The organism is Paenalcaligenes hominis (assembly GCF_011927625.1).
Classification (GTDB): domain Bacteria; phylum Pseudomonadota; class Gammaproteobacteria; order Burkholderiales; family Burkholderiaceae_B; genus Paenalcaligenes; species Paenalcaligenes hominis.
In genome coordinates this window covers 572,296-629,966 of sequence record NZ_JAATIZ010000002.1, presented here as the reverse complement: position 1 = coordinate 629,966, position 57,671 = coordinate 572,296, and the positions used below count along the sequence as shown (strand labels likewise).

Genomic DNA, 57,671 nt, shown 5'->3' with positions numbered 1-57,671 from the left:
TGAGGCCGCCCCTGCATAGGGCTGATTTTCATGTGTGTATTGCACCAGACCGAGGGTGAGATGGACTTCTGGGCCCACTTCGGCTTGGGATGAGGCAATGGAATACATACGCGGAGTAAGAGGGCGTAAAAAGTCCACCCATGCTTGAGCGCTAAGCGCTGCAGCAGGATAACGCTGTATGAGTGCAAGCAATGGCGTATGCCGAGCCAATGTGTCCAATGCCGTTGGTTCAGTAATGCATTGTAATAACTCAGAGTTTTGGCTGAGCTCAGCCCATTTTTTTACCATTACCGCAGAGTTTTGCGTGAGCTCAAGATGCTGACTTAGGGCGTCTTGAAGTGTTAACTCTAGTCCAGTGCCCAACTGTACCGTTTCCTCACCTGTGAAAGGAAGCGCGTCAAGAAACGCCTGCACGATATCGGGTGTATTCTGCACATAAACGCCCAAGGCATCGCCAGGTTGATAGCTTATCCCGGAGTCACCTAAGTCAATTTCCAGGTGCTGGACATTTTTATTCGCGGTGCGGGCGGTAATTTTCTGTTTAGTGACCAAGGTGGCCGTAAAGGGTTTGCCCTTAGTGTAAGAGGGAGCGCTTGCTGCGACAGGAGACGAACTGGCCCCAACAGAAGGGGCATGACGCAACGTCAACTGCTCGTGCAACACGCCGCGAATATTTTGACGCCATTGGGCGGCTTCGGCTTCGTAGCTTAGGTCGCAATCAATGCGTTCAAATAAGCGCGTGGCGCCCAATTCAGCGAAGCGTTGGTCCAGTTGCCTGCCTGCCTCACAGTACAGCGGATAAGAGCTGTCGCCCAAGGCTAATACCGCAAAACTGAGCTGACTTAAGTCAGGCGCGCGTTTACCAAATAAAAACTTAGCAAATGAAATGGCTTCCTCGGGGTAGTCCCCTTCACCTTGTGTAGAACATACCACCAACACGATATCTTCTTCGGCAAGTTGACGCGCTTTGTAGTCGCCCAAGTTTTCTAGGCGCAGGTTAGCGTGCAAGTCCTGTAGCTGTTCGTGTAGCTGTTCAGCGATACGACGCGCATTACCGGTTTGTGAACCGGACAAAATTAAGACTTGACGCGTCACCACAGCGGTTGCGCTTTCAGGGTGAACGATAGGTAAAGGCTGAGCGGAATCAGAACCACTTAACAGCGCGGTGTTTTGCAGGCGTGCCCAACAATAACCAGAAAGCCACGCCAGCTCATGATCTGTTAGTGTATGAACCCGGTTTAATAGATCATCAGAAACCATCATGCGGGCGCTCCTTCACTGTGTTCAATCATGCCAGCCGCAACCGTTTGGTGTGTGGCGTCGTCAATTAAGATAAAAGCGCCCGACGCGTGGTGGTCAACATAACGATGCGCAGCAATAGGGCGTTGTAAGCGTAAGCTGACACGAGCAATATCATTCATTTGCAATGGGGCTTGCACCGGTTTTTCTTCTAAATCAGTCAGGTCCAAACGCCCGTGCAGTTGAGTCACTTTGGCATACACGGTTTGAGTGCTGTGCTTAAGCCAGTATTTACGATCGGGATTAAGAGCCGCCGTATCAAACCAACACACAGTCGCCTCAAGATGTTGGCTAGTTTGAATGGGATGCTCAAAGGCGACTAGGGTGGAGCCGCGTGAAATATCTAGTTCATCGTCTAAGGTCAGAGTAAGCACGTCTCCGACTTCAGCCTGAGACTGCTCGCCTTGGAGCCCATATATGGCGCGGATGGTGCTACTTTGCTGGCTTGGTAAGACACGAATACGTTGTCCAACCTTGAGGCGACCTTGTTCTAAACGGCCTTGGTAGCCTCTGAAATCGTTTTGTTGGCTGCCGCCCTGACGTGCGACCCGTTGGACAGGAAATAAGCCATATGTATGCGTGGCAGAGGTGTATTGATGGCGTTGGCTAGGTAGCTCGGCCAGTAACGCTAATAGACTGGGACCGGTGTACCACGGCATATGCTGACTTGGGTGCACAATGTTGTCACCATGCAGCGCAGAAATCGGCACAAAATGCACCGATGCGATTTGCAAGCGTTGCGCTAGATGAGTATAGGCCGAGACGATGGCGTCATAAGCGGTTTGATCATAATGAAGTAAATCCAATTTATTGATAGCCACCACAATATGCGCGCAGTTCAGTTGCTTAAGCAGTACGGTATGGCGCAGCGTTTGTGGCAAGAGGCGCACGGGTTGTTGCTGCGTGTCGATACGACTTGCATCAATAAGCACAATCGCCGCGTCTGCGGTAGAGGCGGCTGTCACCATATTACGGGTGTATTGTTCATGCCCCGGCGCATCGGCCAAGATAAATTTTCTTTTAGAGGTAGTGAAATAGCGGTAAGCCACGTCAATGGTGATGCCTTGCTCACGTTCTGCCGAGAGCCCATCGGTAAGCGCTGCAAAGTTGGGCAGCGCTGTGGGGCTTTGCTGATGATGAAGCTGGTCGATTTGATCGCTTAGTAGGGCTTGGCTGTCATAAAGTAAGCGTCCAATTAATGTGGACTTGCCGTCATCGACATTGCCCGCAGTGATTAAACGCAATACGGGGTTTGGGTTTAGCGTCATGGAGGATCCTGAGTCGAAGGAATTAAAAGTAACCGGCACGTTTGCGTTCTTCCATGGCAGATTCCGAGAGGCGATCGTCCATACGAGTGGCACGACGCTCGGATAACGTGCTTTGAGCGGTTTCCAAAATAATGGCTTGGGTAGAGCGAGCGGTGCTGGCGACAGGGCAAGTGCAGCTAATATCGCCTACTGTTCTAAAGCGCACGGATCGCACTTGGCTTTGCTCGCCTTCCTGTAAGGGGGTCAGTGGGGTGACGGGAACCAATAACCCATTGCGCTCAACCACCTCACGCTCGTGAGCAAAATAAATACTTGGAAGAGCCAGGTGTTCACGCTCGATGTATTGCCACACATCGAGTTCAGTCCAATTTGAAATGGGAAACACACGCATACTTTGATTAGGATGTAAGCGCGTGTTATAGAGAGACCACAGTTCTGGCCGCTGATTTTTTGGATCCCACTGCCCAAATTCATCGCGAAACGAAAAGATGCGCTCTTTGGCACGCGATTTTTCCTCATCGCGTCGCGCTCCGCCCATTAAGGCGTCAAATTGATGGGCCTCAATGGCCTCAAGTAGCGTGACCGCTTGCGCTGCATTACGTGAGTCATTGGCATGGCGCAACACCACAGAGCCGCGTTGGATGGAGTCCTCGACATGCGCTACGATTAGTTCAGCGCCTGTTTGCGCAACGATGTGGTCTCTAAAATGAATCACCTCTGGATAATTATGTCCTGTATCTACATGCAGCAAACTAAATGGCAGCTGCAAGGGGTGACCGGGGACTTCAAAAGCCTTACAAGCCAGTGCTAACAGTACAACGGAGTCTTTGCCCCCAGAGAAAAGCAAAGCAGGACGCCGTGCTTCGGCAATGGTTTCACGAATAATATAAATGGACTCGGCTTCTAGCCAGTTCAAATGGTGGTTATGAAGTAACGACATGGATTAGCTCTTAGGAATACAAAATGAGGGCGTAAATAAGGATTACGTTGTGTGCAGACCGCATTCTTTACTGTCTTGGCTTTCCCACCACCAGCGTCCCGCACGTAAGTCTTCGTCCTGACGAATGGGTTTGGTACACGGCTCACAGCCTATGCTGGGTATGCCTTGGGCATACAAGGGGTGACGAGGAAGATCATAGTGCGCGGCATAGGCCCAAATATCGTGTTGAGTCCAGGCGGCCAACGGGTTGAGTTTGGCTAGGCCATGCGTCGCATCCCATTCGTGTTTAAGCAGCTGAGCACGCGTAGTGGCTTGTTCGCGCCGTTGACCCGTAAGCCACGCATCGTAAGACACTAAGGCGCGTTGTAAGGGCGCGATCTTACGGGCATAGCAGCAGGCCTTGCGGGCGTCGAGGTGACGATAAATATCAGAGAAATCGTACTCGTCAGCAAAGCGATCTAATTGACTGAGATCAGGTGTGTATTCCAACCATGAAATCGTTGCATACTGAGCGCGTAAAAGAGTGAAGTAATGCAGAGATTCGGGGTGTAGCTTGCCGGTATTTAACACAAACGCATCCACCGTTAATCCCAAGCGCACTAAGGCATCGGTAATAATGACGTCCTCGATTGCCAGGCTATGGGCAAGGCTTAGCCGATGAAACTGATGCGCCCACTGCGTCAGATCGTGCTCTAAGTCAGCCACCAACGAAGGTAACCGTGCCATGTCGGCAGCAGTGCTGGGCGGGATCTTCCAGAAATGAACGGGGGCCAAAGGAGTCATGGTCATAGCTCAACAAATGAATCAGTAGAAATTCATTGTAGGTAGACACAAGCGCTGAACCATCGACTTTCTGGTTCTATGAATATGGCAATTTAAAAATAACTTAATAAATTTTTTTATCTATTTAGATATAACTAAGATAATAAAATAGATAAAAATTTTTAATATAAAGCCTAACCAGATCGCATCCTACACTAAATGAATCGTTTCCCATTTCACGTAGGTTTTGCATGAATTATTTTCCTATTTTCGCCTCATTAAGAAATCGCCCCGTATTAGTTGTTGGAGCCGGCGAAGTGGCTTGCAGAAAAATAGAATTGCTACGTCAAGCAGGGGCGCAGGTCAAAATCATCGCCCAGCACCTCAGCACAGAGGTGCAGCACTTAGTGGATGAAGGGGCGGTAAGTTGGTGGAAAAAAGATTTTCAAGCTGATGATGTAAACCACGCTGTGTTAACCATTGCGGCAACGAATGATGCAGAGCTAAATCAGCAAGTCGCCTTGGCCGGAGAGGCCTATTTACGTTTAGTGAATGTGGTGGATGATCCGGCTTTATGTCAATTTATTGTGCCCGCTATTGTGGATCGCTCGCCGGTGCAAATAGCGATTTCCACTGGGGGGGCGGCTCCTGTGTTAGCCCGGCAAATTCGTCAAAAACTTGAACAAGAGCTACCACAGCATTTAGGTGCGATGGCACAGCTTGCCCAGCGCTTTCGTGCCGAGGTCAAAACACGGCTGGCTACCTTATTGGCCCGGCGTTTGTTTTGGGAGCGGCTTTTTACTCAGCCTACCTTTTCCCATTTGGTGGCTCAAGCGCAGTGGGATGCCGCATCGGCTTACCTTGTAAACGAATTAGACCAAGCGTCTCAGCACACACCTCGAGGGCTAGTCAGCTTGGTAGGGGCGGGCCCCGGTGATGCTGGCTTGCTGAGTCTTAACGGCTACCAAGCGTTGCAGGCTGCCGACGTAGTGCTTTACGATGCCTTGGTGGGTGAGGGCGTACTGGATTTAATACGGCGTGATGCACAACGTATTGCAGTAGGCAAACGGGCGCACCTTGACAGTGTGTCGCAAGCAGAGACTAATCGCTTGTTGTTGCACTACGCCCAACAAGGGCTTAGGGTGGTGCGCTTAAAGGGTGGTGATCCGTATGTCTTTGGCCGAGGTGCTGAAGAGGTAGAAGTGCTTAAAGCAGCAGGGGTGGATTATCAGGTGATTCCGGGCGTAACGGCGGCGTTAGGCGCCACGGCAGCAGCAGGCATTCCATTAACCCATCGGTCTTATGCCCAGTCAGTCGTGATGGTTACCGGACACTGCCGCCCCGAAGGCCATGAGGTGAATTGGGCTGGCTTAGCACAAGAGCGCCAAACTCTAGTGATTTATATGGGAACCATCAAGGCCACTGAAATCACCTCTGAACTGATGGCTCACGGCAAAGCAGGCAGCACCCCAGTGGCTATTATTAGTCAAGGTTCTTTGCCTACCCAGACCGTAGCTCGAGGCCAATTAGCTGAATTACCTCAATTAGCCCAGACGGCTCAGCGTCCGGCGCTCATTGTTATTGGCGAGGTGGCGCGCTTAGATTTGAGTACAAAGGTGTAGGTGAAAAAGTAATGGTTTAGTTAGGTTTTGGTGTTTTTTGTTACAGACAGGCTTTGCTTCTTTCCCTTAAGATGAAATCACAGTTGTAGTCGTGTGTAGTTTTACGCGTAGTTAGCCATTTCTTTCTCTATTAAAAAGGACACAGCTATGAACGTAACTAAAAAAATCGCGATAGCTTTATTGTTGGGCTCATCCGTTGCTTTAACAGCAGGGTGTTCCGTGGTGCGGAATCAAGAAACAGTAGGCGAATACGTTGATGGTGCTGCTGTAACAGCGGAAGTAAAAGCACGTTTAGCGAATGATCCTGATACCTCTGCGGCAAACATCAATGTAAAAACCATTGATGGTGGCGTCGTTCAACTTTCTGGTTTTGCAAAATCTGAGCGTGAAAAAACACGGGCAGGCGAAGTAGCTCGCTCTACTAAAGGCGTAAGCCGCGTTATTAACGATTTGGTCGTTAGACGTTAAATATTTTATTACGCCCTAAAGGTCATTGATTTTCAATGGCCTTTTTTATTGGAAGTGGGCTTTTTATTTCATTAGTGCTACCCTGTTAAGGGACTCCGTGTTGATAATTATTTAACCTAATCCGGTATTCTTTTATGACAGATAACGCTACGTTACGATGCGCCAAACTGTTTTTATTACGAGCATTTATGCTCGTTTTTTTATTAGTTGGTAGCACTTTATTCACACACACCACGGCTTGGTCCCAAACGGTAGAGCCTACCCCTGCTGACCCAAGGCTCAGTTATGAGGGCTTAGCTGAGGTGCTAGATAACGATGAGCTGCGCAGCCAACTTATCCAGGAATTGCGCGACCTAGCGCAAACAGAACCCGCTGCTGCTGCCACGCCTGCTGCCAATGACCTTGGGGTACTCAACGAAACAAATACCCCAACCACCGTAAAATCAAATCAATGGATGACGGCATTGCAGTATTTTGCTTATCAGCTCCATGTGGATTTGAAAGCCTCATGGGCGGTTCTCAAACAGGTGGTAACACAAGACCCACAAAAAATAGAGCAAATTAAACGTTGGCGTGCGCCTGTGTTGGGTCTATTGATTGTCGTGGTACTAAGTCTACTGATCTATGGCATAGGACGACGCGTGGCAACGCCACTTTTTGCTCGGCTTAATCAGTGGGCACACCGTCCGCCCACCACCGGTCACTGGGTGTTAACGCGCTCGTTACGCTTTAGAAAGCTGATGGCGGTTGCTGCCGCTTTATTGGTGGATTGGGCGACCATTGTGGTGGCGGCTTTGGTTGGCTATGCCGGCGTGGTAAGCCTAAACGGGGCCGACCCTAGCTCTTCCAGTGCGTTTTTAAGCATGCAGTTTTTAATGGCGTTTGTGGTGGTTGAAGGGGTGAAATCCCTGAGCCGTGCCGTATTTTCTACCCGTTATGAGCAGTTACGCCTGTTGCCAATTGGCTCTGCCAGTGCCCAATTTTGGAACCGTTGGTTCAGCATGGTAGTAAGCGTAGGCGGTTATGGGTTACGTGTGGTGGTGCCTTTACTGACCGTTATCTTGTCATCTGCCGTGGCGAATGTAGTGGGTACCCTCTTAGCCTTAGCGGTATATGCCTATGCCGTCAGTGTGTTATGGACCAAGCGCCATTCTGTGACGCAGACGTTTTTGGATGAGGCAAATCGGACAGAAAACGCAGTAATGGGAACCGTGTTACGAATCATGGCGCGGCTTTGGGTGTGGGTAGCCATACTGTATTTCACCGCATTGCTCGTGGTCACTCAGGTAACGCATGACAATGCTTTAGTCTTTATGGCTCAAGCCAGCGCACAAACCTTATTGGTATTTTTAATTGGCGGTATTTTGTCATTGGTGGTCAGTATTTTAGCCAATCACCGTCTGCATCTTTCTGAGTACTGGCACAACAACTTTCCATTATTAGAGGAACGGCTGAACTCCTACGTGCCAGCCTTACTGCGGGTAATACGTTTAGCCATTGTAATTGGCATGCTGCTGTGCGTATTTGATGCGTGGAAGCTATTTAACTTAAAGCAATGGTTACTTTCTGCCCACGGTCAAACTGTTTTAAATACGTTCATTCGTGTAGTGGTAGTACTGACGATTGCCGCGCTTAGCTGGACCTTACTGGCCAGTATGATTGAGCATCGGCTAACGCGTGCCACCGGCGTTAAACTGCCTACCGAGCGCGAAAAAACCTTATTGATTTTATTTAGAAATGCCCTTGCCATTGTGATTGTGACCTTAACGGTGTTGGTTGTGCTATCGCAAGTCGGCATAGATATTGGCCCGCTGATTGCTGGGGCTGGGGTGGTGGGTTTAGCCATTGGGTTCGGTGCGCAGAAATTGGTTCAAGACGTCATCACGGGCGTATTTATTCAGCTTGAAAATGGCATGAACCAAAATGACGTGGTGGAAGTGGCTGGGTTATTTGGTGTGGTAGAAAAACTGACCATTCGATCGGTAGTCATTCGTACCCTGGATGGCGGCTACCATCTGGTGCCGTTTTCTAGCATTGACTGTGTCGCAAACCACACCCGTGATTACGGCTACCATCATGGTGAGTATCTGATTAGCTTGCGTGAGTCGGTCGATGATGTGATAGAGCATATGCATGCTGCCTTTGCGGATCTAAAGCGCGATCCCGAGGTGGCAGAGTACATCTTAGAAGACATCAGCATTCCAGGGGTAACCAACTTAGGCAGCGCTGGTGCTACGATTCGCGTTTTAATTAAAACGGCACCAGGCATGCAGTGGGCCGTACAGCGCAGCTTTAATCGTTTGCTTAAACAGCATTTTGATGCGGCTGGAATTGAAATCCCTTATCCCCAAACGGTGGTGCATTTTGGACGGGATAAAGACGGTAATTCGGCCCCAGCGAATATTCATATGGTGGATGCGCTGGCTCAACGTCAGCGCAACCCTGAAATCATTCCGCCTACGCCCGAGATTTAACCCGTTAACCGGGTGGCAATAAACCGTTTAAACGGCGTCAAGCTATTGGCTGCTTTCAGGATAGCTTGGCGCACGGCACGAACGGGAGGCAAGTCATTGGTATACAGCGACACCACCAAATTGGTCGCGGCAAATAGCGGCAAGCAGCGTTGGTGGTGTTGGCGAGTATAGGCGGCTAATCGCTTTGGGTCTGCAAGGTCTTGGCCTGCGCGATAAGCAGCAATCACATGTTGAGCCAAACCGGCAACACTCCCTACACCTAGGTTAAAGCCGTGGGCTGTGACGGGGTGCATGCCTACGGCGGCATCCCCAATTAACGCAAAACGGTGGGCATGAAATTGCGTGGCATACACCCCCACTAAAGGGTAGACAAACCGTTCGCTAATGCGCTGCATAGCACCGAGTCTGAACTCATAACGTTCGCTGATATTCGTATCAAACTCCTCTGCAGGTAGGGCAAGAAGCTGCTGCATTGAGCTAGGGTTAAGCGTAAGCACCACCGAGGCACTTTGATCATTTAACGGTAATAAAGCCCGTGTCTGCCCATAACCAAACCATTCCCATGCAATATGATGGTGAGGTTGGCTGTGCTTGACGCGAAACACCATCATGCTTTTTCCAAAATCACGCACATGAGCCTGGATGCCCATTGCACGGCGTGTCTCTGAAAAACGACTGTCTGCGGCCACCAACAGTGGGGCACGAAGCGTTTGCCCGTTGCTTAAACCTACCTCTGCATAATTGGCATGCACCTGGGTGCGTTCAATTAGGGCGTCAGTAATAAGTTGGACTCGATCTTGCTGTGCCATACTGTCGTAGGCGGCTTGCCGTAATACATGGTTAGGCACCAGCCAACCCAATTGCTTTTTTTGGCCTAATTCAGCGTGAATGGTCATTCCACTGGAGGCGGGGCCATCTAAGACCTGAGCGTGGCGAAGATCGGATACATCGTTAGGATGAATCCGATCCCAGATGCCCCATTGGTGGAGTAAATGACGCGATTCATGGGTGAGGGCAATTTCCCTGCCATCAAACGCCGGCTGGGCAATAGCTGTCAGCGCTAGGCGTTCCAACACAATACTTTTTAAGCCAGCTTGAGCTAAGGCTATTGCTAAACACAAGCCAGTCGGACCTGCACCAATGATAATGACATCTGCATGCATGAGGCGTAACCTTAATGGGGATGAGTGAAAGCATTCAGTCTAGCGCTTGGTACGAGCCTAAGTATTGATTTGTCACAAATCGCAGGCCTTAAGGTTAAGAAAGGTGAGGATTATTAATAATTAAAAAGCCTAATAAGGACCCCACTGATTAGGTAGAACTGTGTGATAATGTATCTAAAAATACTAAAAAATAAATAGTCAGTGGAGTGGCATACAATAAGTTACAGATTTATTGGTAGTTATAGCTAAGCCATATAAAAATATAGGTAATTCAAGCAGCAAAAGTAAAGGCTACATATATGAAAACCAAAGTACAAAAAAATATAGATCTATTACGTTTGGTTTTAATGGTAACCGTAGCCACCGGGGTAGTGACTTTTCTGAACGTGTTTTACGCTAGCTATCAGGTGCAGCGTACTCAGCTTGTCGATGCCACCTTAGAAAGCAATTACAACTACGCCCAAAAACTGGCGTCAAGCACCGAAGATTATTTACAGGCGGCTCAGCAGCAATTAAAAGTCAGCGCCCAGCTTATTGGCAATATTTACAACGATGCGGCGTTATTAGAAAAAGAAGCAGAGCGTTTACGAACCCAAACAGATAGCTTTAACTCGGTGGTCATTATTAATAACACCGCCAAAGTCCTGGCTGCTTCGCCTGAAACCTTGCAAATTGTAGGCGATCAGATTCAAACGCCCGGGGTACAGCAAGCTTTAGCGCAACAAAAACCGTTAATTAGCAAACCGTATTTGTCTGCTGTGGGTAATCTCATTATTTTTATTTCACAGCCAGTCTTTAATACCCAGGGCGAGTACTTGGGTTTAGTGGGCGGTAGCTTATACCTGCGCCAGCCAAGTATTTTAAATCGATTACTGGGTACGCATTACTACCGCGATGGTTCGTATTTATACGTGGTTACCCAAGACAAGCAGTTAATTTATCACCCAGAGTCCAATCGTATTGGTGATGTGGTGAACGCCAACACCGCAATTAATGCTGTAACGCATGGCGAGTCCGGACGCCAAGCTATCGTTAATAGCCAAGGGGTGGATATGCTCGCTGGTTATGCCTATATTCCCAGCGCAGGGTGGGGGGTGGTGGCCCAGCGCCCGTTAGCGGCGGCTATTGCCCCTTTAGATGACTTAATGCAGCGCGTTATGTACAAAACGATCCCGGCAGCGGTGTTGATTTTGCTCATCGTGTGGTGGTGTGCCCGCCAAATTTCAGCTCCGTTACGCTTACTAGCCGAAAACGCGCGTAGTATGCACGTGGCAGAAACTGAAGGGAAAATTAAAAAAGTAAAATCATGGTATTTTGAGTCGCTAGAACTAAAAAATGCCATGCTTTTAGGCATGAGTTTATTTAAAAGTAATATTGATAAACTGAATAAAGACGTAAATACAGACCCTTTAACTGGGTTGCATAATCGGCGCAGTTTAGAAAACACGCTGCTTTATTTGCATTCTAAAAAAATGGTCTTTTCAGTGATTTCTGTGGACATTGATCATTTTAAGCAGGTGAACGATACGTTTGGCCACGATGTGGGCGATGTGGTGTTGCAGCGCTTGGCCCAAATGATGCGCGAAGTGTCGCGCGAGGCAGACTTACCCTGTCGGGTAGGGGGCGAGGAATTTTTACTTGTGCTACCTGGGGTAGCGGCCAAAGGTGCTGCGCAAATTGCCGAACGTCTACGTATCAAAGTCGAGTCCACTGTTATCCCTTCAGTGGGGGGTATTACTATTTCGTTGGGGGTGGCCTCGTGGCCGCATGATTCAAACGATATTCCAGCCGTTTTAAAATGTGCTGATGAAATGCTTTATAAAGCCAAACGCCAGGGTCGCAATCGGGTCGAGGTCTATGATTTATCAGCCGGGACGTTGATCGACGCGGGGGCTCCAGAGCGGCACCGTGTAGTGAACTAAAAACCAACTAAACGCCAACAAACACAACGCCAAACTTAGCTGATACGCCGCTAAGGTCCATTGGGGCCACCAAATAGGCAATAAACTGCGTACTACCGCAGCCACAAACACACATAACAGTGCTGCACTAAGGCCTGGTAACGCTTTCATAGGGCGCCCAGTATGGCCTAGGCTGACCCGAGCCATCATTGCTAGGATAATCGCCAACATGCTACCTATGGTTAAAGCATGAACAGCTAAATCTAAAGAAACAGCTTGCCATAAATGAAAGAGCCACAATAGCGCACCCACAATAATAAAGGCATAGCTTAAGTGCAGGCCCCATAACAAGGGGTGGCGCCAACAGCGCAGGGGTTGCCAACGGATGAGTCGGGCTGTGTTAGCAATAATAAGCACACCTAATAGCAGGCTCAGTAAGCCGGTTGGGCTAGGCATGCCAAGCAATTGGGCCAGCATGAACAGACAGATAAGTACGGTACTAATTAAAGCAGGTTTTTCATAATAGCTAGGAACGGGGTCTAGCGTTACTTTAAGTGCTCGTGAGGTAAAAAAGGGAATGACTCGGCCGCCTAACAGCACGATTAGCATCACCACTAACCAAATAGTTAAATGTGCGCTGGCTTTTACTAGCGAGGGGGTGCCATGCCATTGCCCCCAATGCATCGCAAAGTTTGCTCCCGCCAGGGTAAATAGCACAGGCACAAACACTAAATTCCGCCATTTTTTAGCGCGGATAACCCGATTAGCTAGAATCAAAGCGACCACCGGTAAAAACGCCACATCAAGGACTGCTAGCCAACCAGGGTCTATGCCCATAGGAAAAGCCAACAAGACGCGAGCGGCTAGCCACAAACTAACCACCCCCCCTAAGGCCAGCCCTTTGACGCTAGCTAAGCCTGTCCATGTTTGTACAGCGGTAAGCAAAAAGCCAGCCACAATGGCACACACAAAGCCAAAAAGCATCTCGTGCTGATGCCACCACACCATGCCTCCAAGCGGTTGCAAAGGTGCGTTACCACGCCAAAAGGAAAGCCACACGAGCATGGCTACGATCAAATACGCCGACCCTAGCCAGAAAAACGGTCTAAAGGCTAAACCCGTTTTAAAGGGAGAAAAGGACAGCGTCGTTTGATTAGAGGGGGATTCCATACCATTCCTTTAGAAATTACACCGTGTGGAACAAGGCGTTAGTCGAGGGCTTCGGCTGGGCCAAAAAACTCGTAATAGCATTGCGTATCAGGCACGCCTAGCTTTTTCAACGTGCGGCGCACAAAGGCCATAAATGGGGTGGGCCCTAGGTAATACACGTCAATATCAGTATGAGGTAACAGTGAACCTAATAAGGCTTCATTGAGCATGCCTTCGTGGTGCGCTTTGCCAGAATCATTGTTTTCATAGCATTTGAAAAGAGTGAGTTGAGGGTATTGCTCGGCCAGCTCATACAACCAAGTATAAAAAGGATCCACCTCATGATTTTGGGCAGCATGAACGAACACCACGTCTTGACCGGTACTAAGCGCCTCTTCTAAAAGAGGAACCATTGGCGTGATACCCACCCCGGCAGATAACAACACAATAGGGCGCTGTGGGCGTTGTAAGGTGAACTGCCCAAACGGTGGGAAGACACGTAGCTCATCACCTACTTGAACCGTATCATGCAAATAGTTTGACACCAAGCCACCGGGCTCGCGTTTTACACTAATACGATACGACTCGCCATTGGCTGGGGCTGACAGCGAATAGTTGCGGCGTTGCTCGCCCTCTGGGAAAACAAATCTGAAGCCTAAATATTGCCCTGCCTGATGGTGCAGTACGGGTTGACCGTCTACCGGTTTTAGGTAGAAAGAAGTGATAATGCTGCTTTCTTGTACCTTGTCTGCAACATAAAAAGGCGCTCCCCACGCCAGCCGCCTTGGGCTTGTTCGGTGCGTTGATACAGGTTTTCTTCGGTTTGGCTTAAGAGATTAGCCAAAGACACGTACGCACGTTCCCAGGCGGTAATCACCTCGTCAGTGGCTAAGTCGGGCCCAAGTACTTCTTGAATAGCGCGAATTAAACACGCACCGACAATGGCATATTGGTCTGGCTGAATTTGCAACGACGCGTGTTTGTGCGTGACGATGCTGATCAATTCCTTTAATTGATCGAGCTCATCAATATGCTTGGCGTACATTAACAAGCTGTTAGCTAAAGCGCGTGGTTGACGCCCAGAGGCTTGAGCTGCTTGGTTAAATAAAGGTCGTACTTCGGGGTACTCGCTAAGCATAATGTGATAGAAGTGCTGAGTTAAGGCTTCGCCTTGGCTTTCTAATACAGGAACAGTGGCTTTGATAATATCGCGTTGTGGCTCTGTCAGCATGAGGCTTCCTTAAAGATGAATATAATAGTCATGTTATAACATGACTCTAAAAGTAATGTTATATTTATTGTTATACATTTCTTTATTTGGACGGCCATGCAACTCACTCAGTACACCGATTACTCTATCCGTACGTTGCTTTACGCAGCCGCCCACCCTGACCGCTTGGTGAACATTACCGAAATAGCCAACTATTATTCCATTTCCCGCACCCATTTAGCCAAAGTGGTAGCGGGGTTGACTCAAGCCGGCTACTTACAAGGGATTCGTGGAAAGAATGGAGGGCTGCGCCTTAGTAAAGCGCCTGCATTGATTAACTTAGGCCAGCTCATCGAGGTATTAGAGCCACTAGACATTGTTGAGTGTTTTGGAAAGAACAATACCTGTGCAATCACAGTGAGCTGTCAATTAAAACGCGTTTTGTACGAAGCCAAAGTGGCTTTTATCCAGACATTAAAACGCTATACCCTGGCAGACATTCAACTGCCCACCCCATTACCGGTCGAGGTAGAACACCCACTGGCTTTCTACGCCCACAAAACCCCCTAGGTCCTATGAGGCTTAGCGGTACGACTGGGCCACGTAATACAGACTAAACAAAAGCAGATCAACCCAATACCTACCCAACCAAAAAGCGCTAAGCGCTCGCCCACCAGCAGCACAGCGAGCACAGCGGCTACCACGGGCTCAATGAGACTAATGGTAATGGCCGTACTGGTTTGGACATAGGTCAAGCCATAACCAAAGCATAAATAGCCTAAAAACATGGGAATACATGCCATGTATAGTCCTACGGTTAGGTTTTGCCATGAGTCTAAAAACGCTGCCCCCGTCACCAAGAGCACTGGCATTAAGAGTAGGCCTCCTAGTCCAAAAATCGCGCCCATCGCCGCGCGGCTGGCTACGCCGTGTTGGATCAAACGGCGCGCTGCCCATGAGTACATAGCGTAGGTAAAAGCAGCCACTAATCCTAGGGCAATACCGAGAGCAAGCTGGGCTTGCGAAGGGCTGATAGGCAGCGCAGCACGGTCTGCTACACATAAACAGATAATGCCGGCTAGCCCTAGTGCGGTCGCTATGACCCAGCGTCGTGTTAACTGTGCTTGCTCCATGACCATTTCAATCACAAACGATAAAACAGGGGCAGCGCCAATGGACACCACCGTGCCAATAGTGACACCGGCCAAGCGCATCGAACTATAAAAAGCTAAGGGATAAATCGCAACTCCAAGGGCGCCCACTAAATAATAACGACGCTGGGCCTGTAGCTGAGCGCGATGATGTCGTATAGACCCCAAGGCTAAGACAGCTTGAAGTAAGCCCCCTATGCCCATCGCAGCCGCTCCGATAGCTAACGCATTCACTGTGGGCGCAAACGTAGCAGAGACCCCTGTGGTACCCCATAAAAAAGAGGCAAAAATAATACTGAGAATGCCCAGCGTTTTTGGGGCGAGACCTAACGAGACCATGTGCTGATTAACTCCGAAGCGATGCGTTTAGCGTCATAGAGACAGCGGCTGCGCCCCTCAAGGCCAGCGCGTACTACTGCGCCTTCGAGTAAAAAAGCAAGGTGCTGGGCAAGAAGACCAACGCGCTCTGTTTCGGCAGGAAAACATGCCGTCACGTGTTCATGCAGTAGGGCTTGGATGGCTTCTTTTTGGTGACGGACGGTGTCACGGCCGAGGTGGCTGGTGCTTAATTCTGCTGCCGCATTTAAGGCACCGCAGCCTCTAAAGCCCTTTTCATATCCCCATTCTGCATGGTCAATATAAGCATCAAAGATGGCTAACACGCGCTCGGTAGGAGTCGCTGCATTGATTAAACGGTGCTCATATAAGGCTAACCATTCGGCATGACGCTGTGCTAAATACGCCAGAATTAATGCGTTTTTTGACTCAAAGTTGTTATAGAGGCTTTTTTTAGCTACGCCTGCCTTCTTCACAATGGCATCAATGCCGCTCGCTCCAAGCCCGTCGTTATAGAACAGCTCGGCGGCAGCCTGTAGAAGCTTATGTCGGGCGCTAGAGGGTGGTGGGGATGGATTTGACATAGCATATCTCTTAAAAATAGGTAGCCCAGTCTAACTACTTGGTAGGCAAAACACAAGCTCTGCTTTGCTATGGGTAGCACTACTTCAAAGCCGCTGTGGTTCAGCGTAGGAGCTGTGGTATTAACCCTTATATCAGGCTACCTGATAAATAGGGTATCTTATTTTTTTCTCAGGCTTCCTGATATAAGAGAGATACGCATGTCGAATTATGAAAATCGCTGGGCTACGGTCCATGTAGCAGTGGAAAACAAAATTGGTTGGGTAACACTAAACCGTCCTGAAAAGCGCAACGCCATGAGTCCTACGCTAAACCGAGAAATGGCCGAGGTCTTGGATGAACTTGAGCTAGACGATGAGGTCGGTGTGGTGGTGTTGACGGGCGCGGGCGACGCTTGGACAGCAGGCATGGACCTAAAAGAATATTTCCGTGAAACTGATGGCAAATCTGACGTGTATCAAGAGCGCATTCGCCGGGAGTGTTCACGTTGGCAATGGCATCAATTGCGTTTTTATAACAAGCCAACCATTGCTATGGTGAATGGTTGGTGTTTTGGGGGCGGTTTTTCCCCTCTTGTAGCCTGTGATTTAGCGATCGCTGCCGACGAGGCCGTATTTGGTTTATCTGAGGTGAACTGGGGCATTCCTCCAGGAAACTTGGTAAGCAAAGCCGTTGCCGATACCATGGGCCATCGTAATGCGCTGTACTACATCATGACGGGGGAAACATGGACGGGCAAACAAGCAGAACAAATGGGGCTAGTAAATAAAAGTGTGCCGCTTACACAGTTAAAAGACGAAGTCATACGTTTAGCTCAGTCTTTACTGGAAAAAAATCCCACGGTACTTCGTATTGCAAAGCATGGCTTCAAGCGCTGCCGCGAACTAACTTGGGAACAGGGTGAAGACTACCTCTACGCCAAAACGGACCAATCCAATTACCGTGACCAAGAACAAGGGCGCAAAGAAGGACTCAAGCAGTTTTTGGATGAGAAAAGCATTAAACCCGGCTTACAAGCCTACAAGCGCTCCTAATAAAAACAACGCGCTAGACTAAAAACCAAAGACGAGGATGACAATGAGTACGATCAAACCGCTGGATAGTAAGCGTTACCGGCAGGTGGAGATATTGCAATCAGAGCCTGTGGTACATAAAGAGGAAAATGGGGTGTGGCGCATGCATTTACAGCAAGCGCTAGCACCCTATGATCGACGCATTACCGATGCGCTAGTTCGTGGGGCTACCCAACATCCCGATCGTACTTTTGTGGCTGAGCGGTGTCCCGATACCGATGCATGGATTCGAGTCAGTTATGGCGCCATGTATTCGGCCGTGCAGCATTTAGGCCAAGCTTTGCTTAATTTAGGTCTCAGCGCAGAGCGCCCGCTGGCTATTTTGTCTGGCAATGACATTGCTCATTTGCAATTAGCCTTAGCGGCTCAGCATGTGGGGGTGCCTTATGCGCCAATTTCTACAGCCTACTCGTTACTGGCACGTCGTTATGATCGTCTCGCTCATATTATGCAAATCATTACGCCGGGCGCAGTCTTCGTGTCAGACGCGAATGCCTATAGCAACGCGATTGCAGCCGTTGTTGCCGATGACGTAGCACTCATTTCTGCGCAAGGCAGCTTTCAGCGCACGCGTCGCACCTATGGGTTTGATACGCTGCTGACTACCCCTATTACCCAGGCCGTGGCAGCGCATTATCAGGCAATTCAACCCGATACCATCGCTAAGTTTCTGTTTACTTCGGGGTCGACCAGTGCGCCTAAAGCCGTGACCACCACCCATCAAATGCTGTGTGCCAATCAGCAAATGTTATTACAAACCTTTCCCTGCTTTGGCACAACGCCTCCAATTTTGGTGGATTGGCTGCCTTGGAGCCATACCTTTGGGGGCAGTCATAATGTGGGCATTGTGATGTCGAATGGAGGCACCTTATATTTGGATGATGGCTTACCTACCGAAGCTGGCTTTGCGCGAACCTTACGTAATTTAAAAGACATTTCGCCCACTACCTATTTAACAGTCCCTAAAGGCTGGGATGTATTGGCTGATGCGTTGGAACACGATAAGCAGTTGCGCGAGCGTTTTTATAAAAATATGCAGTTTTTTTATTTTGCGGGTGCGGGGTTGTCTGATGCCGTCTGGGAAAAGCTAGACCGTGTTAGTGCTCAGCATTGCGGGCGGGCCATTCGTATGTTGTCAGGCTTAGGCATGACAGAAACCTCACCTTCTAGTGTGTTTACTACCGGCCCGATGGTGGGCGCTGCGTATATCGGTTTACCAGCGCCAGGATGCAAAATTAAGCTAGTTCCTAACGAAGATAAACTAGAAATACGCATTCAAGGTCCGCATGTGATGCCCGGGTATTGGCGTGACCCCCAAGCCACTGCGGCTGTGTTTGACGAGGAAGGCTACTACTGCACCGGCGACGCCGTAGCATTTTGTGACCCGCAGCAACCCGAGTTAGGGTTACGTTTTGATGGTCGCTTAGCCGAAGACTTCAAGCTCAGCACAGGTACGTTTGTGAGTGTAGGGCCTTTGCGCAGCCGCGCCATTTTATTGGGTGCGCCGTATATTTGGGATGTAGCCGTCTGTGGCTTAAATCAAGATGAAATCGGGTTATTGGTTTTTCTACGCGAACACGAGACACAAAAACTGCTGTCGGCCTCTACCTCTAAATTATCTTTGGCCCAACTGTGTGTGCAGCCCGAGGTTAAAGCGTATTTTCATGACTTTTTACAGCGTTTAAATCAGGGCGTAGCAGGTAGCTCTCGCCGCGTCAGCTTTATTCGCTTAATGGACGAGGCGCCGTCCTTGGATCACCACGAACTCACAGATAAAGGCTCATTCAATCAGCGGGCTATTCTAGCGCGCCGTGCAGAGCTGATTGCACGCCTTTATGCCAAAGACGACGCAGAGCGCATCGAGTGGGTAAGGGCGCCTCTAGGGGAAATGGCATGAATTACGACGTCTTTATGATGTTAAGCGTAGACGCCCTAACTAATGCTGCCATTTATGCCTTGTTAGCGTTAGCGCTGGTTTTGGTTTTTACCGTGACCCGCGTTATTTTCTTACCCCAAGGGGAATTTGTTGCGTTTGGCGCCCTGACCTTAATGGGCCTGCAAGCAGGTCATACCCCTGCTACCGTATGGTTGCTGTGGGGGCTAGCCGTGCTAAGTGCTTGTGCCGACGTGCACACTTGTTGGCGTAACGACGAGATGGATACCTTGTTGAAACGACTGGCCTGGACTTTCAGTGCGCCGGTGTTGGTTTTGGTTGCGCTCTGGCTCTTTCCAGCCGTCGACCAACTGGCTTTAGTCGTGCAGATCCTTCTGTCCTTGCTCATTACTTTTCCCATGGGCATTTATTTGTACCGCGTCGTCTTTCAGCCTGTCGCTAATCAATCCAATCTATTTCTATTAATTTTAGCCATGGCCGTCCATATTGCTTTTCTCAGTTTGGGCTTGTATATGTTTGGCGCGGATGCCAATCGGACGCCTAACTTTACCGATGGCCTGGTGGAAATGCTAGGTACCTTTGTGTCGTACCAAGCCTTATGGATTATCAGTGTCACGATTTTGGTAATGGTACTGCTGTACGTGTTTTTTGAGAAAAGCTTTTATGGCAAAGCCTTACGTGCTACGGCAGTCAACCGTTTAGGGGCTCGGTTGGTTGGCATCCCTACTGAAATGGCTGGCAAGTTGGCGTTTGGGGTGGCTGCCTTTATCGGAGCGCTAGGCGGCATTTTGGCCTCGCCATTGACTTTAATTTACTACGACAGTGGCTTTTTGGCGGGCTTAAAAGGCTTCGTGGCGGCTATTTTTGGTGGCCTAATGAGTTTCCCACTGGCTGTAGTGGGGGCGTTGGTGATCGCATTTTTGGAAACATTCGGGGCTTTTTGGGCCAGTGCCTATAAAGAGGTCATTGTATTCACATTGATTATTCCTATTTTGTTGGTGCGCTCCATCGGAGCAACCCACTCCGACGAGGATTGATAGTATGCGAAGCCTATTAGCGTATGGTTTGGGTTTTATAGCTTTGCTGCTACTTCAAACTGTATTAACAAATTTTCAAATTACGATGCTGAACTACATTGGTTTAGCTGCCCTCGTTGCGGTGGGCTTGGTCCTGTTAACGGGGGTAGGTGCTATGACCTCGTTTGGGCAGGCTGCTTTTGTGGGGTTAGGGGCGTATACAACGGCATATATGACTACCGTATATGGCACCTCACCATGGCTAACGTTGTTAGTGGCTTTAACTTTAGTCAGCACTTTAGCGTTATTTTTAGGTTGGGTAACCATGAGCTTATCTAGCCAATACTTGCCGCTCGGAACCTTGGCGTGGGGGATTAGCATTTACTTTTTATTTGGTAGCAGCGAAAAGCTCGGGGCGCACAGTGGCATAGCGGGTATCCCAAATATTCCTTTTTTTGAATGGGAGATACGGAGTCCTGGCTCTTTTTTAGCCGTCATTTGGGCGGTGTTGCTTGTGGCCATTTGGTGCAGTCAAAATATGTTGCGTTCGCGTGAAGGCCGCGCGATGCGCAGCTTGGCTAATCCAGGGATGAGTGCCGCGATGGGCATTAAAACCTCGTATTACCGCATTGTTCTGTTCCTTATTGCGGCGCAGTTGGCATGCGTGTCAGGCTGGTTGTTTGCGCATATGCAGCGTTTTATAAGCCCTACGCCCTTTTCATTAAATGCGGGCATTGAGTTTTTATTCATGGCCGTATTGGGTGGTATTGGTAGTGTATGGGGCGCAGTGCTTGGGGCAGGGGTCGTGCTGTCGTTAAAGCAGGTGCTACAGGAATGGCTGCCATCTTTAATGGGCAGTACAAGTAATATCGAAGGCGTGGTATTTGCTGTGCTGGTAGTGGTGCTGCTGCATAAGGCACGCTTTGGGTTATGGAGTTTTGTCGCCCGCTTTTTACCCAAACGCTGGGTAGAAAAACCTATTGTGGTGCATGCCGAGGCGCCAGCATTAGCCACACGTACGTTGCCCCCCGCTGGTTCTGAACTATTACGCGTAAAAAATGTGACCAAACGCTTTGGTGGTCTGGTAGCAAATAACCAAATGAGTCTTACGCTAAAGGCGGGTCAAATTACCGCTCTGATTGGGCCTAACGGAGCCGGTAAAAGTACACTGTTCAACTGCATTTCTGGGGTATCGTCCGCCACAGAAGGGCAAATTGAATTCTTAGGTCAACCTATTCAGCAAAAAAGTGCCAGAGAAATTGCTGCCCTAGGGTTAAGTCGCACTTTTCAGCACGTACGCTTAAATCTGGACATGACCGTGCTTGAAAACGTGGCTTTGGGTGCGCATTTGCGAGGCCATAAAAACTTTGTGCAGTCCGCGTGGCGTTTAGATCGGGCCGAAGAACAACAAATACTCGCCGAGGCACAACGTCAAATTGAACGCTGCGGTTTGACGCCCTATCAATCTATGCGAGCGGGTGATGTGGCGTTAGGGCAGCAACGCATTATTGAAATTGCGCGGGCGCTGTGTGCAGACCCTATTTTGCTCATGCTCGACGAGCCCGCTGCTGGGTTGCGCCACAACGAAAAACAGCAGTTGGCCGAGCTCTTAACCCAGCTACGCGCCGATGGCGTCGCCGTCTTACTTGTCGAGCACGATATGGATTTTTTAATGAGTATTGCCGACCAAGTTGTGGTCATGGAGTTTGGGCAATGGCTTGCTGCTGGCACGCCAGCTGAAATCCAAGCCAATCCTAAAGTCCTAGAGGCTTATTTAGGAGCCGAACTATGAGTAGCAATACCTTGTTAGTGGTGGATAAACTCTCCGTTTCCTACGGCTCTGTCGAGGCATTACATGAAGTGAGCTTGCGATTGGGTGCCGGGCAAATTGTCAGCGTGATTGGTTCAAACGGGGCAGGTAAATCCACCTTATTGGCAACGTTGATGGGGTTACTGCCTTATCAAGGGCTTATTCAAAGCGCATTGGTACCCAGTAAACGAAAATGGCGCGTAGAGACCTTAGTTGCGCATGGCGTGGTGTTAGTGCCAGAAACGCGCGAGCTGTTTGGACAGATGAAGGTAGAGGATAACTTGGTATTGGGCGCCTACAGTCGCTACACCCAAGGTCATCGTGACCAAGCGCACTCTTTGCAAGAGGTGTATGACTGGTTTCCACGCTTGTATGAGCGTCGGCACCAATACGCCAATACGTTATCTGGGGGTGAACGTCAGATGTTAGCGATTGGGCGTGCCTTAATGGCTAAGCCCAGCGTATTAATGTTAGATGAGCCCAGTTTAGGTTTGGCCCCCCTTATCGTCGTGGAAATTCTAGAGATTGTGCAAAAACTACGCGATTCGGGGGTGTCCATCTTATTGGTAGAGCAAAATGCTCGAGCGGCATTACGGATTTCCGATTATGGCTACGTGTTGGAAACCGGACGAGTGGTCCTAGAGGGGGAGGCACAAGGTCTTTTGCACAACCCCCAAGTAGTCAGTAGCTACTTAGGCCTTAAAACCTAAGAGCCCAATCATAAAAAAGATCCACAAGGAGACAAGGATGAAAGCAAAACACCTACTCATTACCTTAGGTTTAACCGGGCTGTTAAGCCTTAGCCTCAGTGCTGCGGCTGAGCTAGTTGTGGGCGTTAGTGTGTCAGCGACTGGGCCTGCGGCAGCGTTGGGTGCGCCGCAACGCAATGCGGCTAGCATCATGCCAACTACCATTGCTGGTGAGCCTGTGAAAGTGATTATTTTAGATGATGGTTCTGACCCGAACGTAGCATCCCGTAATGCACGGAATTTAGTGGAAAGTCAGGCCGATGTCATTTTAGGGGGCAGTACCGTTTCAAATGCATTGGCCATCACCGAAATAGCTGTCGAGGCCAAAACGCCTTTAATTGGCATGTCACCCGCTAAAGTGGCCGATGCCACCAAGGCTCAATGGGTTTTCCCAGTGGCTCAGGACAACACCTTAATGGCTGCCGCACTGATTGAGCACATGGTAGCAAAAGGGGTAAAGCGATTGGGGATAATTGGTTTTGCCGATCCGTATGGTGACGACTGGCTTAAAGCAGTTCAAGACAGTGCACAACAACACGACATTGCGCTGACCACTATTGAAAAATACAACCGTAGCGATACCTCAGTGAACTCTCAAGTAGTGAAGTTGATTGCTTCACGGCCTGATGCGGTGTTGATTCTGGCCTCGGGCACCCCGGCCGCCTTGCCGCATATTGCGCTCAGCGAACGTGGCTTTACAGGTCAAATTTACCAAACTCACGGTGCTGCTGGGGCAGAGTTCTTGAAAGCAGGCGGTAAAGCGGTAGAAGGCGGGGTATTTGTGATCGGCCCCCTATTAATTAACGATTTGCTGCCCGAGGAAGCTGCTACCAAAGCCACTGCTACCGCTTTTATTCAGAGCTATAGCGATGCGTTTGGACCCACGAGTATTTCTACCTTTGCAGGTCATGTTTATGATGCATGGGCATTGTTAGAGCAGGCCGTTCCACAAGCCAAAGCGGCAGGCGAGCCAGGCACCGAGGCCTTCAGAGTGGCTCTGCGTGATGCGTTAGAAAAAACCACCGAAGTGAAGGGCGTGCATGGTGTTTACAATATGAGCGCTACAGACCATTTTGGCCACGACGAACGCGCTCGCTATGTGGTCCAAGTTAAAAACGGCACCTTTGAACTCGTAGAATAAGGAGGAATACCTAATGCCTGCCTACCAAGCACCTCTGCATGACATGCGTTTTATGGCGCATTACCTTAAGCACTATGCCGACAAACAGTGTCCGCCTTTAGCTGACGTGTTTGATTTAGATTTGTTTCACGCCATTGTGGTCGAAGCGGATCGGTTTGCCCAAGGAATGATGCAACCTAGTAACCGCATTGCTGATGAGTTTGGGGCCCAGTTACACGAAGGCACTGTACACACAACGCCCGAGTGGCACCCACTTTATACACAGTTTATAGAGAGTGGATGGATTGGTTTGGCTTTACCAGAAGCGCAAGGTGGGCAGGGTTTACCGCGTAGTTTTGCACGTGCTGTATGGGAAATGTGGTACAGCACGAACTTGGCTTTTTCTATGTTGCCCCAGTTAAACGTGGCTCAAGCAGAAGCGTTAATTGCAACGGCTGACCCCCGTTGGCACCAACCGTGGTTAGAAAAAATCGTCTCAGGCCAATGGGCAGCGACGATGGATTTAACCGAGCCTCAAGCGGGTTCAGATTTAGCTGCCACCACGATGCGTGCTGAGCCTCAAACAGATGGCTCCTATCGCTTATTTGGGCAAAAAATTTATATCTCTTTTGGTGAGCACGAATTAGCAGAAAATATTGTGCATTTGGTGCTGGCGCGTTTACCTGATGCGCCTGCTGGTCATCACGGTTTATCGTTGTTTTTAGCCCCTAAATATTTGGTTGACGAGCAAGGACAACTCGGTGCAAAAAATGATATTGCGTGTGTATCCATCGAGGATAAACTCGGGATCCGTGGTAGCCCTACTTGTACGCTGATCTATGGTGATAATCAGGGGGCGACGGCGTATCTAGTCGGAGCGCCTAACCAAGGCCTAGCACAGATGTTTGTGATGATGAATGAGGCGCGTCAAGCGGTGGCTTTGCAAGCCGTAGGCGTATCAGAAAAAGCCTATCAACTGGCACGGCAATTCGCGCGTGAGCGAGTGCAAGGGGCGGTGGTAGGCCAAGACCCGGCCACCGTACAGCCCATTATGCATCACCCCGATGTCAAACGTATGTTGTTAGAGTTACGCTCGACCACGTTTGCCATGCGAGCGTTATGTTATAGCTTGGGCGCTTATGTAGATCAACTTGAACACACAACGGACGCCAAACAAAAAAAACAGCTAGAACAGTTGGTCGATGTGCTTTTACCTGTTGCTAAAGGTTGGTGTACCGAAAAGGCCTCTTATAATAGTGCCTTAGCCGTGCAAGTATTCGGAGGGATGGGATACGTAGAAGAAACCGGTATTGCCCAAGTCATGCGCGATGCCCGTATTTTGCCAATTTTTGAAGGCACAACGGGTATTCAAGCAAAAGACCTTTTAGGGCGTAAATTACTTCGAGACAAAGGACAAAGTCTGGCGGTTTTATTGCAGCATATCGAGCGCAGCATTGCCCCGTTAACCCAATACCCATCTTTAGCAGCAACAGCAGATCTTCTACAACGTGCTGTAGACGCTGGCCGCGCCAGTGTCGAGTCGCTACTTACTTCCTCACGCAGTTTGTACAGTTTATTTGCGGTCTCTGTACCGCTGTTAGAGCTGCTGGGGGTGTTAAGCGCGGCGTGGCAATTAGCCCAACTCGCTGTGTTTGCGAATCAGGCAAGTGCCCAAGCCGCCGAAGGACAGGAATACTGTGTAGGGGTACAACAGTTATGGCTGTATTACGCAACCCATCAACTACCTACTGTTCATGCACTGGCACAGGTTGTTCAATCAGGAGGAACTGCCATTGAGCAAGCCGATTTTGATTGGGCATTAATTTAATTCTCTTAACGATGGGTTCTCTCGAGCTCATCAGGAACAGTATGAGTACATTGAGTACACCGACGCCTAGCCAGGTGCAACGCGAGACCAAACCTGTTGGAATTGCCTATTTAATTGGCCGAGTCGACCATGTGTTCAAACGCATCATGCGTGAACAACTAAAAGATTTGGGGCTAACCGTAAGCCAGTATACCGCATTGTCTTTTTTGGCTGATCACCAGTCCATGAGCAACGCCCGTCTAGCTGAGTTAGCCATGATTTCCCCTCAAAGCGCCCATGAAATGGTGCTCTCTATGGAAATAAAAGGCTGGATCACACGCGAACCTGATACCGCAGATAACCGTGTCGTCCAAATAGCCTTAAGCCATGCCGGACGCCAGTTACTGGCTAAAGGCGATACACGTGTCCAAGCCATCGAAGCCACTATGCTTGAGGGGCTTAACGGTGACCACCTCAGTGTCTTGAGGCAGACGTTGCGTTTATTTCTTGAAAACGTGAAAGTAAACAAAGAATGAACAAGAAACGTCTTTTAAGCGACCTGAGTGGTCGCTTTTTTTAACTTTCCTTTTGAGACAGGGTAGCTTTTAGACGTTGAATACTATTATTTAAATGAATTTGCATAGCACTACTTGCCAATACAGGATCTTGCGATTGAATTGCCTGATAAATATTTAAATGTTCATCATGTACACGGTTAAGATAATCTTTCATCATTTTTGGATTATTGTTTTGGATTTTAATCCTCGTTCTAGGTATTACAGCCTGACCTAGGTACGACATAAATTTTGTGAAGTATTTGTTTTTAGTTGCCTGTGCAATAGCCAGATGAAACTCGAAATCACTATCGGCGGTATTTTCTTTTTTTGAGAGGGCAAACTGAAAATTTTCTAGAGCTTTCTTCATTACCTCGAGATCTAGGTCTGTTCGACGTAGAGCCGCCATACTAGCAGCTGCTGACTCAAGGCTCTGACGCAACTCTAAAACATCAATAATGTCGTGGAGTGTTTCCAGTGATTCGGGCGCTATTCTAAAATTTAAACTTGTGGGCGTGTCGAGTACAAATGAGCCTATTCCATGACGTGTTTCAATTAAACCATGGGCTTGTAAATGGGAAATGGCTTCTCTCACCACCGTGCGGCTAACTTGCATTTGTTCTATTAGTTCGGATTCGGTAGGAAGTCTGTCTCCACGCTTTAACTTTCCTGATTGGATCATTTCAGTCAGCTCTTGAGCAACTTCTTGAGTTAGGCTTTGTGTTCGACGACGAACGTTTCTCTTTTCATTAATCATTGTATTTTTGGGTCATGGCAATATATAAAGTATTTTTAAGTAACTCACATTTTAATTAATTTTTCTTTTACTTATCGAATTAAGATAGGCTAGACTTACTATTCCGACTAAAACTATGGCCCCGCCAAAGAGTTGATTTAGACTGAATACCTGATCTAAAAATAGCCAAGCAAGAAATAAAGAGGTAACAGGCTCTATATTCATGGCAGGAGAGTTAATCGCCATGTTGAGCTTTGGCGCAAATACAAAAAGTCCGATAAAAGATAAGGTATAGAGTACACCGACTAAAGTTAAAGCTAGCCAGCCTTTTTGGGTATATGGAAGCTGAACGCTATTTTCTAAGACACCACTAAAAGCCAGCACAATAATAATAAGCAAAACAATAGCTATAGTATAAAGACTTCGCACAGGCCCAGATAACAGACCAAGTTTGTGCTCAGTAATCCACAATGCGAGGCTAAAACAACATGCTGCGCCGAAAGCAAAGCTTAAACCCGTATACCAGTTTTGATCTAATACGGTGGTTTGTTGAAACCATGATGGTAAATCAAGCACCCAGATGAGCCCAAAAAAAATGATGCCCATAATAATTAAAGATTGACGTGTGGGTTTTACGCCACCTAAAGCCCATGTTAAAAGAGCCAGAAGAATAGGGAAAGAATTTGCTACTAATAACGCAATAGCTACTGGTATACGAGCGACCGCAGAGAAAATGCACAAGCTTTGCAAACAGATGAGAACCCCTAAGCTAAGCTGCCATTTAGCGAATTTTTTCGGTAAGGACAGTGGTTGTTTAGTCCAGACTAGGTACCAAAGCAAAGTTATAAAACTTAGGCCAGCCCTAAAAAGTATAGCAGTTAGTAGTCCAGTTCCAGCATCAAAAGCAATACGCGCAGAAACATGGTTTGCTGCAAAACCGCTGCCTAAACAGAGAATAATCGCAATAGCAATATGACGAGGTAGAGGAGATGGCGAAGTCATGTCAGTTGAATTTGCTCCAGTATAGACCTTGTACTCCAGGGCATAACTCATATAAGGCAGCTGTATTTTGATCTGTACCTTTGTGAGTAATGTATAAAGTATTTAAATGCTCTCCCCCAAAGCAAGCTTTGGTAGGGTTTAGAGTAGGTAAATAAATAGATCGCTCTAATTGACCTGATGGTAAAAAGCGATGAATAACTCCAGCCTCTATTCCACAGATCCAGTAACCACCTAAAGCATCAATAGCTGCGCCATCGGGCCGTCCTTGCCCTGGTTTGAGCGTAGCAAAAACACGCTTATTTTTAAGGCGGCCTTGAGTGAGATCGTAATCAAAAGTATATATTTCGCATTTACTTGGATGAGAGTCTGAGAGATAAAGGCGATTTTGCTCTGGGTTAAGAGCTAGACCATTTCCTATGCGCAGATATGGAACATGAAGGGTCAAGTGCTGGGGTTTTTGAGGGTCCCAGCAATATAATCCGCCTAAAGTTGGCTTGTCCTCAACTTGTGGCTGTGTCAAGGAAATAGCAGTTACCCAAATTCGGCCTCTAGCGTCCATAATGGCGTCGTTAAGCCTCATCCCAGATGTTGGTGCGGAGAAGGCAGCAATAGTTTCTACAGAAAGAGTATGTTTCCCCCAATCTAATTGGGCTGTTGCGATACTATTTTCTGTGCAAAGCCAAACCTTATTTGATTCCTTCCGATCTTCAAATACAGCAGTAAGTTTTATCTCAGACTGCCAAAAGTGGTGCTCTTTAGTAACAGGGTGGTAGCTATGTAAATAGCCTAATTCAATATCAACCCAGTACAGCTGCCCTGAGAGTGAGGCCCAAAAGGGGCTTTCTCCTAAAATATTTTTATTTTTTACTGTAACTTTTGCCTCAATTGATTGAGGGTAGGGAAGAGGATAGGGGCCTAAAGAAGTGAAATTCCCTCCTTGATATTTTCGCTGAGGGTGCTCTACAGCCAGAGAAGGTTGTTGCTCTATTAAGGAGCTAAAAGTGGAGCTGCTATCTTGAGGCCTAAAAGGAATGCTCTCGGTATGAGCTGAGGACCACCATGTTTCGGGGTTATCGGACACACCATAAATAATTTGATGTTGAATATGCGGAGTGATTAAACCCAACTTAATTAGCTGTGCTAAATCATCATAGCTACACCATGTAGAGAGCATGCGGCGATCTTTAGGCTCTGGAAATGAAGACCCAATACGAATACTTAATGTCTCAATTCCATAGCGATCATAATAAAAAGAGGCTAAGTCTTCCGTGAAGGATTTAGATATACCGTAATAACTATCGGGGCGCTTAGGAGATCTGATGGTTATTCGCTCCCCTTGCTTATAAAAACCAGTGACATGGTTTGAACTAGCAAAAATAACGCGTTGGATATTATGTTGTCTCGCGGCTTCGTAAATATTATATGAGCCCACGATATTTGCCTGAAGGATGTCTTCAAATGGAGCGTCTAAAGAAATGCCTCCTAAATGGATGATTGCATCAACCCCCTCGCAAATTGAGTAAACGTCATCAGCTTGGCTGAGATCAGCAAACCTAAATTCTTCATTTAAGGCAAGAGAACGAATGGGCATAATATCGCTAAGCCGAAGGCAGTGACATAAAGCGGCTAGCCTAGTGCGTAGAGCTTGACCTAATCCACCAGCTGCACCTGTAAGCAATAAAGTGTTTACAGGAGGCTTTCCTACAGAAGCTATCTCATTAGTCATCATATGACATATACCTATTTAGAACATCTTTAACCAGTAAAGCGGGATTATTTGAGTTTACACTGTTGATAATAGGCTTCTTTTAGTGATTACCCTAGGTGCGTTTAAAATTCTATGTTGTATGATGACATTTAAGTTGGTTAGCAAAAAAGCTTTACCTTGCTGAAGGCAAGACATCAAAAAGGACGAAAATGACGCGCTTCGATAATTTTATTAATGGCGAATGGGTTGCAAGCACTGAATATAAAGCAAATTACAATCCCTCAGATTTGGATGATGTGATTGGGGAATACGCTCAAGCAAGTATTTCTCAAGTTAACGAGGCAGTTCAGGCCGCACGATCTGCATTCAAACAATGGACCTTTGCCTCCATCCAAGCGCGTGCTGACGCATTAGACAAAATTGGATCTGAGATTTTGCAGCGCAATAAAGAAATAGGTGAGCTTTTGGCTCGTGAGGAAGGTAAGGTTTTAGCCGAGGCTATTGGTGAGGTAACAAGAGCAGGTAATATTTTTAAATATTTTGCGGGAGAGTGTTTGCGTTTAAGCGGCACAACATTGCCCTCAGTACGTTCAGGTGTACAAGTTGAGGTCGTTCGCGAAGCAGTTGGTGTGGTTGGATTAATTACGCCTTGGAACTTCCCTATCGCAATACCAGCCTGGAAGATAGCACCAGCATTGGCATATGGTAATTGCGTAGTTTTTAAGCCAGCAGATTTAACTCCTGGTTGTGCCTGGGTACTTACAGAAATTATCTCACGAGCAGGTTTACCTGCAGGTGTCTTTAATTTAGTGATGGGCTCAGGTCGTAATGTGGGTAACTGTATTGTAGATTCCCCAGAGGTTGATGCGATCAGTTTCACGGGTTCTGTAACGGTAGGGCGCTCAATTGCTGAACGATGCATACAACGTCAAGCTAAAGTACAGTTAGAAATGGGGGGCAAGAACCCACAAGTGATTTTGGATGATGCTGACTTAGATCAGGCCGTAGAATTGAGTTTGCAAAGTGCTTACTTTTCTACTGGTCAGCGTTGTACAGCATCAAGTCGTTTAATTGTAACGGATAAAATTTACGACTCATTTAAAGAAAAATTATTAGAAAAATTACTTTCTTTACGGGTAGGAGATGCATTAGATTCAAATACCCAAATAGGTCCTGTAGTTTCAGCTCAGCAATTAGAAAATAATTTGAAGTACGCTGAAATCGGAGTGAAAGAAGGAGCACACCTTTATGGTGGGCAGCGCTTAGAGTTAGCAAAAAAGGGGTTTTACCAAAAGCCAGGTTTATTCGTTGAATGTAAGCCCGATATGCGCGTGTGTACCGAAGAAATATTTGGCCCAATGGCAAGTCTGTTAAGAGTCAAAGACTATGACGAAGCATTAGCTATGGCTAATGCCACAGAATTTGGTCTCGCGGCAGGTATAGCCACGCAGTCTTTAAAGTATGCCCAGCATTTTAAACAACACGCTCAAGTAGGGATGGTTATGGTTAATTTGCCTACTGCAGGTGTGGATTATCACGTGCCTTTTGGGGGTAGAAAAGCCTCCTCGTATGGGCCTCGTGAGCAGGCAAATTATGCAAAAGAGTTCTATACCTCTGTAAAAACAGTATATGTTGCATAAAAATTAGTACGACGTAGTAACTATAAAAGCAAATGCAAACCTAGGAGACAAAAATGGAATTAAAAAAGCGTAGCAAAGGGTTAAGCGGTTATTCAGGCGTGCGGCAGTTATGTAGCGCTTTAGTGGTAGCAGCGGGTTTAGCGGTAACTCAAGGAGCCGTAAATGCAAAAACCTTACGTTCTGCCGATGTGCACCCAAATAATTACCCCACAGTTGAATCAGTCAATTACATGAGCGAAAGACTTAAAGAAATGACTAACGGGGATCTAGATATTAAAGTCTTTGGCTCTGGGCAGTTAGGGAATGAAAAAGCCACCCTAGAGCAAACGCGTTTTGGTGTACTCGATATGAATCGTATTACTTTAGGAGAAATTAATAATCTCGTAGAGGATACGGTTGTATTGTCTTTACCGTATGTTTTCAGATCTAAAGAGCATATGCGTAAAGTGGTAGATAGCGAAATTGGTGCCGAAATGCTTGCATCGCTAGAGCCTCATGGATTAATTGGTTTAGCCTTTTTCGATGCGGGCTCGCGCAATATTTACAACAGTAAGCATGAAGTTAAAACCCCCAGTGATTTAGCAGGGTTGAAAATTCGAGTGCAACCATCGGATATTTTCCTCGACATGATTAACACGCTAGGAGCCAACGCAGTTCCAATGGGCTTTAACGAAATGTATTCGGGGTTACAAACAGGCGTAATTGATGGTACCGAGCAAAGTTGGCCTACCTACGAGTCAACCAACCACGTTGAAGTCGCCAAATACTACTCCCTGACAGAGCATTTAATGCTGCCAGAGGCTTTAGTCATGTCTAAGATAACTTATGACAAACTAACAGAAGAGCAGAAAAAAGCAGTCCATTTGGCAGCCCAAGATGCTAAGTACAAAATGCGCGACTTATGGGATGCCAGAGAAAAAGAGTCAGAGCGTATTGTCCGGGAAAAGGGAGCCGTTATTACAGAGGTTGATAAGCAACTATTCATGGATAAAGTAGCTCCGGTGCAAGAAAAGTACTTAAAAAATGAACGGTTAAAAACACTTTTTGATCGTATTCAAGCCGTCGAGTAATAACACGTTCGATGCACTTATGTCTTAGTAGGCATAAGTGCCCCTTAAGGGGTTTTAAGTATGGATACGTTAATTAATCAAAACGTAAGAGAAGAAGCAAAGTCCTCTGGATTTCGCTTGGTTTTGCAGCTGTTGTGTGACACAGCCCAATGGGTCTCACGCTTATGCTTATTAATGATGACTATTATTATTGGCTGGCAGGTTTTTGCTCGATATGTATTAAACGCGTCACCAAGTTGGAGTGAGACCACCTCCATATCTTTAATGGGTTGGTTTGTTTTAGTTGGGGCAGGAGCTGCAGTTCGATATCGAGATCACTTAGGTTTTACCGTTGGATTACTACTGATGCCAGCTTCAGTTAGGCGTTGGGTGGTGTTATGCGGGGATCTATTAGTCGCGTTGTTTGGCATAGGTATGTTTGTTTTTGGCCTCGATTTAATTCGCGGTACGTGGAATGTTCTTATGCCGGGTAGCTTTTTGCCTCAGGGGGCGCATTATGTACCGTTGTCAGTAAGTGGGGTGCTAATTTTTCTTTTTAGTTTAGAAAACGTAGTAGAAGGCTTGCAGGCCAAAGCTGGGGAGACGACATGGAGCAAATAGTTTTATTTGGTGTCTTCCTTATATTAATGGCCATTGGTGTACCGGTAGCATTTTCTTTAGCTATTTCTGCTTTAAGCACAGCGTTGTATATGGGAGTACCCCCTTTAATTGTATTTCAGCAAATGAGCGAGGGGGTCGGGTCTTTCGCCATGATTGCCATTCCTCTTTTTATCTTTGCTGGTGAATTAATGATGCGAGGTGGTGTGGCTGACCGCATGATTAATTTTGCAGGTAGTTTGGTAGGCCACTTACGCGGGGGGCTGGGCCAAGTCAACATTATGTCCTCAGTGTTTTTAAGCGGCATTTCCGGTTCCCCTATTGCTGATGCGTCAGCGATTGGCGGAATTATGATCCCACAAATGGTGCAACGCGGGTACGCACGCAGTTATTCAGTAAACGTCACAATTAGTAGTGCCGTCATCGCATTGATGATTCCACCGTCCCCAAACTTAATTCTGTATGCCATTGCTGGAGGGGGTGGGATATCAATTGCAGACTTATTTACTGCTGGTATTTTTCCAGGATTATTACTGGCATTTGCCTTGTTAATAACTGCGTATATTCAGGCAGTTAGAAAAGGTTATCCAGCAGAACGATTTGCTGGGTATTACATGATCTTAAAAACCTTAATTGCTGCTATTCCTGCCATTATTTTAATAGTAGTAATTTTTGGTGGAGTTCGCTTCGGCATTTTCACGCCAACAGAAAGCTCATGTATAGCAGTAATTTATGTATTTCTAGTGATGTTACTGACATATAGAGGGTCTTCTTTCCGCATTTTGATGGAAGCTGTAAGTGCTGCAAGTCGAACTACAGCAATGGTGTTATTTATTATTGCATCGGCTGCTGCATTTGGTTGGTTCATGGCATTTTTGCAAGTACCTACCTCAGTTATTAATGCCATGAGTGCTATTTCAGAGAGCCCAATTGTTGTTATGGCCCTGATCTTGATTACTTTACTGCTGCTGGGCACCTTCATGGACCTCTCACCAATGGTGATTATTTGTACTCCCATTTTTTTACCAGTAGCTATTAATTTTGGTATTGACCCTGTGCATTTTGGGATCGTTATGATTTTAGCCGCTGGCATTGGGTTATATACACCTCCGGTGGGGACTTTACTATTCGTGGGGTGCGCTATTGGGAAAATTGGAGTAGGAGAAGTCCTCAAAACCATTTGGCCATATTACCTAACTAGCACAGTAGTTTTATTAATAGTGGCTTATGTGCCGTGGTTCTCTCTGTGGCTGCCAGCTTTATTTCGTTAGTAACTGGATGATTTATGAACAATATAAACACAGAAATCTCCCAAAATATTAATCCACACTCAGGTCAAACTGTATTTATAACCGGTGCAGCTGGGACGATAGGGAGTGCGATTGCTCGTCGATTTGCGCGACAAGGAGCAAAAATTGCATTGATGGACAAGGCTGATACTAGTCAGTTAGCACTATTAGAGGCTGAGCTTATCGCAGAAGGGGCTCCCCAAGTAATAAGTATTCAGGGCGACTTATCTGACACAGAGCGTCACCAAGAATGGGTACAAAAAATCGTACAGGCATTAGGCCCAATTCACTGCTTGATAAATAACGCAGGCATGGGAGCGTTACGTCGGGCTGACATGCTTGAGTTAAGTCCAGACGCATTCGATATCGTAATGAATGTGAACTTAAAGGGAACTTTTTTCTTAACTCAAAAAGTAATGGCTCATATGTTAGAGCAGAAAGAGGTGATTCACCCAAGAGCCATTATTACTGTGTCATCGATAAGTGTAGATGTCGCTTCAATAGAACGAGTGGAGTACTGCATGTCTAAGTCAGCTTTAGGCATGATGACTAAATTAGTAGCGCTACGCTTAGCTGCAGCGAATATTCCAGTGTTTGATTTGCGTCCAGGCATTACTCATAGTGGCATGACGAAACCAGTAGAGTCTCGCTATGACAAGTTAATAGCAGAAGGACTAGTGCCTATCGGGCGATGGGGGGAAGGTGAAGATATGGCAAATATTGCTTTGTCTTTGGCCAGTGGAAACTTTGCTTTTGCAACAGGGACAGTGATTCAGGCCGATGGGGGTCTGACCATACCAAGCTTATAAAAAATGCTATTTTTTGACATGGTGGAGATCGTAGATGAGTTTAAACAAACAGTCGGTACGTGTGGGTGTAGATATTGGTGGCACGTTTACTGATGTAGCACTAGAAGTAGGTAAAGAGTTATTTACTACCAAAGTCTTAACTGACTACACCGCCCCAGAGCGCGCTATATTGAAAGGCTTAGGGCAGATTTTAGATCAGGCAAAATGTGATTTTTCTGATATTGATGTCATTATTCATGGCACAACGTTAGCAACTAATGCACTGATTGAGCGTCGTGGGGTAAGCACCGCTTTAATTACAACTGAGGGTTTTAGAGATGTAATTGAAATGCGTACCGAGAACCGCTTTGAGCAGTACGATTTAAATATTGTTTTGCCCCCTGCTTTAATAGAGCGGGAGCACCGCTATGTGATTTCTGAGCGTATGGATGCTCAAGGCCGAACTTTAGTTGAGCCTGATATGAGCCAAGTTGAGGCCTTAATTGATGAGATTGAAGCCAAAGGATACGAGAGCGTAGCAATTGGGTTCTTACATAGTTACGCCAATGGCAAACATGAAAAACAAGTACGCGACGCGCTATTAAAACGTTTGCCTACGCTAAGTGTGTCTATATCTTCTGAAGTTTCACCACAAATTCGAGAATACGAGCGTTTTAATACCGTATGTGCCAACGCTTATGTTAAACCACTTATCAAGTCCTATTTAGCACGTTTAGTGGATGAGTTAAAAAATCAAGGGGCGGTGTGTGATGTTTTTATGATGCACTCAGGTGGCGGCATTATTTCAGTGCAAACAGCCGCTGAGTTTCCGGTGCGTTTAGTAGAGTCTGGCCCAGCTGGTGGCGCCATTTTCGCTGCGCATATCGCCGAGCGCTTTGGTCTAGACTCTGTTCTATCTTTTGATATGGGCGGTACTACAGCTAAAGTATGTCTGATTGAGAACTACACACCAAAAACAGCAAAAACTTTTGAAGTAGCTCGCACGTATCGTTTCAAAAAAGGGAGTGGGATGCCTATTTCCATTCCTGTGGTTGAAATGGTTGAAATCGGAGCGGGTGGTGGTTCCATTGCTTCTGTAGATGGCATGAACCAAATTCGAGTCGGCCCTCGGAGCGCAGGCTCAGAGCCGGGGCCAGCGTGTTACCAAAGAGGCGGTGAAAGCCCGACAGTAACAGACGCAAATCTAGTGCTAGGCAAACTTGACCCTGATTATTTTGCGGGCGGTGCCATGCAACTCAGCATGGACTTAGCCAAGGCTGCCATTCATAACGATATCGCAACACCCCTTAATTTAACGACAGAGAATGCTGCCTATGGCATTTTGGAAGTCGTTGACGAAAACATGGCGAACGCGGGCCGTGTCCATGCAGTTGAAAGCGGTTATGACCTAGCGGGCTTCACCATGATTACTTTTGGTGGAGCAGGCCCTGTACATGCTGCGCGTTTATGCGAAAAAATGGCAATTGATGGCTTTCTGGTACCGTATGGTGCGGGGGTGGGCTCTGCTTTGGGTTTCTTACGGGCTCCCTTTGGTTTTGAGTCTGCCCGTAGTGGTTTTATGAAACTTAATGTCTTTGACGCCGAACGTGTGAATCAGTTGTTGGTTTCAATGGAAGAGGAGGCCACCACTTTTGCTCGCCAAGGTTTAAAGGATGTGGACCCGGTTTTAGAGCGTGTGGCATATATGCGTTATGCCGGTCAGGGTTGGGAGATCCCTGTAACAGTGCCAGTGCGTGATTTTACGCCTGCCGATCAACAGTACCTAAAAGACGAGTTTGAAAAAGTGTATATCCGCTTTTTCGGACGAGCGATTGATGGGTTGGATGTCGAAATTGTTAGTTGGTCTGTACGGGCTTCAAGCTCACCTGCAGTAGTAGAGCGCCTCGATAAAGTAAAGAAAACCCAAGTCGCGAAACCACAAAGTCAACGGTTGGTTTTTGAATCCAAACTAGAGAAGTTCGTTGAGTCAGGCATTTATAACCGTGACCTGCTTAATGTTGGGGATCAGGTAATAGGGCCTGCAGTCATTGTAGAGCGTGAGACGGCAACTATTGTGCCATCTCAATTTGTGGCCACGGTACAAGCCGATTTGTGCTTGTTCGTAGAAATCGATAAGCAAGCAAAATAGGTGTTGCCCATGTCAGTCAATATGAATCATATCCATAGTCAAGTTATGTGGAACCGCCTTATTTCGGTGGTTGAAGAGCAGGCTCTCACTTTAATCCGTACTGCTTTTAGTACAAGTGTGCGTGAAGCAGGCGACTTATCAGCTGGTGTGTTTGATGAGCAGGGGCGTATGCTTGCTCAAGCCGTAACGGGTACACCTGGGCATGTAAACGCTATGTCTGAAGCGGTAGGGCATTTTATGCGTGCTTTAGGTGTGGACACGATGGCTGAAGGAGACGTGTATATCACCAATGACCCGTGGAAAGGCACGGGGCATTTACACGATATCACCGTAGTTTCGCCCGTTTTTCGCAACAAAACCTTAATCGGCTTTTTTGCTTGCACGGCACACGTTGTAGACATTGGCGGTCGTGGTTTTGGCCCTGATGGCCGCGAGGTGTATGAAGAGGGGTTGTTTATACCTATCATGCGCTTTGCTACACGCGGAGAGGTTAATCGCGACTTAGTAAATATCGTGCGCAATAACGTGCGTGAAGCGGATCAGGTTGTAGGCGATATTTATGCGTTAGCTGCATGTAACGAGATTGGTGATCGCCGTCTTCAAGAGATGATGAATGAATTTCATTTGGATAACTTGAACTCTTTAGGTGAGTACATTTTAGAAAACAGCCGCATAGCAACTTTGGCGAAAATAGCAGCTTTGCCTAAAGGCAGCTTCAGTAATGAAATGCGGGTAGACGGTTACGAAAAAGAAATCACTATGCGTGTGAAATTAACGATTAGTGATGACATGGTAGTAGCTGATTACGATGGGACTACAGGAGTTAGTGAGTACGGTATTAACGTGCCTATGATTTATACCAAGGCTTACTCATGTTATGGCCTGAAGTGTGCAATTGCTCCTGAAATTCCAAATAATGCGGCTTCTTTAGCACCATTTGATGCAGTGGCACCAGAAAATTGCATTTTAAATGCTCAGCATCCTAGCCCAGTAGCTGTACGTCATGTATTAGGGCACTTTATTCCTGATGTGGTATTAGGAGCATTACATAAGTTTTTACCAGATCGTATTCCTGCTGAAGGCGCAGGTACTACTTGGAATATCCAAATAGGAGTAGATGCCGAGCAAGCAGGATTGGATAAAAAAGAATCTACTCAGATCTTAATGTTTAATAGTGGTGGTGGAGGCGCACGCCCCGAATATGATGGCTTGCATGCGACGGCATTTCCAAGTGGCATTCACACTATGCCCGTTGAAGCCACTGAGCAGGTAGGACCTATTGTTGTGTGGCGTAAAGAGTTACGTCCAGACTCTGGTGGTGCGGGTCAATGCCGTGGGGGGTTAGGTCAAGTAGTAGAAATATCTGCTGCTGAGGGCTATTCCATGTCGTTCAACGCAATGTTCGACCGTATTTTAAATCCCGCTTTGGGCCGTGAAGAGGGGCAAGCTGGTTTAGCGGGTGGAGTGCAACTTAGTGACGGAACACAACTCAAAGGAAAAGGGTCACGAGTGCGTGTACCAACAGGGCAGCGTGTGGTCTTGACTCTACCTGGTGGGGGAGGTTATGGGCCAGTCAAAAATCGTGATCCTCAAAAAGTGCGCGATGATGTACGTAATGGTTATATTTCCACAGCTACAGCTAAAGATATATACGGTGTAGATGTGTAAGTTTCGAACTTGAAAGTCATTAGCGTGACTTTCAAGCAGATTGATTAGTTAGCAGAACAGCTCATAACAGGAATTTTTATCTATCTCCTTAGTTATAGTCATAAGATGACATATGAGTTGGTGCAGAGCTTCTTTTATTTAGATTTAGGAGTTAATTATGAGTCCTCAAGAGTTAAAAACCGTTTTATCTTCTGGTTTACTATCTTTTCCCATCACGGATTTTGATGAGAACTTAGAATTTAATCGTGACTCTTACATACAGCGTTTAGAGTGGCTAGCCCCTTATGGTGCGAGCGCTTTATTTGCTGCTGGAGGTACGGGTGAGGGCTTTTCTCTTTCATTAGATGAATATGCCGATGTAATCCGAACAGCTGTCGATACATGTAAAGGAAAGGTCCCTATTCTGGCAGGTATCGGTGGTAACACACGTCAAGCTATTCAAATGGGAAAAATTGCTCAAGAGTGTGGGGCAGCTGGTGTTATGTTAATGCCTCATTATCTCACTGAGGCTAGCCAAGATGGTGTTATGCATCACGTAGATCATGTGTGTCGAGCACTTTCGATTGGAGTAGTGGTTTATAACCGTAATGTTTGCGAGTTAAATGCAGACCATATGGAGTATTTAGCAGAGCGAAACCCTAACTTAATTGGGTTTAAAGACGGGATTGGAAAGATTGAATTAATGGCAGGTATTCGTCGTCGCATGGGTGATCGTCTAACCTATCTAGGTGGCTTACCTACTGCTGAAATCTATGCGGCCGCATACCGAGCCTTAGGTGTACCTGTGTATTCGTCTGCTGCTTTCAACTTTGTTCCGCGCACTGCTATGGAGTTTTATAACGCCATAGCCAGTGGAGATCTAGAAACGCAAAACCGATTGTTAGATGATTTCTTTCTCCCCTATGTGAAAATACGGAATCGTGGGGAAGGATACGGAGTAAGCATTGTTAAAGCGGGTGCTCGTTTAGTAGGACACAGTGCTGGACCAGTGCGTCCTCCTCTTAGTGAGTTAACAGGAGAGGAAGAGGAAATGTTGCTTGAGTTAATTCAGAAGCAAGGTGCTCAGTAAAAGTCTATCTAAGCCCACCTAGTTAGGTGGGCTTTTTGAGGTGTTATATGCTGGTAATAACTAATGATGATGTGCGTCGGGTCACAGATATATCCCGTTTGGGGCAAGTGTTACAGCAAGCGTACTTATCTTGGCTTCCTGACAAAGTAGCTATACAGCCTCGATTTAGGACAGAGGTCGATGGTTTTAAATTGGTGTCTATGGGGGCTGTACTTAAAGACATCGGCTATGCGGGATGCAAAATATACAGCTCTTATGAAAATAAACTGTGTTTTAAAATACTATTATTTAGTACCAGTACAGGTCAGGCTTTAGCATTGTTGGACTCAGATGCTTTGACACCAATGCGCACCGCAGCCAGTAGCCTTTTAGTAGCACGTCGGTATGCTCAGCCAAGTTCGCACAGTCTAGGCGTCATAGGGTTAGGGCCATTAGGTATAGAACATATACGTCAATTTATTAAGGCTTTTCCTATTTCTCGGGTTTTGGTTTGTGACCCTAAAGTGTCTAGTGCTTACTTAGACGCTGAGTTAAAAGAAAAAGGCATTAGGGTGCATCAGGTGGAAGCAGAAAAACTGGTTCGCTCAAGTCAAATTATAGTGACGGCTACTCGAAGTACTACTCCCGTTTTACAAAGCTCATGGGTACAAGATGGCACCTTTGTGGCTGCTATCGGGTCTTGTTTAGCCCATGCTCAAGAGCTAGATCCTCATCTGATAGACAGAGCACAAAAGATTGTGGTTGAGTGGCCCGAGCAAACCTTAAAAGATACAGGCGACTTGTATTTGTATGCAGATAAAAAAGCACTTTTAAGTAAGATAGAGGCCATGACACAAACACTACAAGAAAATGGTTCAGCTTATGATCCAAAGAACATAGTGATTTATAAGGCTGTGGGTATCGCTCTTGCTGATATTGCAGCAGCAAGCTTAGTTTATGAGCAGCATAAACTCAGCTTTACTGTTGAGCGGTGAAAAACATAGGAAGTCATGGGGTGTTGTGGTCGCTTTTTTTAATCCGTGTATGATAAAGAGAACGACTCAATTAGCTGTAGCCTCCCCAAGTGCTAGCGTTGTAGGCATGTAGGCCGAGGCCAGTGTCTGTTTTTGCTTAAGGAGGTCTCTTATGTCACATCCCAATAGCTTCAAAGCTCGCCAGTCATTGTCGGTGGGCACGCATCAGTATCAAATCTTCCAGCTTTCCGCGCTCCAAGACCAAGGTTTAGACGTTCAACGTCTACCGTATGGGTTAAAAATCCTTTTAGAAAACTTACTTCGTACTGAAGACGGTGTAAACGTCACATCGAATCATATTCGTTTTTTAGCCAGTTGGGACCCTCAGGCTGAGCCCGACTACGAGATTGCATTTAGCCCCGCTCGTGTTATTTTGCAAGATTTTACTGGTGTACCTGCGGTGGTGGATTTGGCGGCCATGCGCGAAGCCATGGCGAACTTAGGTGGCGACCCCCAGCGGATCAACCCTTTGGTACCCGTAGAGCTAGTGATTGACCACTCCGTTATTGTGGATGATTTTGCTCATAATCAATCCTTTCAACGTAACGTAGAGATCGAGTACCAACGCAACGTAGAGCGCTATCAATTCTTACGTTGGGGTCAAGATGCGTTTGATAATTTCAAGGTGGTGCCACCTGGAACGGGGATTGTGCATCAGGTTAACCTAGAACACTTGTCTCGGGTTGTATTTACTAAGGACCAAGACGGGGTAATGCAGGCCTATCCAGATACCTGTGTAGGTACTGACTCACATACGCCTATGGTAAATGGCCTCGGGGTAGTGGCGTGGGGTGTAGGAGGAATTGAAGCCGAAGCCGCAATGCTAGGCCAGCCCATTTCTATGTTGATTCCACGTGTGGTGGGGTTTAAATTAACAGGTAGCTTACCCGATGGCGTAACCGCCACAGACTTAGTTTTAACGATCACCGAAATGCTGCGTAAACACGGTGTGGTGGGCAAATTTGTCGAGTTCTATGGGCCTGGGGTGAGTGCGGTACCGCTTGCTAACCGCGCGACGATCGGTAATATGAGCCCAGAATATGGCTCCACCGTTTCTATGTTTCCTATTGATGAGGAAACCTTAAATTACATGCGTTTGACCGGGCGCAGCGAGCAGCAGGTGACTTTGGTCGAGGCCTACGCTAAGGCTCAAGGGCTATGGCACGACCCAGCTCACGAGCCCGAGTACTCTGAGTACTTAGAGCTAGATTTATCAACTATTGTGCCTTCAATTGCTGGGCCTAAGCGCCCCCAAGACCGCGTGCCTTTGACTTCGGCTCAATCCGCGTTTAGAAAAGAGCTGGGGGCATTACAGGGAAATATGGATAGCAGTGGGGTCGACGAGGCATCCAAAGAATCCTTTCCGGCTTCAGATGCACCTTCCCTAGAGCAGCCTAAAAAAACCGCAAGCTGTGTGGTGGTGTCACAAAGTGATGGTACTCAGTATGAATTAAATGATGGGGCTGTGGTGATTGCGGCCATTACATCATGTACTAATACTTCAAACCCCAGCGTTATGATTGCGGCCGCACTGGTGGCTAAAAAAGCGCATGAAAAAGGCCTAACACGCAAGCCGTGGGTTAAAACCAGTCTGGCGCCAGGCTCACGTGTGGTTACGGATTATTACGAGCGGGCCGGTCTTACTCCCTATTTAGATGCATTAGGCTTTAACTTGGTAGGGTATGGTTGCACCACCTGTATTGGTAACTCCGGACCCTTAATCCCCGAAGTAGCCGATGCTATTGATGCAAACGACCTAACGGTGGTGTCGGTGCTGTCAGGTAACCGCAACTTTGAGGGACGTATTCATCCCCAAGTGAAAATGAACTACCTCATGTCTCCGCCTTTAGTGGTGGCGTATGCGATTGCGGGCACGATGAATATTGATTTACAAAAAGCGGTGCTAGGACAAGACACTAACGGCCAAGACGTGTACTTGAAAGACCTATGGCCAAGTACTGCAGAGGTGCAGGCCGTGATGGATCAGGTCATCGCCAAAGACATGTACAGCAAAGGCTACGAAGACGTATTTGCCGGCGATGCACGTTGGCAGGCTTTATCTACGCCGCGTAGCCAACAGTTTGCTTGGGACCCACAGTCTACTTATGTACGTCATCCGCCTTATTTTGAGAACATGCCAGCGCAGCCTGCACCAGTAACAGACATTCATGGTGCACGAGTTTTAGCTAAGTTAGGCGATTCAGTCACCACAGATCATATCAGCCCAGCGGGTGCAATTATGGATATGACGCCGGCGGCCATGTATTTAAAAGAACACGGTATCGAGCCCAAAGACTTTAACTCATATGGCTCGCGTCGTGGTAACCACGAGGTGATGATCCGCGGTACATTTGCCAACGTACGCTTACGCAACCAGTTGGCTCCGGGTACGGAAGGGGGCTACACTCGTGACTTTACTCAGCCCGAGGCGCCTATTGCGACGATTTACGATGCGTCACGTCATTATCTTGCTGCAAATACGCCGTTGGTTATTTTGGCGGGTAAAGAATATGGCTCTGGCTCATCCCGAGATTGGGCTGCTAAGGGCACCGTGTTGTTGGGCGTGAGAGCTGTAATAGCCGAGTCATACGAGCGCATTCACCGTTCTAACTTACTCGGTATGGGTGTGCTACCGTTGCAGTTTCCCACTGGTACTACGGCTCAAAGTCTAGGTTTGTTAGGGGATGAGGTATTTGAAATCACCGGTATTAGCGTATTGAATCAAGGCCAAATCCCTAAAACTGTGCATGTAAAAGCCGGCGATGTTGAGTTTGAAGCCATTGTGCGTATCGATACCCCTTCCGAAGCAGATTATTACCGCCATGGTGGCATTATGCAATATGTGCTGCGAGGCTTGAAAAACGCGTAACCGATTTTAAGACTAGATGCTTTAATTTAAAATGCGGCCTAAACAGCCGCATTTTTTGGGCTGTGTCTTAGTTATAGATCACGCGCTTTGAATTGTTCAATCCAATACGTAGTGGAAGGATCATGGGTTTTGGCACAGGGCTGATTTTGCAGCTCGTTAGTGATGTCAGTGGCTAAAATTTTGCCGTATTCCACCCCCCATTGGTCAAAGGGGTTAATACCCCACAGCACAGCTTGGACAAATACTTTGTGCTCGTAAAGCGCGATCAAAGCGCCTAAATGATAGGGGGACAAGCGGGGTAGCACAATGAGACTATTAGCGCGACCGCCTTGATGGGTACGGTGTTTTGCCAACCAACGTGCTTGTTCGGGCTCATGACCTTGACTTAAGCATTCTTCATAGGCTTGGGCTTCGGTTTTACCGCGTAGCATGGCCTCACGTTGTGCCAAGCAATTAGCCAGCAGACTTTGATGATGGCTAGGCCACTGGTGCTCGGCTTCCTGACACACAATAAAATCCACCGCAGCACCATCGCTGCTTTGGTGTAACCACTGAAAAAATGTGTGTTGTGCATCGGTGCCTGGCATGCCCCAAACAACGGGCCCGGTTGGCACGGGTACGGCCTCGCCGCAAACATCTACTGATTTGCCTAGCGATTCCATCTCTAGCTGCTGTAAATAAGGCACTAAATGCATTAAACGGGAGTCGTAAGGTGCTAAATTTAATGAGCTAATACCTAATACACTACGATTAACTAAGCCATGCAGAGCCATTTGTACGGGCGCATTTAGGGCAAGAGGAGCGGTTTCAAAGTGCTTGTCCATGGCGGCAGCGCCTGAAAGCATACCAGCAACAACGTCAGAGCTGACGCTTAAGGCGGTGGTTAAGCTCACACTAGACCATAAGGAAAAGCGCCCACCCACCCAGTCCCAGAACTTAAAGATTTGTTTATCTGGTATACCCCATTTTTTGGCTTGTTCAGGCCGAGCCGTAATAGCTACTACTTGCTCTAGGGGGTTGCGTACGTTTGCCGCCGTTAACCACTCAATTGCGCGCGAGGCATTTTTTAGTGTTTCAGCAGTAGTGAAAGATTTAGAGGCCACCACGATTAATGTGTCGTGCGGATTTAAATCGGCAAGACCTGCTTTCACTGCATGCCCATCAATATTTGCAATAAAACGAACAGAGCGCCACTGTTTGGTATAACCAAAAGCAGCCACAGTTAAGCGTATACCCCAGTCGCTGCCTCCGATACCAATATGCACAATATGACGCCAACGACGAGCGAGATCGGATTCGCGAATAAACGCATTGAGGCGTTCTCGTTCTGCCATGACCTCTGGAATGGCGGCTGGCTGGCGTAACATGCTGTGCCAAGCGGCTCTGTTTTCAGTAATATTAGCGATGCCACCCCCCAACAACGTCGCCCGTTGTTCGGTGAATTGCCGCTGTTCTAATAAATCTAGGCCCGCTTGGGCAAGCTCGGGGCTGTAGCGCTGACCGCTTAAGTCTAGCGTTAGACCGGCAGCATCAATCAAACGCAGTTCATTGTGTAAAGGGTCGGCCTGTTGGGCAGCTGCGCTAAATGTAGGCCAGGCGGGTAAAGAAGTAATAGACGATGGCTTCAAGGTAGAATAGATAAGCTAAAAAGTTAACAGGCGGCCTACACGTACAGACTAGACCACGGGCTGAAATAAATAGGAAAGTGAATGGTTTAATTTAAAAAATAATGATTTTTAAATCAAAATAATACCATTTATTATTCTGTACTTGAGTTTAAAAAGCTTTGTAAATTAAATACAGATTGTGAAAAAAGTTAAAGGAGTTGTGAGTGAAAACGCACCGTATTGCAGTCATTGCTGGGGATGGAATTGGTAAAGAGGTGATGCCCGAAGGCCTTAGAGCCCTAGAGGCGGTAAGCCAAGCATTTGGTATTCAGTTTGATTTTAAACATTTTGATTGGTCTAGTGCTGAGTTCTATCAAAAGCATGGGCAAATGATGCCAGACGATTGGTTTGAAACCATTAAAGATTTTGATGCGATTTTATTTGGTGCGGTGGGTTGGCCTGATATTGTGCCTGACCATATCTCTTTATGGGGCTCATTACTTAAATTTCGTCGCGAATTTGATCAATACATTAATATGCGACCGGTGCGCTTGATGCCTGGCGTGCCGGGGCCGCTTGCCAACAAACAACCAGGCGATATTGATTTTGTCGTAGTACGTGAAAATACCGAAGGCGAATACACCAATCTTGGAGGCAAAATTTTCGAAGGCACGGACCGTGAGGTGGTGATTCAAGAGTCTGTATTTACGCGTATAGGTGTAGATCGTGTCTTGAAATATGCATTTGACGTAGCCCAAAGCCGCCCTAAAAAGCACCTTAGCTCGGCGACTAAATCCAATGGTCTAGCGATTAGCATGCCGTATTGGGACGAGCGTTTAGAGCAAATGGCACAGCACTATCCCGACGTGCGCTGGGACAAACACCACATTGATATTATGACCGCACGGTTTGTCTTGCAGCCCGAGCAGTTTGATGTGGTGGTGGCATCCAATTTATTTGGCGATATCTTGTCTGATCTAGGGCCAGCGTGTACTGGCACAGTGGGTATTGCACCTTCGGCCAACTTAAACCCCGAGCGCCATTTTCCTTCGCTGTTCGAACCGGTGCATGGCTCTGCCCCCGATATTGCCGGTAAAAATATTGCTAACCCAGTAGCAATGATCTGGTCAGCTGCCCTTATGGTGGAATTCCTAGGTGCGGGTGACGCCACGCATCAGGCCGCCTATGACGCCATGATGCAAGCCATAGAGCAAAGCCTAGAGCAGGGTCCGCGTACGGCTGATTTAGGCGGCCAAGCCAATACCACCGAGGTGGGCAAAGCAATAGCTGCCCAGATTGAAAAGGCAGCCTAAGCTTTTAGGCCGATAGTTATATCGACCTATAGCTTTATTTAGGTCTATACATGTGGAATAAGGTCTGGTCACTGATCTCGTAATAATCGGCCGGACCGCCCCCTCGTAATATCGGTTGAGCCGCCGCGCAATGATAAATACCGTCTTTAATTAGGGCGGGGTCAATATGAACCGCAACGACTTCACCAATGACCATCCACGTGTTCAGGGCGTCCTGGTGTTGGTCTGTCATTTGAAAGTGTTGAGTGACTTTGCACTCGATGGAAACGGGGCTTTGAGCGACACGCGGTGCGGCAACAAGCTGACCCGCTAATGGCGTCAGTTGGGTGAGTTCAAACTCGTTCACAGGCTGCTCTAGGCTGCTTTGGTTAACGGCTTCTGCCAAGGGGCGCGTCGCCAAATTCCAGGTAAATACGCCGGTTTCAATAGCATTACGCACGCTATCTTTATAGCCCACGCTAGAAAAGGCAATTAACGCAGGTTTGTAGTTAAATATATTACAGAAGCTGTAGGGCGCTAGATTGGGCTGCCCTGCGGTGTCTTGTGTGCCGATCCAGCCAATAACACGAGGACCAACAATCGAGCTAATTGGGTCATGACGTAAACCATGGCCGTTCTTTGGCTCGTAAGTATGATAATGATCTTGCACTGTTTTTTCCCAGAAAGCGGTAGCGAGGTGTTCGGGAATGTCCCGATAATAAACTATATACTTTACAACTAAAATAAAAGATCGGCAATTCACTGAAGCAGTTGCTGCTTTCCATCGTGTTGTTATCCAGAGGGTTTGTTATGACATCCCTAAGCCCATGGCAAAAATTCGTCTCTACCGACGTAGACCTTGTGCAGTCGTCGGTGGGTACCTTAATCAAACCGCATCGTCTTACGCTTAAAAACACGACTCAACCTTTACGCACACGTTTACGTTTCGTGCAGTTAGGGCAGATAGGGGTGATGCGGCTTGGGTATGGCGCCGATGTTCGTATTCAGCCTGAACAGCTCGCTGGCTTTTATCTTATTCAGTTGCCTCAATACGGAGAAGCCACAGTGCGCTGTGGCAACGAGCAAGTAGACTCTTCTCCTCAAGTTGCTACCGTATTAAACCCTAACGTCGACATTGATATGGTGTGGCGCGCCAATAATGAACAACTGATGCTAAAAATTGACCGCGCACTGGTCGAGCAAGTGGCGCCTCATTTCGAGCAGCCTAACTGGTCACCGTCATTGAAGTTTCCTTTGCGTTTTCAAGCTCATCAACACATGAGTTGGCGCTTAATGATGCGCCACGTGGTAGATTGCGCCCGCCACTCGGAATCCGTATTAAGCTCGCCGCTGGTGATGGCTCAACTCGAACAGTTAGTCGTGACCACGTTTTTAGATGTGCATCCGCCTCTCGATAGCTCTGTGCCTCGGCGTTCTGACCACGTGATGCCGCGCTCCATTCGCTTAGTCGAACAGTATTTGCATGCGCATGCCGACCAACCAATTCGGCTCGAAGAGCTGGCCGCTTTGGCTCAGATTAGTGTACGCAGCTTACATGCTGGTTTTCAGCAGTATTGCGGTATTAGCCCGATGCAGTACTTACGTCAGATTCGCTTAGAGCGAGTGCGACACGAGCTGTGCCAGCCTGGGTCAGACTCAGTGACGCAAATTGCTTTGCGTTGGGGCTTTATGCACTTAGGACGCTTTAGTGCTGAATACAAACGGCGTTTTGGCGAAAGCCCAAGTCAAACTCAACACCGTGTCCGCACCGCCTCATAGGGGCCAAAAATACAAAACCAAAGGCAGGGTAAGCGCAACAATTAGTAGGTCAAGCGGTAAACCCATACGCCAATAATCATTAAATCTAAAACCGCCCGGACCTAAAATTAATGTGTTGTTTTGATGGCCTATGGGGGTTAAAAACGCACACGATGCACCAATCACAATTGCCATTAAAAAGGTGTCGGGATTCACATCCAACTGTTGGGCTGTACCTAATGCTACTGGACTCATTACGGTAGCAGTGGCCGCGTTGTTCATTAAGTCGGATAACAGCATGGTGGTGACCATAATCAGCGCTAATGCCAAGATAGCATTGCCTTGGGCCCCATATTCCAACAAAAGGTTGGCAATTTGCGCTGCTGCCTGCGTACTTTCTAGGGCTTGAGCCACCGGAATTAACGCGGCCAACAAAACAATGACCGACCAGTCCACGGCGTTATAAATTTGGCGTAAGGCAATCACATTAAAAAGTAACAGCAGCAGCACGCCCAACATAAAGCTGAGAGCAGCTGAAAGCAAGCCTGAAGCCGCTAGGGCCACTGACAGCACCATAATGCCGTTTGCCAACAGCATTTTGCGGCGATCGGGAACGCGCAAGGCACGTGCCGCTAAAATGGCGCAGCCCCCATTTGAGGCAAAATTACTAATCCGGTCTTCAGGGCCTTGCAGCAACAACACATCACCAGTGCGTAACGGCATATTGCGCAATCGAGTTCTAGAGCGTGTGCCTTGGCGTGAAATGGCTAACAGATTGACATGATATAAAGCGCGTAAGCGTAGGTTAGAGGCAGTGCGTCCAATCAATGAGGAACCGGGCAAGATCACTAGCTCCGACAGTTCAGTGTGCACAGGTGGTTGTTTTTTTTCTGCGCTTTTCGTGTCTTCTGAGGGCTCAGAGCTAGGCGCGGGAGATGCCTCAGGCTCATCCGTAGGCATAGCTAAAATCCGATCTTCATGAAACACCAGATTCAGCACATCCAGGTTTTTTGCTAATACATCGGGATCGGACTCAATCAATAAAATGTCATTTTGCTGCAGCTGCAAAATAGGGCTTGGACTTTGAATGGTGGTGTTTTCTCGAATAAGAGCCAGAACTTGGCTATCCGTGGTGGCGAGGATTTCTTGCACTTCGCTAAGGCGCATGCCAATAGCTTTGCTGTCCTCACTCACACGGGCTTCGGTTAAGTAGGAGCCCGTTTCAAATGCATCCGCATGGGCTCGTTGACGTACCGGGATTAAGCGCCATCCTATCAAGGAGATAAACAACACCCCAGCAATGGCTAAGCTGACCCCTAATGGCGTGAAGTCAAACATTTTAAAGGGCTGGCCGATCGCCTCGGCACGGTAGCCGGACACAATCAAGTTAGAAGGGGTCCCAATCAGGGTGGTCATGCCTCCTAGGATGGTCGCAAAAGAGACGGGCATAAGAATTTGCCCGGCTGGTAGGTTGTGGCGTTGCGCCACTTGTAGCGACACGGGCATAAGTAACGCCAAGGCACCTACATTATTCATAAAACCGGATAAAAAAGCGGCTAAAGCAGTTAAAGCTAGCAGTGATACCGTTACATTACTTTTTTTAGGTAATACACGCTCCGCTAATACATCGATGGCGCCGGTTTGCTGCAAAGCGTAACTAAGAATTAATACGCAAGCCACAGTGACCACAGCAGGATGACTAAAACCACTGAACACAGCATCGGTAGGGACTAGGCCAAGTACGCTACTGAGTATGAGTGCGATCACAGCCACCACATCGTGGCGCCAACGGCCATAAATGAAAAGACCCAATGTCAGGAGTAAAACGCCAATGGCTAATAGGGCAGAGTTCATAGTCTTCTCCTTGTGGTTATTATTGGAGTGCGGTAGACGACGCCTAAGTGGTTATAGATCAAAAATGAAAAAACCACTATGAGGGAAAATGTAGCATAGTGGTTTTATGGGAATTGAGCTAAAAGAAATAGTTACGACTTTTTAATGCGTTGGGCGGCTAAATAACCCGATTGTCCCCCTAAGCCTGGCCCAGGGTGCACGGATGCTCCGATATGATGCAAACGGGCAATTGGCGTTTGGCCTGTTCGGGTTTTGGATGAGCCCGCAAAAGGACGCATGAAGAAAAACTGATCTGGCGAGCAGACACCGGAATACGGATCGCCCCCCACTAGGTTAATATTTGCGAGCTCTAGATCGGCGGGGCTGTAGGCTTTTTCCCCAACGATCAACTGACTAAAGTTAGGCATAACGGTTTCTAAGCGCTGTTTGACGCGTTCGACCATGGCCTGTTTGACGGCCTCATTCCAACGCCCATCTTCAGGAATCGCAATCTGTCCGGCACAGTCGGCACGTAAATGCGTAGGGAGTTCTTGCATTTGTACCCAAAGAATCCAACCGCCATCGGGGGCGCGTGTGGGGTCTACGGCCACGGGCTGCCCTACACCTAAGGTAGGCTTGGCCGGCAACCAACCATTATTGGCTTCGACCACTGAAGCACAGACTTGCTCCATACTTTCTGTTACGTGCACTAAGGGCACATGGATGAGTTCTTCGTGTAACCAAGTTGGTTTGGCATTAAGGGCAAAATGAATTTGCATGCCACCTCGGCCATAACGATACGCTTTGGCCTGAGCTTGGTAGCTTGTATCAATGCTGGGTAATAATTGCTCATACAGTTGATTTGGCGTCACATTAGCGACTACCGCGTGTTGGGCATAGTAGTGCTCGTCACCCACGCGCACCCCTTTAGCAGTGTTGTTCTCAACCAAAATCTGGTCCACATGTTTGTTGGTGATAACTTGACCACCTGCTTGTTCGATTATCGATATAAAAGCTTTAACAAGCTCGTAGCTTCCCCCTTGTACTACAGGCATACCACCTGCCGTAACAGCACAGAAGGTGAGCTTGCCGATTAAGGCGGAGCTGGCTTCGTCGGGGCCTAAGCCGCTATGCAATACCCAAGGCGCAATGAGGGCCCGCGTTAGATCGTGATTTAATTCGCGTTCGGACCAACGTCTGAAGTTTTCTAGGGCATGACTAGCAAATGCCATCATGCCATCTACACCACGTTGGCGCCACGAGCTAAACAGCAGCTTTGTAGTTTCCCAGCTATAAGGAGCGCCGCCCATTAAACCAAAGACCAAAGCGGCATCGTTCCCAAAGAGCTGTGAGGCCGCCGCACTGATAGCATCCCCATCGTGAGGAGCCAGGTGATTGAGTCGTTGCACCGTGTCGGCCATGTCTTGACGTAAGGCTACGCCCGCCCCGTTGGGGATGGCTAAACCAGTTGTATAAGGGCTGCTTACAAACTGCACGCCAGCCGTGGCTAGAGGGTCTTTTAGCTCGGCATAGGTGGCACTACCTACAAAAAGCGGGTACCAGCTTGAGAACACATCGTGTGTGAACCCAGGGAAAAGGACCTCGGTGCGTATGCACCCGCCTGCAATAGGATTTCGTTCTAATACAGTCACGCTTAAGCCGCGATTGGCCAGCAAAGCGGCACAGCTTAATGAGTTAATGCCGCTGCCTATAATCACTACATCGCTGCGATGCTGCATGGTGTCTCCTGAGGTGATTAGTCGCCCAGTCGTGTAAATTTGCCGCGATGGAATACGGCGGGTTCGTGCTCGGTGATGGCGCTGTGGCGCACCACACGCCCAATAAATAACGTGTGATCACCGCCTTCGTGTTGCTTATAGTTTTCACATACAAAGGTAGCCACACAATCATCAAGTAGCGGCACGCCTTCTTCGCCATCAACATGGGAAACCAATGCAAATTTATCCTCTACTTGGGAATTTGCAAAGCCTAACGCGGCCTCAACTTGTTGTTGGCTGATCACATTAATCGCAAAATAATTACACTGCTCAAAAATAGCGAGACTAGGCGAATGATTGACTAGGCTCCACATAATAAGAGGAGGCTCGAGTGATAACGATGAGAATGAGTTGATGGTCAAGCCCACAGGCCGCCCTTCTGGTGTGCGTGTTGTGACGATTGCCACACCTGTGGGAAAGTGGCCTAAGGCGTGTCTAAATGCTCGACTGTCGAACAAATTCAGCGCATTTTCGGTTTCCGTAGTGGCCTGTGTAGACATGAAAAAACTCCTAGGTATTACAAATTAAGCTGTGACGGGCAGGTCAGCAGTGATCTGAATCAGTTTTTCCGCCTCTGCTAGGTTATCCCATGCAGGATAAAGCACAGGCGGATTATCAAACGCGTTCGCAAGGAAATGAGCCAGTTTGGGCTGTTGCGCCGCCCCCGATAATAAAGCAAAGGCTTGAGGAGTAGGAGGCAACAGCATAGAGTTAGTCCATGAGACGACGCGATGGGCATAATTCCAGTACGTTTCAAACGTGGCTTCCATCCATTCGCGGTCAAAACTGCGCTCGCCTCGTGCCAGAATTTGATCTAAATAGACCTGAGCGCATTTGGCCGCATTGTTAGAGCCTTGGCCCGTGATGGGGTCATTGACTACCACCGCATCGCCCATTCCTAAGACAATATTCCCAGAGGGCAAGGTGAGGACAGGTTTGCGCACTGTGGGAGGGAAGCTACCTGCTAGATAACCCTGGGCATCAGTGAGCTCACAATTGCGGGCGCGGTCGGCTTCCCAAGGCAAAAACTCCTCGAGAAAGCTAATGCTACGATCAAAATGGTCTTGGGGGCCTTGAGCATCTTTAAAGCGATCTAAGGGACCATTGGGAATGCCTTCAAACACCATGATATCGCATGGGCCTGATAAGGTTAATGAGGGGAATACAAAATATTCGCCCACACCAGGGATGAAGTTGAAGGAAACCCGTGAGTAATCGGGGGTGGGTTCTAAGCCATGAACATAGGTCAAAGCCAGCGCACGTTGTGGCTTATCGAATGGAGAGCGAGAGGCGTCGCGTTCAAATAAACGCACCACTTCGCCCTTACCTGCAGCAAGAATAGTCAGCTCATGCTCTGTGCTGATGCGTTCAAGTTCGGCGACACCCACATCCTCAAACACAACACGGCCACCCCGTTCGGCAAATTCTTCGATCCACACGGGCATTTTAATGCGTTGATCCGTCGCTTGGGCAATACGGTCTAAGCGGCCACTCCAGTCCACGGCTTTGGTGTCAGGCTGTTCGGGATGGGGCAGGGCAAAGCCAATGCCTTCCACGGGTGGGCACTCGTCTTCCCAGAAATTAATGCCTAGACGGCGCTCTACATCTAAGGCATTCGCAAACATGCATTGACTGGACATCACACGGCCCGCACGAATTTGTTCAGGGGTGCGATTGGTATACAGCGTGACCTCATAGCCTTGGGCTAACAGGCCAAAGGCCACGGGCATGCCCGCTTGGCCGCCACCAATAATTGCAATAGTACGCATAGTCGGTTTCCTTAACTAATAAAAGTGGGCTTATTCGGCTAACTGAGGAATGGCTGGAACGGCCTGTTCAGGACCCATGGCAGAGTAGCCGCCATCAACGGCATAGTCGGCACCGGTCACAAAACTCGCCGCATCCGACAACAAGAAAGCAACCACTTCGCCCACTTCAGACGGGTTGCCTACCCGTTTTAAAAGATGGAAAGGAGCAGCGACTTGATCCGTTTTAGGGCGGTTACCTCCAGTAAGTTCGTCCATGACCTTGGACCAAGTCCAGCCTGGCGATACGGAATTTACCCGAATGCGGTCTGCAGCCCAATCCATGGCTAAGCTGCGTGTCACCTGCACTAAGGCGGCTTTGGAAGCGGGGTAAAGCCAACGTCCTGTCTGAGCCACCGAAGAGGAGATAGACGTGAAATTAACGATGGCGCCGCCCTCTTGTTGCTGTAGGTAGGGGTACACCGCTTTGCTCATTTGTACGGTGCTGACCACATTGACATTGAGGGCGGTGAGCCAGTCATCGCGACTGGAAACCATGCCCTCATCCAAATACGAGCAGGCCAAATTAACTAAGCCGTCAATACGACCGAAATGGGCGTGTACCGCTTTAGTGGCTGCCGTGATGGCGTTATCATCGGTAATGTCCACTTCCCAAAAGCGTGCGTGTTCTGGTTGGCCGCCTACAGCAGCCTGGCCCCCGGCTACATCAATATCAAATACCGCAACGCGTGCACCATAACTGCGTAGTGTTGCCACCACGCCGGCACCGATATGGGTGGCTCCCCCTGTCACAATAATGACTTTGTTTTCTAAGCCTTTCATAGTTTGCTCCATCGCATTGATTTATTATTTAGTTGTCAATGGTTTGGATAGTAGAGGGGCAGCTCAGGCAGAGCTATCCAGCTTTGGCTAGGGGTATCCGTTTAGCGCAAGGAATTGATATTTCTAGGGAAAACACTCATCTAAGAAGGGCCGATTAGGCCATGAGTGGTAGAGAATGCAGGCGTTCTGAGGAAAAGCCCCAAACGCCTGCCCAGCCAGAGGCGTAATTAAGGCTGGCTTAGTTCTTTGATTTGAGCACGGTAGTAATCCAGAGCCGCTTGACCATCGATTTTTTTCTTTTCCGCTGCTTTAATCCAGTCTTGTTCGATAAAAGCGAGGTCGGCTTTGAGTTTTTCGAGCTCAGCGCCCTCGACATGGTAGGTTTTTAGGCCGGCTTCGGTTAGGTTAGCGATGGCTTTTTGTTCGCCTTCGTTCCATTTTTCACCAAACATGCGCGCAATGTGTTCGCCCGAGATCTTGCTGATAGCAGCGCGGTCGGCTTCGCTGATGGCGTTCCATTTGCGCTCATTCATGAACAAGAACTGACTGCTTTTACCAAAACCACCGGGTACCGCCACAGCACTTTTGATGAGTTTATCTAGCTTAAAGTTTTCGATTTGGTCGTATTGGAAGTACAACCCATCGATAACGCCACGAGACAGCATTTCGTAGCTTTCAGAGGCGGGAGCGTTAACGGTCACAATGCCCATGGCTTTACCGATATTATCGAATAGGGGGCTAGGTGAACGCAGTTTAAGACCATTTAATTGGTCTAATCCTGTAATTTCTTCTTTATTGGTAAAGATGACGGTAGCAGGACTTGTCCAGACACCCATCAGTTTCACACCACGATGTTCATCCGCGTCCATCATGAATTTTTCGTAGGTGCGCCAGTAGGCCACCGAGTTTACGCCCCCATCTTCGGTAGTAAATGGAAGCTCAGCAAACTCAATTAATGGAAAACGGCTAGCCGTATAGCTATGCACCGACATACCCATGTCCGCCACGCCATTACGTACCAAGTCTAGATGGGCTTGCGGTTTGCCCAGAGGGTTAATGAATTCGACCTTTACTCGACCTTCAGTTACCTCGTTAACTTGCGCAGCCCAAGGCTCTAGCATTTCTTTCACAATGTAGTGCGCCGGGGGCAACCAGTTTGAAAAACGAATGGTTTGTGTTTCTGCTTGAGCACTGCTGAAAGGCAGCATAGCAGCCAGGCTTAGGCCTAAACAGGCACTTAAACGCTTTAAAATTTGCATAGGATGTCTCCAATAGGAAGTAGGTAAAACCGTTTTTATAGTTAGAACGAGGTCAAATAAAACAAGCAAAGAAAGGGGTCACATGCTGTTGGGTATTACCATGACTATCCATGGCACCAGCACCAAGACAGCAAGTCGAATGATGTCGGTAATGACGAACGGCGTTACGCCATAAATGACCGTACGTAAAGGAATATCCGGCATGACATTTTTAATCATAAAAATATTCAAACCCAATGGTGGAGTGATCAGGCTAATTTCAGCTGCGACCACCACAATAATGCCAAACCAGACCAGATCAAACCCCATGGAAGCCACAATGGGGTAAAAAATAGGTACTGTTAGCATCACCATGGACATGGTTTCTAGAAAGCAGCCTAATACTAAGTAAATCAGGCAGATCATGAAAATCACCATCAAAGGTGACATATCAAGCGTCTTAATAAAATCCAGTAGCTGATTCGGTAAGCCGGCGACGGTTAAAAAGTTGGTGAAAATAAGGGCGCCAATCACTAATGCAAACATCACCGCTGTGGTCTGAGCGGCCTCGACCAGCACGGTAAGATACACTTTAGGCTGCCAACCGCGTCGCTTTAAGGTAATAAGAAACGTACAAAACGCCCCAATCCCAGCGGCTTCGGTGGGGGTAAAGACGCCACCGTAAATGCCCCCCATAATCACCACAAACAGGACGGTAATAGCAAAGACGCCCTTTGTGGCATGTAGACGTTGCGCCCATGAGCTTTTAACACCAGGTTGGCCCAGTTTAGGGTTAAAAGTGGTTAGGATAAGGACTGTGGCCAAATACATCAAAATAGCCAAAAAGCCTGGCAAAAACCCAGCAGCAAAGAGCTTGCCAATATCGGTTTCAGTCAAAATGCCGTAGACTACCATAATGACGCTAGGCGGGATCAAAATACCCAAGGTACCGCCAGCGGCAATGCTACCGGTGGCGAGGCGATCGTCGTAGTTGTATTTGCGCATTGATGGCATAGCCACCCGGCTCATAGCGGCAGTAGTCGCCATACTAGACCCTGACAGCGCACTAAATGAGCCACAGGCTAGAATGGTCGCCATGGCGAGCCCGCCCCGTAAATGCCCAATAAACGCATTAGCAGCGGTGTAGAGGTCGCGCGATAAGCCAGAGGCATTGACCAAGTTCCCCATCAAAATGAATAACGGTAGAACGGTAAAACTGTAGCTCATCCCCGTGTCGTAAGCGGTTTGAGCCGCCATAGTAAAGGCGGCCTCTAGGCCAGTGTAAAAACTAAAACCGATCACACCGATTAGCAGCATGCCCCAAGCAATAGGTAGGCCCACAAAAAGACAGGCTAATAATGCGATTAAGCCAAGTAAAGAAACAAACATAATGCGTCAACCGTAGTGGGTTAGGGGTGTGCCGAGGTGGGTAAAAATACATGGACTAAGGCCGCTGCAGCAGAAATCGCAGTAAAAATGGCAATAGCATAAGCAAAGGGGGCGAGGGGTAAGCTTAAGGCGTTGCTCATGTCACCATAACTGGCGAGCTGCGTGCCGTGTTGCCATAAAAAGTAGCTGAGCACCGCTAAACAGACCGCAGACACTAAAGAAAGGGTTTTTTCTTGGAGCCG

General features: G+C 47.8%; 46 protein-coding genes and 1 pseudogene (2 of these 47 only partly in view). 25 read left to right on the top strand and 22 right to left on the bottom strand.

All coding sequences use genetic code 11. The features are described from left to right. The 4 genes in view from GGR41_RS07005 to GGR41_RS06990 are tightly spaced (at most 42 nt apart) and all read right to left on the bottom strand, a layout consistent with a single transcriptional unit that may run on beyond the window. A protein-coding gene (locus GGR41_RS07005; protein ID WP_167661218.1) for an assimilatory sulfite reductase (NADPH) flavoprotein subunit crosses the window boundary here: on the bottom strand, positions 1 to 1,263 show its 5' portion. It extends 537 nt beyond the left edge of the window; only the first 1,263 of its 1,800 coding nucleotides appear in the window; its start codon is at positions 1,261 to 1,263; the stop codon falls past the left edge of the window. Further along, a complete protein-coding gene (locus tag GGR41_RS07000) occupies positions 1,260 to 2,567 on the bottom strand; it encodes a sulfate adenylyltransferase subunit 1 (RefSeq protein ID WP_167661217.1) in 1,308 nt (435 codons plus the stop codon). The genes GGR41_RS07005 and GGR41_RS07000 overlap by 4 nt, the downstream gene beginning before the upstream one ends. A gap of 22 nt (positions 2,568 to 2,589) precedes the next feature. Beyond that, positions 2,590 to 3,507, bottom strand: a complete 918-nt coding sequence (gene cysD, locus GGR41_RS06995) for a sulfate adenylyltransferase subunit CysD (protein ID WP_167661216.1) — start codon at positions 3,505 to 3,507, stop codon at positions 2,590 to 2,592. A 42-nt stretch (positions 3,508 to 3,549) separates the two neighbouring features. Continuing rightward, the gene (locus tag GGR41_RS06990) at positions 3,550 to 4,296 is read right to left on the bottom strand and encodes a phosphoadenylyl-sulfate reductase (protein ID WP_167661215.1); all 747 of its coding nucleotides are present in this window, start codon (positions 4,294 to 4,296) and stop codon (positions 3,550 to 3,552) included. A gap of 224 nt (positions 4,297 to 4,520) precedes the next feature. On the opposite strand from GGR41_RS06990, the gene cysG reads away from it, so the two are divergent. The 3 genes from cysG (at position 4,521) to GGR41_RS06975 (ending at position 8,833) form a co-directional block, all read left to right on the top strand. Continuing rightward, on the top strand, positions 4,521 to 5,891 hold the full coding sequence (cysG, locus tag GGR41_RS06985; protein WP_167661214.1) for a siroheme synthase CysG: 1,371 nt from the start codon (positions 4,521 to 4,523) through the stop codon (positions 5,889 to 5,891). 147 nt (positions 5,892 to 6,038) lie between these two features. Continuing rightward, a complete protein-coding gene (locus tag GGR41_RS06980) occupies positions 6,039 to 6,359 on the top strand; it encodes a BON domain-containing protein (protein WP_167661213.1) in 321 nt (106 codons plus the stop codon). Between the two features lie 134 nt (positions 6,360 to 6,493). After that, the gene (locus GGR41_RS06975) at positions 6,494 to 8,833 is read left to right on the top strand and encodes a mechanosensitive ion channel domain-containing protein (protein WP_167661212.1); all 2,340 of its coding nucleotides are present in this window, start codon (positions 6,494 to 6,496) and stop codon (positions 8,831 to 8,833) included. Here the strand turns inward: GGR41_RS06975 and ubiM are convergent. Further along, positions 8,830 to 9,996 (bottom strand): 5-demethoxyubiquinol-8 5-hydroxylase UbiM, encoded by a 1,167-nt coding sequence (gene ubiM / locus GGR41_RS06970; RefSeq protein WP_167661211.1) that lies wholly within the window; start codon positions 9,994 to 9,996, stop codon positions 8,830 to 8,832. The two genes, GGR41_RS06975 and ubiM, sit on opposite strands and share 4 nt — an antisense overlap. 299 nt (positions 9,997 to 10,295) lie before the next feature. Between ubiM and GGR41_RS06965 the strand changes: the two genes are divergently transcribed. Next, positions 10,296 to 11,918, top strand: coding sequence for a sensor domain-containing diguanylate cyclase (locus GGR41_RS06965; RefSeq protein WP_167661210.1), 1,623 nt, complete (start codon positions 10,296 to 10,298; stop codon positions 11,916 to 11,918). Here the strand turns inward: GGR41_RS06965 and GGR41_RS06960 are convergent. Then, positions 11,862 to 13,067 (bottom strand): NnrS family protein, encoded by a 1,206-nt coding sequence (locus tag GGR41_RS06960; RefSeq protein ID WP_167661209.1) that lies wholly within the window; start codon positions 13,065 to 13,067, stop codon positions 11,862 to 11,864. The genes GGR41_RS06965 and GGR41_RS06960 overlap by 57 nt on opposite strands. A 38-nt stretch (positions 13,068 to 13,105) precedes the next feature. After that, positions 13,106 to 14,277: pseudogene (gene hmpA / locus GGR41_RS06955) on the bottom strand (NO-inducible flavohemoprotein). Between the two features lie 96 nt (positions 14,278 to 14,373). Between hmpA and GGR41_RS06950 the strand changes: the two are divergent. After that, entirely contained in the window at positions 14,374 to 14,826 is a 453-nt protein-coding gene (locus tag GGR41_RS06950; RefSeq protein WP_167661208.1) for an Rrf2 family transcriptional regulator, read from the top strand. Here GGR41_RS06950 and GGR41_RS06945 read toward each other — a convergent pair. Then, positions 14,823 to 15,746: a DMT family transporter gene (locus GGR41_RS06945; RefSeq protein WP_167661207.1), complete on the bottom strand. Its 924-nt coding sequence runs from the start codon at positions 15,744 to 15,746 to the stop codon at positions 14,823 to 14,825. The two genes, GGR41_RS06950 and GGR41_RS06945, sit on opposite strands and share 4 nt — an antisense overlap. After that, complete coding sequence (locus GGR41_RS06940; protein WP_167661206.1) at positions 15,734 to 16,327, bottom strand: TetR/AcrR family transcriptional regulator; 594 nt, start codon at positions 16,325 to 16,327, stop codon at positions 15,734 to 15,736. The genes GGR41_RS06945 and GGR41_RS06940 overlap by 13 nt, the downstream gene beginning before the upstream one ends. A 198-nt stretch (positions 16,328 to 16,525) precedes the next feature. Here GGR41_RS06940 and GGR41_RS06935 point away from each other — a divergent pair, with 198 nt between their 5' ends. From GGR41_RS06935 to GGR41_RS06900, 8 genes are read left to right on the top strand one after another with little or no spacing between them, the layout of a single operon-like run. Continuing rightward, positions 16,526 to 17,359, top strand: coding sequence for a p-hydroxycinnamoyl CoA hydratase/lyase (locus GGR41_RS06935; RefSeq protein ID WP_167661205.1), 834 nt, complete (start codon positions 16,526 to 16,528; stop codon positions 17,357 to 17,359). Positions 17,360 to 17,402: 43 nt separating this feature from the next. Then, positions 17,403 to 19,295 carry a feruloyl-CoA synthase gene (locus GGR41_RS06930; protein WP_167661204.1) on the top strand — a complete coding sequence of 631 codons (1,893 nt, stop codon included), beginning with the start codon at positions 17,403 to 17,405 and terminating at the stop codon, positions 19,293 to 19,295. After that, positions 19,292 to 20,329, top strand: coding sequence for a branched-chain amino acid ABC transporter permease (locus GGR41_RS06925; protein WP_167661203.1), 1,038 nt, complete (start codon positions 19,292 to 19,294; stop codon positions 20,327 to 20,329). The genes GGR41_RS06930 and GGR41_RS06925 overlap by 4 nt, the downstream gene beginning before the upstream one ends. Before the next feature lie 4 nt (positions 20,330 to 20,333). Beyond that, a complete protein-coding gene (locus tag GGR41_RS06920; RefSeq protein ID WP_167661202.1) occupies positions 20,334 to 22,100 on the top strand; it encodes a branched-chain amino acid ABC transporter ATP-binding protein/permease in 1,767 nt (588 codons plus the stop codon). After that, a complete protein-coding gene (locus GGR41_RS06915) occupies positions 22,097 to 22,828 on the top strand; it encodes an ABC transporter ATP-binding protein (protein ID WP_167661201.1) in 732 nt (243 codons plus the stop codon). The genes GGR41_RS06920 and GGR41_RS06915 overlap by 4 nt, the downstream gene beginning before the upstream one ends. Positions 22,829 to 22,865: 37 nt before the next feature. Continuing rightward, on the top strand, positions 22,866 to 24,008 hold the full coding sequence (locus tag GGR41_RS06910) for an ABC transporter substrate-binding protein (RefSeq protein ID WP_167661200.1): 1,143 nt from the start codon (positions 22,866 to 22,868) through the stop codon (positions 24,006 to 24,008). A 13-nt stretch (positions 24,009 to 24,021) separates the two neighbouring features. Beyond that, on the top strand, positions 24,022 to 25,815 hold the full coding sequence (locus GGR41_RS06905; RefSeq protein ID WP_167661199.1) for an acyl-CoA dehydrogenase family protein: 1,794 nt from the start codon (positions 24,022 to 24,024) through the stop codon (positions 25,813 to 25,815). A 41-nt stretch (positions 25,816 to 25,856) separates the two neighbouring features. After that, on the top strand, positions 25,857 to 26,330 hold the full coding sequence (locus GGR41_RS06900; RefSeq protein ID WP_077734271.1) for a MarR family winged helix-turn-helix transcriptional regulator: 474 nt from the start codon (positions 25,857 to 25,859) through the stop codon (positions 26,328 to 26,330). A 40-nt stretch (positions 26,331 to 26,370) separates the two neighbouring features. Here the strand turns inward: GGR41_RS06900 and GGR41_RS06895 are convergent, their stop codons facing one another. The 3 genes from GGR41_RS06895 to GGR41_RS13255 are packed head-to-tail and all read right to left on the bottom strand — an operon-like array spanning position 26,371 to position 29,812. After that, positions 26,371 to 27,105, bottom strand: a complete 735-nt coding sequence (locus GGR41_RS06895; RefSeq protein WP_167661198.1) for a FadR/GntR family transcriptional regulator — start codon at positions 27,103 to 27,105, stop codon at positions 26,371 to 26,373. A 51-nt stretch (positions 27,106 to 27,156) separates the two neighbouring features. Next, complete coding sequence (locus GGR41_RS06890) at positions 27,157 to 28,137, bottom strand: EamA family transporter (protein ID WP_229711032.1); 981 nt, start codon at positions 28,135 to 28,137, stop codon at positions 27,157 to 27,159. Then, positions 28,088 to 29,812: an SMP-30/gluconolactonase/LRE family protein gene (locus tag GGR41_RS13255; RefSeq protein WP_338112426.1), complete on the bottom strand. Its 1,725-nt coding sequence runs from the start codon at positions 29,810 to 29,812 to the stop codon at positions 28,088 to 28,090. The genes GGR41_RS06890 and GGR41_RS13255 overlap by 50 nt, the downstream gene beginning before the upstream one ends. A gap of 191 nt (positions 29,813 to 30,003) precedes the next feature. On the opposite strand from GGR41_RS13255, the gene GGR41_RS06880 reads away from it, so the two are divergent. The 10 genes from GGR41_RS06880 to acnA all read left to right on the top strand — a co-directional run bounded on the left by GGR41_RS06880 (position 30,004) and on the right by acnA (position 43,946). Continuing rightward, positions 30,004 to 31,434: an aldehyde dehydrogenase family protein gene (locus GGR41_RS06880; protein ID WP_167661196.1), complete on the top strand. Its 1,431-nt coding sequence runs from the start codon at positions 30,004 to 30,006 to the stop codon at positions 31,432 to 31,434. Positions 31,435 to 31,487: 53 nt separating this feature from the next. After that, positions 31,488 to 32,504: a TRAP transporter substrate-binding protein gene (locus GGR41_RS06875; RefSeq protein ID WP_209279763.1), complete on the top strand. Its 1,017-nt coding sequence runs from the start codon at positions 31,488 to 31,490 to the stop codon at positions 32,502 to 32,504. Positions 32,505 to 32,564: 60 nt separating this feature from the next. After that, positions 32,565 to 33,104: a TRAP transporter small permease gene (locus GGR41_RS06870; RefSeq protein WP_167661195.1), complete on the top strand. Its 540-nt coding sequence runs from the start codon at positions 32,565 to 32,567 to the stop codon at positions 33,102 to 33,104. Continuing rightward, the gene (locus GGR41_RS06865) at positions 33,092 to 34,372 is read left to right on the top strand and encodes a TRAP transporter large permease (RefSeq protein WP_167661194.1); all 1,281 of its coding nucleotides are present in this window, start codon (positions 33,092 to 33,094) and stop codon (positions 34,370 to 34,372) included. The genes GGR41_RS06870 and GGR41_RS06865 overlap by 13 nt, the downstream gene beginning before the upstream one ends. A gap of 14 nt (positions 34,373 to 34,386) precedes the next feature. Further along, positions 34,387 to 35,199 (top strand): 3-ketoacyl-ACP reductase, encoded by an 813-nt coding sequence (locus GGR41_RS06860; RefSeq protein WP_167661193.1) that lies wholly within the window; start codon positions 34,387 to 34,389, stop codon positions 35,197 to 35,199. Positions 35,200 to 35,233: 34 nt separating this feature from the next. Next, positions 35,234 to 37,327, top strand: coding sequence for a hydantoinase/oxoprolinase family protein (locus GGR41_RS06855; protein ID WP_167661192.1), 2,094 nt, complete (start codon positions 35,234 to 35,236; stop codon positions 37,325 to 37,327). Between the two features lie 9 nt (positions 37,328 to 37,336). Next, the gene (locus GGR41_RS06850) at positions 37,337 to 38,995 is read left to right on the top strand and encodes a hydantoinase B/oxoprolinase family protein (protein ID WP_167661191.1); all 1,659 of its coding nucleotides are present in this window, start codon (positions 37,337 to 37,339) and stop codon (positions 38,993 to 38,995) included. Positions 38,996 to 39,149: 154 nt separating this feature from the next. Then, complete coding sequence (gene kdgD, locus GGR41_RS06845; protein ID WP_371020542.1) at positions 39,150 to 40,064, top strand: 5-dehydro-4-deoxyglucarate dehydratase; 915 nt, start codon at positions 39,150 to 39,152, stop codon at positions 40,062 to 40,064. Positions 40,065 to 40,111: 47 nt separating this feature from the next. Then, positions 40,112 to 41,038 (top strand): ornithine cyclodeaminase family protein, encoded by a 927-nt coding sequence (locus tag GGR41_RS06840; RefSeq protein WP_167661189.1) that lies wholly within the window; start codon positions 40,112 to 40,114, stop codon positions 41,036 to 41,038. 151 nt (positions 41,039 to 41,189) lie between these two features. Then, complete coding sequence (gene acnA, locus GGR41_RS06835; RefSeq protein ID WP_167661188.1) at positions 41,190 to 43,946, top strand: aconitate hydratase AcnA; 2,757 nt, start codon at positions 41,190 to 41,192, stop codon at positions 43,944 to 43,946. Between the two features lie 71 nt (positions 43,947 to 44,017). On the opposite strand, the gene pgi is transcribed toward acnA, so the two are convergent. Then, a complete protein-coding gene (pgi, locus tag GGR41_RS06830) occupies positions 44,018 to 45,574 on the bottom strand; it encodes a glucose-6-phosphate isomerase (RefSeq protein WP_209279762.1) in 1,557 nt (518 codons plus the stop codon). A gap of 203 nt (positions 45,575 to 45,777) precedes the next feature. On the opposite strand from pgi, the gene GGR41_RS06825 reads away from it, so the two are divergent. Next, positions 45,778 to 46,866, top strand: a complete 1,089-nt coding sequence (locus tag GGR41_RS06825) for a tartrate dehydrogenase (protein WP_167661187.1) — start codon at positions 45,778 to 45,780, stop codon at positions 46,864 to 46,866. A 34-nt stretch (positions 46,867 to 46,900) separates the two neighbouring features. Here the strand turns inward: GGR41_RS06825 and GGR41_RS06820 are convergent, their stop codons facing one another. Continuing rightward, positions 46,901 to 47,515, bottom strand: a complete 615-nt coding sequence (locus GGR41_RS06820) for a flavin reductase family protein (protein WP_167661186.1) — start codon at positions 47,513 to 47,515, stop codon at positions 46,901 to 46,903. Between the two features lie 140 nt (positions 47,516 to 47,655). Between GGR41_RS06820 and GGR41_RS06815 the strand changes: the two genes are divergently transcribed. After that, a complete protein-coding gene (locus GGR41_RS06815) occupies positions 47,656 to 48,624 on the top strand; it encodes an AraC family transcriptional regulator (protein WP_167661185.1) in 969 nt (322 codons plus the stop codon). Here the strand turns inward: GGR41_RS06815 and GGR41_RS06810 are convergent. The 8 genes from GGR41_RS06810 to GGR41_RS06775 all read right to left on the bottom strand — a co-directional run. Then, a complete protein-coding gene (locus tag GGR41_RS06810; protein WP_167661184.1) occupies positions 48,619 to 50,457 on the bottom strand; it encodes an SLC13 family permease in 1,839 nt (612 codons plus the stop codon). The genes GGR41_RS06815 and GGR41_RS06810 overlap by 6 nt on opposite strands. 131 nt (positions 50,458 to 50,588) lie before the next feature. Further along, positions 50,589 to 52,175, bottom strand: coding sequence for a phytoene desaturase family protein (locus tag GGR41_RS06805; protein ID WP_167661183.1), 1,587 nt, complete (start codon positions 52,173 to 52,175; stop codon positions 50,589 to 50,591). Positions 52,176 to 52,192: 17 nt separating this feature from the next. Continuing rightward, positions 52,193 to 52,714 (bottom strand): flavin reductase family protein, encoded by a 522-nt coding sequence (locus GGR41_RS06800; protein ID WP_167661182.1) that lies wholly within the window; start codon positions 52,712 to 52,714, stop codon positions 52,193 to 52,195. 24 nt (positions 52,715 to 52,738) lie between these two features. Beyond that, on the bottom strand, positions 52,739 to 53,983 hold the full coding sequence (locus GGR41_RS06795; protein ID WP_167661181.1) for a styrene monooxygenase/indole monooxygenase family protein: 1,245 nt from the start codon (positions 53,981 to 53,983) through the stop codon (positions 52,739 to 52,741). Positions 53,984 to 54,013: 30 nt separating this feature from the next. After that, positions 54,014 to 54,802: an SDR family oxidoreductase gene (locus tag GGR41_RS06790; RefSeq protein ID WP_167661180.1), complete on the bottom strand. Its 789-nt coding sequence runs from the start codon at positions 54,800 to 54,802 to the stop codon at positions 54,014 to 54,016. A gap of 227 nt (positions 54,803 to 55,029) precedes the next feature. Then, positions 55,030 to 56,061, bottom strand: coding sequence for a TRAP transporter substrate-binding protein (locus tag GGR41_RS06785; protein WP_167661179.1), 1,032 nt, complete (start codon positions 56,059 to 56,061; stop codon positions 55,030 to 55,032). A gap of 78 nt (positions 56,062 to 56,139) precedes the next feature. After that, positions 56,140 to 57,429 (bottom strand): TRAP transporter large permease, encoded by a 1,290-nt coding sequence (locus tag GGR41_RS06780; RefSeq protein ID WP_077734289.1) that lies wholly within the window; start codon positions 57,427 to 57,429, stop codon positions 56,140 to 56,142. Between the two features lie 20 nt (positions 57,430 to 57,449). Continuing rightward, on the bottom strand, positions 57,450 to 57,671 hold the end of the coding sequence (locus tag GGR41_RS06775; protein WP_244951439.1) for a TRAP transporter small permease. The gene runs 312 nt beyond the window's last position; the window shows 222 of its 534 coding nt (coding positions 313-534); its start codon lies beyond the right edge, outside the window; it ends in the stop codon at positions 57,450 to 57,452.

Excerpts from the sequence above, each read along its gene's own strand:
- GGR41_RS06800 (WP_167661182.1), bottom strand. The coding sequence starts at position 52,714 with ATGTCTACACAGGCCACTACGGAAACCGAAAATGCGCTGAATTTGTTC.
- GGR41_RS06915 (WP_167661201.1), top strand. The coding sequence starts at position 22,097 with ATGAGTAGCAATACCTTGTTAGTGGTGGATAAACTCTCCGTTTCCTAC.
- GGR41_RS06805 (WP_167661183.1), bottom strand. The coding sequence starts at position 52,175 with ATGCAGCATCGCAGCGATGTAGTGATTATAGGCAGCGGCATTAACTCA.
- GGR41_RS06860 (WP_167661193.1), top strand. The coding sequence starts at position 34,387 with ATGAACAATATAAACACAGAAATCTCCCAAAATATTAATCCACACTCA.
- GGR41_RS06960 (WP_167661209.1), bottom strand. The coding sequence starts at position 13,067 with ATGGAATCCCCCTCTAATCAAACGACGCTGTCCTTTTCTCCCTTTAAA.
- GGR41_RS06810 (WP_167661184.1), bottom strand. The coding sequence starts at position 50,457 with ATGAACTCTGCCCTATTAGCCATTGGCGTTTTACTCCTGACATTGGGT.
- GGR41_RS06875 (WP_209279763.1), top strand. The coding sequence starts at position 31,488 with ATGGAATTAAAAAAGCGTAGCAAAGGGTTAAGCGGTTATTCAGGCGTG.
- GGR41_RS07000 (WP_167661217.1), bottom strand. The coding sequence starts at position 2,567 with ATGACGCTAAACCCAAACCCCGTATTGCGTTTAATCACTGCGGGCAAT.
- GGR41_RS06880 (WP_167661196.1), top strand. The coding sequence starts at position 30,004 with ATGACGCGCTTCGATAATTTTATTAATGGCGAATGGGTTGCAAGCACT.
- GGR41_RS06890 (WP_229711032.1), bottom strand. The coding sequence starts at position 28,137 with ATGAGTTATGCCCTGGAGTACAAGGTCTATACTGGAGCAAATTCAACT.
- GGR41_RS06965 (WP_167661210.1), top strand. The coding sequence starts at position 10,296 with ATGAAAACCAAAGTACAAAAAAATATAGATCTATTACGTTTGGTTTTA.
- GGR41_RS06920 (WP_167661202.1), top strand. The coding sequence starts at position 20,334 with ATGCGAAGCCTATTAGCGTATGGTTTGGGTTTTATAGCTTTGCTGCTA.
- GGR41_RS06790 (WP_167661180.1), bottom strand. The coding sequence starts at position 54,802 with ATGAAAGGCTTAGAAAACAAAGTCATTATTGTGACAGGGGGAGCCACC.
- GGR41_RS06935 (WP_167661205.1), top strand. The coding sequence starts at position 16,526 with ATGTCGAATTATGAAAATCGCTGGGCTACGGTCCATGTAGCAGTGGAA.
- GGR41_RS06780 (WP_077734289.1), bottom strand. The coding sequence starts at position 57,429 with ATGTTTGTTTCTTTACTTGGCTTAATCGCATTATTAGCCTGTCTTTTT.
- GGR41_RS06950 (WP_167661208.1), top strand. The coding sequence starts at position 14,374 with ATGCAACTCACTCAGTACACCGATTACTCTATCCGTACGTTGCTTTAC.
- GGR41_RS06815 (WP_167661185.1), top strand. The coding sequence starts at position 47,656 with ATGACATCCCTAAGCCCATGGCAAAAATTCGTCTCTACCGACGTAGAC.
- GGR41_RS06900 (WP_077734271.1), top strand. The coding sequence starts at position 25,857 with ATGAGTACATTGAGTACACCGACGCCTAGCCAGGTGCAACGCGAGACC.
- GGR41_RS06865 (WP_167661194.1), top strand. The coding sequence starts at position 33,092 with ATGGAGCAAATAGTTTTATTTGGTGTCTTCCTTATATTAATGGCCATT.
- GGR41_RS06850 (WP_167661191.1), top strand. The coding sequence starts at position 37,337 with ATGTCAGTCAATATGAATCATATCCATAGTCAAGTTATGTGGAACCGC.
- acnA (WP_167661188.1), top strand. The coding sequence starts at position 41,190 with ATGTCACATCCCAATAGCTTCAAAGCTCGCCAGTCATTGTCGGTGGGC.
- GGR41_RS06930 (WP_167661204.1), top strand. The coding sequence starts at position 17,403 with ATGAGTACGATCAAACCGCTGGATAGTAAGCGTTACCGGCAGGTGGAG.
- cysD (WP_167661216.1), bottom strand. The coding sequence starts at position 3,507 with ATGTCGTTACTTCATAACCACCATTTGAACTGGCTAGAAGCCGAGTCC.
- GGR41_RS06980 (WP_167661213.1), top strand. The coding sequence starts at position 6,039 with ATGAACGTAACTAAAAAAATCGCGATAGCTTTATTGTTGGGCTCATCC.
- GGR41_RS06975 (WP_167661212.1), top strand. The coding sequence starts at position 6,494 with ATGACAGATAACGCTACGTTACGATGCGCCAAACTGTTTTTATTACGA.
- GGR41_RS06785 (WP_167661179.1), bottom strand. The coding sequence starts at position 56,061 with ATGCAAATTTTAAAGCGTTTAAGTGCCTGTTTAGGCCTAAGCCTGGCT.
- GGR41_RS06990 (WP_167661215.1), bottom strand. The coding sequence starts at position 4,296 with ATGACCATGACTCCTTTGGCCCCCGTTCATTTCTGGAAGATCCCGCCC.
- GGR41_RS06870 (WP_167661195.1), top strand. The coding sequence starts at position 32,565 with ATGGATACGTTAATTAATCAAAACGTAAGAGAAGAAGCAAAGTCCTCT.
- GGR41_RS06905 (WP_167661199.1), top strand. The coding sequence starts at position 24,022 with ATGCCTGCCTACCAAGCACCTCTGCATGACATGCGTTTTATGGCGCAT.
- GGR41_RS06840 (WP_167661189.1), top strand. The coding sequence starts at position 40,112 with ATGCTGGTAATAACTAATGATGATGTGCGTCGGGTCACAGATATATCC.
- GGR41_RS13255 (WP_338112426.1), bottom strand. The coding sequence starts at position 29,812 with ATGACTAATGAGATAGCTTCTGTAGGAAAGCCTCCTGTAAACACTTTA.
- cysG (WP_167661214.1), top strand. The coding sequence starts at position 4,521 with ATGAATTATTTTCCTATTTTCGCCTCATTAAGAAATCGCCCCGTATTA.
- GGR41_RS06940 (WP_167661206.1), bottom strand. The coding sequence starts at position 16,327 with ATGTCAAATCCATCCCCACCACCCTCTAGCGCCCGACATAAGCTTCTA.
- ubiM (WP_167661211.1), bottom strand. The coding sequence starts at position 9,996 with ATGCATGCAGATGTCATTATCATTGGTGCAGGTCCGACTGGCTTGTGT.
- GGR41_RS06910 (WP_167661200.1), top strand. The coding sequence starts at position 22,866 with ATGAAAGCAAAACACCTACTCATTACCTTAGGTTTAACCGGGCTGTTA.
- GGR41_RS06925 (WP_167661203.1), top strand. The coding sequence starts at position 19,292 with ATGAATTACGACGTCTTTATGATGTTAAGCGTAGACGCCCTAACTAAT.
- GGR41_RS06895 (WP_167661198.1), bottom strand. The coding sequence starts at position 27,105 with ATGATTAATGAAAAGAGAAACGTTCGTCGTCGAACACAAAGCCTAACT.
- GGR41_RS06945 (WP_167661207.1), bottom strand. The coding sequence starts at position 15,746 with ATGGTCTCGTTAGGTCTCGCCCCAAAAACGCTGGGCATTCTCAGTATT.
- GGR41_RS06855 (WP_167661192.1), top strand. The coding sequence starts at position 35,234 with ATGAGTTTAAACAAACAGTCGGTACGTGTGGGTGTAGATATTGGTGGC.
- GGR41_RS06795 (WP_167661181.1), bottom strand. The coding sequence starts at position 53,983 with ATGCGTACTATTGCAATTATTGGTGGCGGCCAAGCGGGCATGCCCGTG.